The sequence below is a fragment of the Geodermatophilus sp. SYSU D00879 genome (genome assembly GCF_054050375.1).
This window is the reverse complement of sequence record NZ_JBJGZF010000002.1, coordinates 338746-396154: the sequence shown is the minus strand read 5'-3', so window position 1 is coordinate 396154 and position 57409 is coordinate 338746. Positions and strand designations below refer to the sequence as shown.

The 57409-nt window shown below is 75.9% G+C and carries 53 protein-coding genes (1 of these 53 cut by a window edge); 35 read left to right on the top strand and 18 right to left on the bottom strand.

The features are described 5' to 3' along the window. Positions 1-55 precede the first annotated feature (55 nt). Together ACI79B_RS05310 and ACI79B_RS05305 are read right to left on the bottom strand one after the other, a co-directional pair. A complete protein-coding gene (locus ACI79B_RS05310; protein WP_456929422.1) occupies positions 56-856 on the bottom strand; it encodes a TIGR03089 family protein in 801 nt (266 codons plus the stop codon). A gap of 2 nt (positions 857-858) precedes the next feature. Beyond that, on the bottom strand, positions 859-2235 hold the full coding sequence (locus tag ACI79B_RS05305) for an LCP family protein (RefSeq protein ID WP_456929421.1): 1377 nt from the start codon (positions 2233-2235) through the stop codon (positions 859-861). 523 nt (positions 2236-2758) lie between these two features. Between ACI79B_RS05305 and ACI79B_RS05300 the strand changes: the two genes are divergently transcribed. The 6 genes from ACI79B_RS05300 to glfT1 all read left to right on the top strand — a co-directional run bounded on the left by ACI79B_RS05300 (position 2759) and on the right by glfT1 (position 10572). Beyond that, entirely contained in the window at positions 2759-4072 is a 1314-nt protein-coding gene (locus ACI79B_RS05300; protein ID WP_456929420.1) for a glycosyltransferase family 2 protein, read from the top strand. 97 nt (positions 4073-4169) lie between these two features. Beyond that, the gene (locus tag ACI79B_RS05295) at positions 4170-6986 is read left to right on the top strand and encodes an N-acetylmuramoyl-L-alanine amidase (protein ID WP_456929419.1); all 2817 of its coding nucleotides are present in this window, start codon (positions 4170-4172) and stop codon (positions 6984-6986) included. Positions 6987-7090: 104 nt separating this feature from the next. Continuing rightward, the gene (locus ACI79B_RS05290; protein WP_456929418.1) at positions 7091-7969 is read left to right on the top strand and encodes a glycosyltransferase family 2 protein; all 879 of its coding nucleotides are present in this window, start codon (positions 7091-7093) and stop codon (positions 7967-7969) included. A 94-nt stretch (positions 7970-8063) separates the two neighbouring features. Further along, positions 8064-8897, top strand: coding sequence for a galactan export ABC transporter permease subunit Wzm/RfbD (gene wzm, locus ACI79B_RS05285; RefSeq protein WP_456929417.1), 834 nt, complete (start codon positions 8064-8066; stop codon positions 8895-8897). Then, on the top strand, positions 8894-9664 hold the full coding sequence (wzt, locus tag ACI79B_RS05280) for a galactan export ABC transporter ATP-binding subunit Wzt/RfbE (RefSeq protein ID WP_456929416.1): 771 nt from the start codon (positions 8894-8896) through the stop codon (positions 9662-9664). Before wzm ends, wzt begins: the two co-directional genes overlap by 4 nt. Beyond that, positions 9661-10572 carry a galactofuranosyltransferase GlfT1 gene (glfT1, locus tag ACI79B_RS05275; RefSeq protein WP_456929415.1) on the top strand — a complete coding sequence of 304 codons (912 nt, stop codon included), beginning with the start codon at positions 9661-9663 and terminating at the stop codon, positions 10570-10572. The genes wzt and glfT1 overlap by 4 nt, the downstream gene beginning before the upstream one ends. An 81-nt stretch (positions 10573-10653) precedes the next feature. Here glfT1 and ACI79B_RS05270 read toward each other — a convergent pair whose 3' ends face one another. Both ACI79B_RS05270 and glf read right to left on the bottom strand, forming a co-directional pair. Next, positions 10654-12585: a glycosyltransferase gene (locus tag ACI79B_RS05270; RefSeq protein ID WP_456929414.1), complete on the bottom strand. Its 1932-nt coding sequence runs from the start codon at positions 12583-12585 to the stop codon at positions 10654-10656. A gap of 28 nt (positions 12586-12613) precedes the next feature. Next, positions 12614-13801 carry a UDP-galactopyranose mutase gene (gene glf, locus ACI79B_RS05265; protein WP_456929413.1) on the bottom strand — a complete coding sequence of 396 codons (1188 nt, stop codon included), beginning with the start codon at positions 13799-13801 and terminating at the stop codon, positions 12614-12616. A gap of 162 nt (positions 13802-13963) precedes the next feature. On the opposite strand from glf, the gene ACI79B_RS05260 reads away from it, so the two are divergent. From ACI79B_RS05260 to ACI79B_RS05245, 4 genes are all read left to right on the top strand, one after another. After that, entirely contained in the window at positions 13964-14893 is a 930-nt protein-coding gene (locus ACI79B_RS05260) for a glycosyltransferase family 2 protein (RefSeq protein ID WP_456929412.1), read from the top strand. After that, positions 14890-15987: a mannose-1-phosphate guanylyltransferase gene (locus ACI79B_RS05255; protein ID WP_456929411.1), complete on the top strand. Its 1098-nt coding sequence runs from the start codon at positions 14890-14892 to the stop codon at positions 15985-15987. Before ACI79B_RS05260 ends, ACI79B_RS05255 begins: the two co-directional genes overlap by 4 nt. Before the next feature lie 99 nt (positions 15988-16086). Then, positions 16087-16857, top strand: coding sequence for an SDR family NAD(P)-dependent oxidoreductase (locus ACI79B_RS05250; RefSeq protein WP_456929410.1), 771 nt, complete (start codon positions 16087-16089; stop codon positions 16855-16857). Positions 16858-16873: 16 nt separating this feature from the next. Further along, positions 16874-17842 carry a DNA-3-methyladenine glycosylase family protein gene (locus tag ACI79B_RS05245; RefSeq protein WP_456929409.1) on the top strand — a complete coding sequence of 323 codons (969 nt, stop codon included), beginning with the start codon at positions 16874-16876 and terminating at the stop codon, positions 17840-17842. An 18-nt stretch (positions 17843-17860) separates the two neighbouring features. Here ACI79B_RS05245 and rfbA read toward each other — a convergent pair whose 3' ends face one another. Genes rfbA through cofD form a run of 3 tightly spaced genes read right to left on the bottom strand, consistent with a single transcriptional unit; the run spans position 17861 to position 20773 of the window. Continuing rightward, positions 17861-18733, bottom strand: coding sequence for a glucose-1-phosphate thymidylyltransferase RfbA (gene rfbA, locus ACI79B_RS05240; protein WP_456929408.1), 873 nt, complete (start codon positions 18731-18733; stop codon positions 17861-17863). A gap of 29 nt (positions 18734-18762) precedes the next feature. Next, positions 18763-19818 (bottom strand): coenzyme F420-0:L-glutamate ligase, encoded by a 1056-nt coding sequence (locus tag ACI79B_RS05235; protein ID WP_456929407.1) that lies wholly within the window; start codon positions 19816-19818, stop codon positions 18763-18765. Next, a complete protein-coding gene (gene cofD / locus ACI79B_RS05230; protein WP_456929406.1) occupies positions 19811-20773 on the bottom strand; it encodes a 2-phospho-L-lactate transferase in 963 nt (320 codons plus the stop codon). The genes ACI79B_RS05235 and cofD overlap by 8 nt, the downstream gene beginning before the upstream one ends. Positions 20774-21075: 302 nt before the next feature. On the opposite strand from cofD, the gene ACI79B_RS05225 reads away from it, so the two are divergent. Together ACI79B_RS05225 and ACI79B_RS05220 are read left to right on the top strand one after the other, a co-directional pair. Next, positions 21076-21327 (top strand): WhiB family transcriptional regulator, encoded by a 252-nt coding sequence (locus ACI79B_RS05225; RefSeq protein ID WP_456929453.1) that lies wholly within the window; start codon positions 21076-21078, stop codon positions 21325-21327. Between the two features lie 143 nt (positions 21328-21470). Beyond that, positions 21471-22373, top strand: coding sequence for a hypothetical protein (locus ACI79B_RS05220; protein WP_456929405.1), 903 nt, complete (start codon positions 21471-21473; stop codon positions 22371-22373). Here ACI79B_RS05220 and ACI79B_RS05215 read toward each other — a convergent pair. Next, positions 22348-23343, bottom strand: a complete 996-nt coding sequence (locus tag ACI79B_RS05215) for a hypothetical protein (protein WP_456929404.1) — start codon at positions 23341-23343, stop codon at positions 22348-22350. The two genes, ACI79B_RS05220 and ACI79B_RS05215, sit on opposite strands and share 26 nt — an antisense overlap. Positions 23344-23416: 73 nt before the next feature. Between ACI79B_RS05215 and ACI79B_RS05210 the strand changes: the two genes are divergently transcribed. Next, positions 23417-24325, top strand: coding sequence for a hypothetical protein (locus tag ACI79B_RS05210; RefSeq protein ID WP_456929403.1), 909 nt, complete (start codon positions 23417-23419; stop codon positions 24323-24325). 12 nt (positions 24326-24337) lie between these two features. Here the strand turns inward: ACI79B_RS05210 and ACI79B_RS05205 are convergent, their stop codons facing one another. Beyond that, positions 24338-24817, bottom strand: a complete 480-nt coding sequence (locus ACI79B_RS05205) for a metallopeptidase family protein (protein WP_387991485.1) — start codon at positions 24815-24817, stop codon at positions 24338-24340. A 175-nt stretch (positions 24818-24992) separates the two neighbouring features. On the opposite strand from ACI79B_RS05205, the gene ACI79B_RS05200 reads away from it, so the two are divergent. From ACI79B_RS05200 to hpf, 13 genes are all read left to right on the top strand, one after another. Beyond that, on the top strand, positions 24993-25343 hold the full coding sequence (locus ACI79B_RS05200) for a DUF3499 domain-containing protein (protein WP_089402638.1): 351 nt from the start codon (positions 24993-24995) through the stop codon (positions 25341-25343). A gap of 90 nt (positions 25344-25433) precedes the next feature. Beyond that, complete coding sequence (locus ACI79B_RS05195) at positions 25434-26795, top strand: phosphomannomutase/phosphoglucomutase (protein ID WP_456929402.1); 1362 nt, start codon at positions 25434-25436, stop codon at positions 26793-26795. Then, positions 26792-27013, top strand: a complete 222-nt coding sequence (locus ACI79B_RS05190) for a Trm112 family protein (protein ID WP_456929401.1) — start codon at positions 26792-26794, stop codon at positions 27011-27013. Before ACI79B_RS05195 ends, ACI79B_RS05190 begins: the two co-directional genes overlap by 4 nt. After that, positions 27010-28152 (top strand): SIS domain-containing protein, encoded by a 1143-nt coding sequence (locus ACI79B_RS05185; RefSeq protein ID WP_456929400.1) that lies wholly within the window; start codon positions 27010-27012, stop codon positions 28150-28152. Before ACI79B_RS05190 ends, ACI79B_RS05185 begins: the two co-directional genes overlap by 4 nt. A gap of 92 nt (positions 28153-28244) precedes the next feature. Next, entirely contained in the window at positions 28245-29201 is a 957-nt protein-coding gene (locus ACI79B_RS05180) for a DUF808 domain-containing protein (protein ID WP_456929399.1), read from the top strand. Between the two features lie 88 nt (positions 29202-29289). Continuing rightward, a complete protein-coding gene (gene manA / locus ACI79B_RS05175; protein ID WP_456929398.1) occupies positions 29290-30465 on the top strand; it encodes a mannose-6-phosphate isomerase, class I in 1176 nt (391 codons plus the stop codon). A gap of 52 nt (positions 30466-30517) precedes the next feature. Continuing rightward, a complete protein-coding gene (locus ACI79B_RS05170; RefSeq protein ID WP_456929397.1) occupies positions 30518-31387 on the top strand; it encodes a GmrSD restriction endonuclease domain-containing protein in 870 nt (289 codons plus the stop codon). A 126-nt stretch (positions 31388-31513) separates the two neighbouring features. Continuing rightward, complete coding sequence (gene ahcY / locus ACI79B_RS05165; protein WP_456929396.1) at positions 31514-33001, top strand: adenosylhomocysteinase; 1488 nt, start codon at positions 31514-31516, stop codon at positions 32999-33001. 177 nt (positions 33002-33178) lie between these two features. Then, positions 33179-33886, top strand: a complete 708-nt coding sequence (gene mtrA / locus ACI79B_RS05160) for an MtrAB system response regulator MtrA (protein WP_387991509.1) — start codon at positions 33179-33181, stop codon at positions 33884-33886. Between the two features lie 4 nt (positions 33887-33890). After that, entirely contained in the window at positions 33891-35630 is a 1740-nt protein-coding gene (gene mtrB, locus ACI79B_RS05155) for an MtrAB system histidine kinase MtrB (RefSeq protein ID WP_456929395.1), read from the top strand. Then, the gene (locus tag ACI79B_RS05150; protein ID WP_456929394.1) at positions 35627-37339 is read left to right on the top strand and encodes an LpqB family beta-propeller domain-containing protein; all 1713 of its coding nucleotides are present in this window, start codon (positions 35627-35629) and stop codon (positions 37337-37339) included. Before mtrB ends, ACI79B_RS05150 begins: the two co-directional genes overlap by 4 nt. A gap of 174 nt (positions 37340-37513) precedes the next feature. Beyond that, positions 37514-38269 (top strand): ComF family protein, encoded by a 756-nt coding sequence (locus tag ACI79B_RS05145; protein WP_456929393.1) that lies wholly within the window; start codon positions 37514-37516, stop codon positions 38267-38269. A gap of 67 nt (positions 38270-38336) precedes the next feature. Next, positions 38337-39023 (top strand): ribosome hibernation-promoting factor, HPF/YfiA family, encoded by a 687-nt coding sequence (gene hpf / locus ACI79B_RS05140; protein WP_456929392.1) that lies wholly within the window; start codon positions 38337-38339, stop codon positions 39021-39023. A 125-nt stretch (positions 39024-39148) separates the two neighbouring features. Here the strand turns inward: hpf and ACI79B_RS05135 are convergent, their stop codons facing one another. Beyond that, positions 39149-39697, bottom strand: a complete 549-nt coding sequence (locus ACI79B_RS05135) for a GNAT family N-acetyltransferase (protein ID WP_456929391.1) — start codon at positions 39695-39697, stop codon at positions 39149-39151. A 10-nt stretch (positions 39698-39707) separates the two neighbouring features. Then, positions 39708-40100 carry a TIGR03618 family F420-dependent PPOX class oxidoreductase gene (locus tag ACI79B_RS05130; RefSeq protein WP_456929390.1) on the bottom strand — a complete coding sequence of 131 codons (393 nt, stop codon included), beginning with the start codon at positions 40098-40100 and terminating at the stop codon, positions 39708-39710. A gap of 59 nt (positions 40101-40159) precedes the next feature. Here ACI79B_RS05130 and secA point away from each other — a divergent pair, with 59 nt between their 5' ends. Both secA and ACI79B_RS05120 read left to right on the top strand, forming a co-directional pair. Beyond that, positions 40160-43246, top strand: a complete 3087-nt coding sequence (secA, locus tag ACI79B_RS05125; RefSeq protein ID WP_456929389.1) for a preprotein translocase subunit SecA — start codon at positions 40160-40162, stop codon at positions 43244-43246. 128 nt (positions 43247-43374) lie between these two features. Further along, positions 43375-43881 carry a GtrA family protein gene (locus tag ACI79B_RS05120; protein ID WP_456929388.1) on the top strand — a complete coding sequence of 169 codons (507 nt, stop codon included), beginning with the start codon at positions 43375-43377 and terminating at the stop codon, positions 43879-43881. Between the two features lie 3 nt (positions 43882-43884). Here ACI79B_RS05120 and ACI79B_RS05115 read toward each other — a convergent pair whose 3' ends face one another. Continuing rightward, positions 43885-44433, bottom strand: coding sequence for an Rv3235 family protein (locus tag ACI79B_RS05115; RefSeq protein ID WP_456929387.1), 549 nt, complete (start codon positions 44431-44433; stop codon positions 43885-43887). Positions 44434-44513: 80 nt separating this feature from the next. Further along, positions 44514-45179 (bottom strand): hypothetical protein, encoded by a 666-nt coding sequence (locus ACI79B_RS05110; protein ID WP_456929386.1) that lies wholly within the window; start codon positions 45177-45179, stop codon positions 44514-44516. A gap of 85 nt (positions 45180-45264) precedes the next feature. Here ACI79B_RS05110 and ACI79B_RS05105 point away from each other — a divergent pair, with 85 nt between their 5' ends. Next, positions 45265-45834 (top strand): hypothetical protein, encoded by a 570-nt coding sequence (locus ACI79B_RS05105; RefSeq protein WP_456929385.1) that lies wholly within the window; start codon positions 45265-45267, stop codon positions 45832-45834. 2 nt (positions 45835-45836) lie between these two features. Here ACI79B_RS05105 and ACI79B_RS05100 read toward each other — a convergent pair whose 3' ends face one another. Beyond that, the gene (locus ACI79B_RS05100; RefSeq protein ID WP_456929384.1) at positions 45837-46148 is read right to left on the bottom strand and encodes a helix-turn-helix domain-containing protein; all 312 of its coding nucleotides are present in this window, start codon (positions 46146-46148) and stop codon (positions 45837-45839) included. A 213-nt stretch (positions 46149-46361) separates the two neighbouring features. Here ACI79B_RS05100 and ACI79B_RS05095 point away from each other — a divergent pair, with 213 nt between their 5' ends. The 4 genes from ACI79B_RS05095 to ACI79B_RS05080 all read left to right on the top strand — a co-directional run bounded on the left by ACI79B_RS05095 (position 46362) and on the right by ACI79B_RS05080 (position 50630). After that, positions 46362-47279 carry an SAF domain-containing protein gene (locus tag ACI79B_RS05095; protein ID WP_456929383.1) on the top strand — a complete coding sequence of 306 codons (918 nt, stop codon included), beginning with the start codon at positions 46362-46364 and terminating at the stop codon, positions 47277-47279. Next, positions 47279-48574 carry an AAA family ATPase gene (locus tag ACI79B_RS05090; RefSeq protein WP_456929382.1) on the top strand — a complete coding sequence of 432 codons (1296 nt, stop codon included), beginning with the start codon at positions 47279-47281 and terminating at the stop codon, positions 48572-48574. Before ACI79B_RS05095 ends, ACI79B_RS05090 begins: the two co-directional genes overlap by 1 nt. Before the next feature lie 91 nt (positions 48575-48665). Next, complete coding sequence (locus ACI79B_RS05085; protein WP_456929381.1) at positions 48666-50048, top strand: WS/DGAT/MGAT family O-acyltransferase; 1383 nt, start codon at positions 48666-48668, stop codon at positions 50046-50048. A gap of 69 nt (positions 50049-50117) precedes the next feature. Continuing rightward, on the top strand, positions 50118-50630 hold the full coding sequence (locus ACI79B_RS05080; protein ID WP_456929380.1) for a DUF6912 family protein: 513 nt from the start codon (positions 50118-50120) through the stop codon (positions 50628-50630). A gap of 8 nt (positions 50631-50638) precedes the next feature. Here the strand turns inward: ACI79B_RS05080 and ACI79B_RS05075 are convergent, their stop codons facing one another. Beyond that, the gene (locus tag ACI79B_RS05075; protein WP_456929379.1) at positions 50639-54739 is read right to left on the bottom strand and encodes an FtsK/SpoIIIE domain-containing protein; all 4101 of its coding nucleotides are present in this window, start codon (positions 54737-54739) and stop codon (positions 50639-50641) included. 154 nt (positions 54740-54893) lie between these two features. On the opposite strand from ACI79B_RS05075, the gene ACI79B_RS05070 reads away from it, so the two are divergent. Next, positions 54894-55187: a WXG100 family type VII secretion target gene (locus ACI79B_RS05070; protein ID WP_387991564.1), complete on the top strand. Its 294-nt coding sequence runs from the start codon at positions 54894-54896 to the stop codon at positions 55185-55187. 7 nt (positions 55188-55194) lie between these two features. Here ACI79B_RS05070 and ACI79B_RS05065 read toward each other — a convergent pair whose 3' ends face one another. Then, positions 55195-56106, bottom strand: coding sequence for an MFS transporter permease (locus ACI79B_RS05065; protein WP_456929378.1), 912 nt, complete (start codon positions 56104-56106; stop codon positions 55195-55197). Then, complete coding sequence (locus ACI79B_RS05060; RefSeq protein ID WP_456929377.1) at positions 56103-56591, bottom strand: hypothetical protein; 489 nt, start codon at positions 56589-56591, stop codon at positions 56103-56105. Before ACI79B_RS05060 ends, ACI79B_RS05065 begins: the two co-directional genes overlap by 4 nt. 141 nt (positions 56592-56732) lie before the next feature. On the opposite strand from ACI79B_RS05060, the gene ACI79B_RS05055 reads away from it, so the two are divergent. Continuing rightward, positions 56733-57242 (top strand): MaoC family dehydratase, encoded by a 510-nt coding sequence (locus tag ACI79B_RS05055; protein ID WP_456929376.1) that lies wholly within the window; start codon positions 56733-56735, stop codon positions 57240-57242. Between the two features lie 24 nt (positions 57243-57266). Here ACI79B_RS05055 and ACI79B_RS05050 read toward each other — a convergent pair whose 3' ends face one another. Continuing rightward, on the bottom strand, positions 57267-57409 hold the 3' portion of the coding sequence (locus ACI79B_RS05050) for an NUDIX hydrolase (protein ID WP_456929375.1). 286 nt of this gene lie beyond the right edge of the window; only the last 143 of its 429 coding nucleotides appear in the window; its start codon lies off the right edge, out of view; it ends in the stop codon at positions 57267-57269.

The window sequence follows — 57409 nt, the reverse complement described above, 5'->3', positions numbered from 1 at the left end:
CTCCAGGGTCGCGAGGGGAACGGGAGGGCGAGCCGTGCGGGGGAGTGCGGCACGCTCACGCCCCGGCGCCGAGCAGCCGGACCCCGTCGACCCGGCGGCCGAGGCTCGCCGTCACCCGCTCCTCGGCGGCGCGCCGGGGGAGGGTGCCCTCGTCGGGGTGGCGGACGAGCACCAGGGAGGCGCCCGCGGCCAGCGGCGCGAGCAGCCAGGCCACCGGGCCGGCCTCCGCCGCGGTCGCGTCGTCGACGAGGACACGGTCGCCGGCGACCAGCCCGAGCCGGTCGGCGAGTTCCCGGGCGGCGTCGACGAGACCGCCGAGGGTCAGCGTCAGGCCGCCGGCCAGGAGCCCGGGACGGGACGGCTCGGGCGGTGTGTACGGGGTGAACACGTCGCCGTGCGCGCGCACCTCGAGGGCGAAGTCGCGCGCCGGCCCGGCGTAGCCGGCCATGCCCAGGCCGAGCGGGTGCAGCGACAGGCCCAACAGGTCGGGGAGGTCCTGCTCCTCGAGGGCGGCGAGCCGGTCCTGGGCGGCGAGGACGACGTCGGCGGCGTCCAGGCTGCCGTCGTCCTCGACGGCGGTGTCGAGCACCGCGGCGCCGCAGCTCCACACCGCCAGCAGCACGGCGGCGGTCTGCCAGTGCACGGGCAGGGCGACCGCGACGGTGCTGCCCGGTCCGACGTCGAACTCGTCCTGCAGCAGGTTGGCCGTCTTGGCCACCCAGTTGGCCAGGGTGGCCGCCGACAGCTCCACCCGCTCGCCGGTGGCGTCGTCGTACGCCGTCACCAGGGGAGCGGCGGCGTCGCGGCGGAGGGCCGCTGCGAGCAGGTCGCCGGGCGTGACGGGCTGTGGGGACACGGTCAGTTGATACAGGAGGTGTCGGCCGCCGTCCGGGGCGGCTCCGCGGTCGCCGGCGACGCCGGCGCGGCCGGGGTGGTCGGCTCACCGACGCCGTTGAAGTCCGCGCCCAGGACCAGCTGGACGGTGCCGGAGGTGGCGTCGTCGGCGACCTCGGTGACGGCGCCGGGGACCTGCCCGGCGAGGGTGGCGGCCAGCGCCTCGTCGCCGGCGGCGTGCCGGATCGTCGTCCGCTCGTAGTCGCTGCTGTCGGCGTTGCCGGTGCTGGTCACCGGAAAGCCGGCCGTCTCGAGCGAGGACGCGGCGTCGGCGGCCAGGCCCGGGGTGCCCGAGCCGTTGTAGACCGCGACCGACACCTCGGCGGGCGCCACGGTGGCCGGCGCCGCCGGGGCCTCCGCCGCGGGTGCCTCGGGCTCGGCGGACAGCTCGGCGAAGAACTCGTGCAGCTCGTCCTCGTCCGCCAGCCGCAGGATCGAGCGGCCCTGCTCGTCGCGGTCGTCGCCGACGATCGGGATCGTCTGGAACTCGATGCTGCCGGCGGTCACCGACTGCATCTGCTGGGCGAGGTCGAGCAGGTCGAGGTCCTGGTCGATGGTCAGCGACTCCGAGGCCGCCTGGATCAGCTCGCGCTGCTTGCCCAGGTCCAGCAGGACGTCCTCGGACAGCATCTTGCGGAGCACGCCGCCGATGAACACCTGCTGGCGGACGATGCGGTCCAGGTCGCCGCGGGGGAGCCCGTGCCGCTGGCGGACGAACTCGAGCGCGTCCGCACCCGAGATGGTCTGCGGTCCGGCCGGGAAGACCGCGCCGGAGTAGGTGGAGTCGTCCACGGCCTCGCAGAGGTTGACGTCCACGCCGCCGACGACGCTGGTGAGGTTGAAGAAGCCGAGCAGGTCCACCTCGGCGTAGTGGTCGATCTGCAGGCCGGTGAGCTGGCTGATGGTCTGGACCAGCAGCTGTGCACCGCCGGCCTGCCGGTCGGCCTCGGGCGCGGCGTCGTCGACCTCGGCGTACCCGTAGGCGTAGGCGGCGTTGAGCTTGTCCATGCCGTAGCCGGGGATCTCCACGTAGGAGTCGCGCGGGAACGAGACGAACGACGCGCGCGACCCGTCGGCCGGGACGTGCACCAGGATCATCGTGTCGGTGTTGATCCCGGAGTCCTCGCCGGCGGTGAGCTCGGCGAGCTGCTCGGGGGTGAGGGCGGCGCGGCTGTCGTTGCCGACCAGCAGCAGGTTCATCGCCTCGGCGGCGTCCCCGGCGTCGGAGTTGCCGTCGTCCGGGATGGCGTCGGTGCGGTTGACCGTCGCCTCGGCGACCCGGCCCAGGTACCAGCCCCAGCCGCTCGCACCGAGCAGGACCACCGACAGGACGGCGGCCACGCCGCGGGCGACACCGGCGCCCCGGCGGCGGCGCGGCGCAGCGGTCCCGCGGTCGGCACGGCGCCCCGGGGCCTCGTCGACAGCCCGGGCGCGGGGGCGCGAGGGACGGCCGGCGCGCGGGTCGAGCCGCGCCGGGATGGGACGTCCCGGGGCTCCACCCTGCTCGTTGCGGTCTCGGGTCACACGACCGAGGTTAGGTGCGGCCGCAGTGCCCGGTGGCCGCGCGACACGGGGGAACGCTCCGTCTCGGGTCGCGGCTGCCCGTCGTGCACCTGCCGCCCGTCTGGTCGCGCACCACCTCACCCGCACCAGCCGTCACGGGCGGCACGTGCCGCCCGCGCCGCAGCGCCCGCAGCCGCCGTCTGGGATGCTGGGGTTCCCGGTCCCCGCCCGCCGTGGCGCGAGGCGCCCGTGTGGTTGCTGCGCCGGAGGGGGCGGGAACGCGCCGGACTTCCCCGTGTCGGTATCCCGGTGCGCCTACCTTGTCCCCCGGAAACCGCCGCACGAAGACAGGAGTCCACCGGTGCGTGCCCACGAGACCCTCCGGACCGCCGAGCCCGGGGCCGCCGCGTCGGCAGCCCACCTCGCCCCACCCCAGGTCGCTGGGGCGCCGCACGTCGCGGCCGCGACCCACGGGGACCCGGCGCCCACGGCCGCGCACGAGGACGTCGAGCTGTCGATCGTCATGCCCTGCCTCAACGAGGCGGAGACGCTGGCCACCTGCGTCCGCAAGGCGCGTGGCTACCTGGAGCGCAGCGGCGTGCGGGGTGAGGTCGTCATCGCCGACAACGGCAGCACCGACGGCTCGCAGGCCATCGCCGAGGCCGAGGGCGCCCGGGTCGTCCCGGTCGCGGAGAAGGGGTACGGCAACGCCCTCATGGGCGGCATCCGCGCCGCGCGCGGCCGCTACGTGGTGATGGGCGACGCCGACGACAGCTACGACTTCTCCGACCTCGGCGCCTTCCTCGAGGAGCTGCGCGGCGGCGCGGACCTCGTCATGGGCAACCGCTTCCAGGGCGGCATCGAGGACGGCGCCATGCCGCCGCTGCACCGCTACGTCGGCAACCCGGTCCTGTCGTTCATCGGCCGCCTGTTCTTCAAGGCCCGCGTGGGCGACTTCCACTGCGGCCTGCGCGGGTTCAACCGGCAGCGGCTGCTCGACCTCGACCTGCACACGACCGGCATGGAGTTCGCCAGCGAGGTCGTCGTCCGCTCGGTCCTCGCCGGGCACCGCGTCACCGAGGTCCCGACCACGCTGAGCAAGGACGGGCGCAGCCGGCCCCCGCACCTGCGCAGCTTCCGCGACGGGTGGCGGCACCTGCGCTTCCTGCTGCTGTTCGCGCCCCGGTGGCTGTTCCTCTTCCCCGGCTTCGTGCTCGCCGGCCTCGGCGCCCTCGCGACGCTGGTCCTGCTGGTCACCCCGGTGACGATCGGCTCGGCGACCTTCGACGTCGGCACGCTCGGCTACGCGGCGGCGGCGCTGCTCATCGGCAGCCAGGCCATCGCCTTCTGGCTGCTGACCAAGGTCTACGCCATCGAGGAGGGCTTCCTGCCGCCCGACCCGCGACTCACCCGGGTGCTGCAGCGCTTCACCCTGGAGGTCGGCCTGGTCGTCGGAGGCCTGCTGTTCCTCGTCGGGCTCGTGGCCGCCATCGTGTCGATCGTCCGGTGGGGTCAGGCCGATCTGGGCGCGCTCGACTACGGCCAGCAGGTGCGCACGGTGGTCCTGGCGATGGTCGGCTTCATCCTCGGCGCCCAGGTGGTCCTGAACAGCCTGTTCGTCTCCATCCTGGGCCTGCGCCGGAGCAACCGGCCGCGGGTGACCGAGATGGCCTGAGGCCCCGGAGGCAACGGCCTCGTCGCTTCGACTCAAGGCACCCTCTCCCTCCTGCCGATGGAGGGAGGGGGTGCCTTCGTCGTCCGGCCCCCGTCCGGTGTCCACCACCTCCCGGGAGGCCGTCCCCGTGCGCCGCTTCGTGGCCTGCTCGCTGCTGACCGTCACCGTGACGGGCACCGTCCTCGTGCTGCCGGTGTACGCGGCCCCCACCCCGGAGGCGGAACCGGTCACCACGTCGGTCGACGAGGTGCCGATGGGCTCGGTGGAGGATCCCGCCCCGCGCACGGAGGTGCAGGAGGGCACGACGGAGCCCGTCGCCGGGGTGGCCGAGGACACGCCGACGCTGACCGTGCGCCGCACCGGCGTGGACGAGTTCTCCCTGGTCGGCGTCACGTGGGCCCTCGACCCGGCGGTGACCGACACGCTGGTGCAGGTCCGCGTCCAGGACGCCGGCGGGGACTGGGGGGCGTGGACCGAGGTCACCGCCGAGACCGCCGACGCCGACGCCGGCGCGCGCTCCGGGGCCGGGCTGCGCGGCGGGACCAGCCCGCTGTGGACCGGCCCGAGCACCGGCGTCGAGGTGGAGCTGGTGACCCGCGCGGGCGCCGCGCCCACCGACGTGCAGCTGGACCTGGTCGACCCGGGGGAGTCCGAGGCCGACACCGCGCTGACCACGCCCGCCATCCAGGACACCGCCCAGGCCGCGCTGGCCATGCCGCCGGTGTACTCGCGGGCGCAGTGGGGGGCCGACGAGGGCATCCGCACCTGGGCCCCGCGCTACGCGGCCACGGTGAAGGCCGCGACGCTGCACCACACCGCGGACTCCAACGCCTACACCGCCGACGACGTGCCGGCGATCATGCGGTCGATCTACCGCTACCACACGGTCAGCCTCGGCTGGGGCGACATCGGCTACCACGTCGTCGTGGACAAGTTCGGCCGGCTGTGGGAGGGCCGGTACGGCGGGCTCGCCAGCGCCGTCGTCGCTGCGCACGCGGGGGGCTTCAACACCGGCACCTTCGGCGTCTCGATGCTCGGCAACCACGACACCGCCCCGGTGTCGCAGGCCACGGTCGACGCGGTGGCCGCCGTCGTGGCGTGGAAGTTCTCCCTCTACGGCATCGACCCGCGGGGCAGCGCCACGCTGACCTCGGAGGGCGGGGGGACGTCGCGCTACGCCCGCGGCACCTCGGTGACGCTGCCCACCCTGTTCGGGCACCGCGACGTCGGCAGCACCGCCTGCCCCGGCCGCTACGGCTACGCCCGGCTGCCGGAGATCCGCGACGCGGTGGCCGCGCGCATGAACGGCGCCCCGACCATCGAGGGCCGCTACGCGTCGGACCCGTCGGTCGCCTGGCTCGGCGCGCGCGTCGGCGCCCAGCAGACCTCCGGCGACGTGACCTGGCAGGTGTTCCAGAACGGACGCATGTACAGCTCCCCCTCCACCGGGGTGCACGCCGTGCGCAACGCCATCCTCGACCGCTACCTGGCGGCCGGCGGGCCGGCGGCCCTCGGTGCGCCGACCACCGACGAGATGCCCACCGCGGACGGGCGCGGCGCCTACACGCACTTCGCCCGCGGGTCGGTCTTCTGGTCGCCGTCCACCGGCGCGCAGGACGTCCGCAACGCGATCCGGGACCGCTGGGCCGCCCTCGGCTGGGAGCGCGGCGCGCTGGGGTACCCGACGTCCACGGAGCTGCCGACCGCCGACGGCTCCGGCCGGTACCAGCTGTTCCAGGGCGGGCGGGTGTACTGGTCGGCGGCCACCGGGGTGCACGAGGTGGTCAACGCGGTGCTGGGGGTGCACCAGCGGCTCGGCGGCATCTCGGGGCTGGGTTACCCGACGTCGGACGAGCTGCCCACTGCCGACGGGGTCGGGCGGGTGCAGCACTTCCAGACCGGATCGGTGCTGTGGTCCCCGGGCACCGGGGCGTTCGAGGTGCGCAACGGCATCCACGCCCGCTGGGCGGCCCTCGGCGCGGAGACCGGGGTGCTCGGCTACCCGACCTCGGGTGAGCTCCGCACGGCCGACGGCGCCGGCCGGTACCAGGTCTTCCAGGGCGGGCGGGTGTACTGGTCGGCGGCCACCGGGGTGCACGCGGTGGTCAACGCGGTGCTGGGGGTGCACCAGCGGCTCGGCGGCATCTCGGGGCTGGGCTACCCGACGTCGGACGAGCTGCCCACCGCCGACGGGGTGGGGCGGGTGCAGCACTTCCAGACCGGATCGGTGCTGTGGTCCCCGGGCACCGGGGCGTTCGAGGTGCGCAACGGCATCCACGCCCGCTGGGCGGCCCTCGGCGCGGAGGCCGGGGTGCTCGGCTACCCGACCTCGGGTGAGCTCCGCACGGCCGACGGCGCCGGCCGGTACCAGGTCTTCCAGGGCGGGCGGGTGTACTGGTCGGCGGCCACCGGGGTGCACGAGGTGGTCAACGCGGTGCTGGGGGTGCACCAGCGGCTCGGCGGCATCTCGGGGCTGGGCTACCCGACGTCGGACGAGCTGCCCACCGCCGACGGGGTGGGGCGGGTGCAGCAGTTCCAGACCGGGTCGGTGCTGTGGTCCCCGGGCACCGGGGCGTTCGAGGTGCGCAACGGCATCCACGCCCGCTGGGCGGCGCTCGGTGCCGAGGCCGGCGTGCTGGGGTACCCGGTGTCGGGGGAGCTGCCCACGGCCGACGGCGCCGGGCGCTACCAGCTGTTCCAGCGCGGCGCGGTGTTCTGGTCGCGGGCGACGGGCACGCACGAGGTCCTCGGCGGCATCTGGGCCACCTACCGGCAGCTGGGCGCGGACACCTCGTCGCTCGGTCTGCCGACGTCGGGCGAGACAGCGGTCGCCGCCGGATGGCGCAGCACCTTCGAGCACGGCTCGATCACGTGGGAGGCCGCCACCGGGCGGGTCACCGTCATCCGCCGGTGAGCCGCAGGGAGCGCCCGTGACGGACGAGCCGGGTGTGACCAGTCCGCCACACGACTCCCGCGGGTCGCCCGGGCACGGTCTCCCCGGCGGTTAGCCTCCTCGGCGTGAGTGTGGACATCCTGCTGCCCTACTACGGCGACGTGGCCCTCATGCAGGCGGCCGTCGAGAGCGTGCGTGCCCAGACCGTCCCGGACTGGCGGCTGCTCGTGGTCGACGACGGCACCCCGGTCGAGGGGATCGCCGAGTGGTTCGAGTCACTGCAGGACGAGCGCATCACCTACGAGCGCAACCAGCAGAACCTCGGCGCCAACCTCAACTACCAGAAGGCCCTGGGCCTGGCGACGGCCGACCGGATCGTGGTCATGGGCGCCGACGACGTCATGCTGCCCAACTACCTCGAGGTCGTCACCCGGGCGATGGCCGAGTTCCCCGAGGCCGCCATCGTGCAGCCCGGCGTCGAGGTTATCGACGAGCACGGCGAGGTCTACCTGCCGCTGGTCGACCGGGTGAAGAAGCTCATCAAGCTCGACGGCACCGGCCGGCGCGTGTACGGCGGCGAGCAGCTCGCCCGCAGCCTGCTGACCGGCAACTGGACGCTGTTCCCGTCACTGTGCTGGCGCACCGAGGCCGTCCGCCGGCACGGCTTCCGGCCGAACCTGCACGTGGTCCAGGACCTCGCGCTGATCCTCGACATCGTCAAGGACGGCGGCACGATGGTGGTCACCGACGAGGTGTGCTTCCAGTACCGCCGGCACTCCGCCTCGGACAGCTCGGTGAAGGCCATGCGCGGCCCGCGCTTCGACGAGGAGCGCGCCTACTTCCAGACCATGGCCCGGGAGATGGAGGAGCTCGGCTGGAAGCGCGCCGCCCGCGCCGCCCGGCTGCACCTGCTCTCCCGGCTGCACGCGGCCACGTACCTGCCGCTGGCGGTGAAGAAGCAGGACCGGGAGGCCGTGCGCGCGCTCACGCGGCACGCTCTCTGAGGGCAGTCCCCCCGACCTCCGCCGGCCGAGCCCCTCGGCCGGGCGGCACCGCGAGCCCGAGGCAGGGCTCCGCACGAAGGTAGCGTGGATCGACGTGGCACTCGCACAACCGGCCGGCCGGACGTACTCGGCGGCCGTGGCGGACCTCCGGCGCGGCTGGGAGCAGCGCACGCTGTGGGGGCACCTGGGCTGGCAGGACATCCGCCAGCGGTACCGGCGCTCGGTCCTCGGCCCGATCTGGATCACCATCAGCATGGCGGTCACCGCCGTGGCGCTCGGGATCCTGTACTCGGGGCTGTTCGACATCGAACTGGCCCGGTTCCTGCCGCACGTCCTCGTCGGGTTCATCGTCTGGAACTTCATCAGCGGTTGCATCACCGAGGGCTCCGAGGTCTTCATCGCCAACGAGGGGCTGATCAAGCACCTGCCGGCACCGCTGTCGGTGCACGTCTACCGCCTGGTCTGGCGGCAGACGCTGTTCTTCGCCCACAACATGATCGTCTACCTGGTCATGCTGCTGGTGTACCCGCAGCCGCTGAAGTGGACGGTGGTCTACGCCGTCCCGGCCTTCCTGCTGCTGGCCCTCAACGGCGCCTGGGTCGCGCTCGCCGCCGGCGTCATCACCGCCCGGTTCCGCGACATCCTGCCCATCACGCAGAGCGTCGTGCAGCTGGCGTTCTTCCTGACGCCGATCGTCTGGATCTACGACGAGCTCGTGAACAGCCCGAACCCCGCGATCGCCGAGCGGGCCCGCCTGGCCGAGTTCAACCCCTTCCTGCACTTCGTGGAGATCATCCGCCGTCCGCTGCTGGGCCAGGACCAGCTGATGCGGTACTGGGTGGTCGTCCTCGCCATCACGGTGGCCGGCTGGGCGCTGACGATGTTCGTCCTGCGCCGCTACCGGTCCCGCGTCTCCTACTGGGTGTGAGCGTGTCCCACAGCATCGACGGTCAGATCGGCATCACGACCAAGGACGCCTGCGTCGACTTCCCGATCTTCGACGCGAAGAGCAGGTCCCTGAAGAAGACCGTCATGGGTCTCGTGGGCGGCAACATCGACAGCGACGCCAAGGTCCCGGTCATCGAGGCGCTCCGGGACATCACCGTCACCCTCGAGCACGGCGCCCGGGTCGGCCTCGTCGGCCACAACGGCGCCGGGAAGTCCACTCTGCTGCGGCTGCTGTCGGGCATCTACGAGCCGACCCGCGGCATCGCCGAGGTCCGCGGCCGGGTCGCGCCGGTGTTCGACCTCGGCGTCGGCATGGACCCGGAGATCTCCGGCCTCGAGAACATCATGATCCGCGGCCTGTTCCTCGGGATGACCCGCAAGCAGATGCAGGACCGGGTCGACGACATCGCCGACTTCACCGAGCTCGGCGACTTCCTGCACATGCCGCTGCGCACCTACTCCACCGGCATGCGGGTGCGGCTCGCCCTCGGTGTGGTCACCAGCATCGACCCCGAGATCCTGCTGCTCGACGAGGGCATCGGCGCGGTCGACGCCGCCTTCCTCGAGAAGTCCAAGCAGCGGCTGGTGGAGCTCGTCGAGCGCTCGGGCCTGCTGGTGTTCGCCTCGCACTCCGACGAGTTCCTCCGCGAGCTGTGCGACACCGCCATCTGGATGGAGCACGGGCGGATCAAGCGGCAGGGCGACCTGGACGAGGTGCTGCGGGCCTACAAGGGCCTGCCCGCGTGACCACTCCCGTCCCGGCGCCGGGCGAGTGCGTCGTCGCCGTCGTGGTGACCCGGCACCGGCGCGAGCTGCTCGCCGAGAGCCTGGCCGCGCTGGCGTCGCAGACCCGCCGCGTCGACCACGTCGTCGTCGTGGACAACGGTCCGGACGAGTCGGCCGCCGACGTCGTCGCGGCCAGCGGGCTGCCGGCCACCCACCTGCCCAGCCGGCGCAACCTCGGCGGCGCCGGCGGCTTCGCCTACGGAATGCTGCACGCCCTCGCGATGGGCGCGGACTGGGTCTGGTGCGCCGACGACGACGGCCGGCCGGCCGACGAGAGGGTGCTCGCCACGCTCCTCGACGCCGCGCAGCGCCACGGCCTGGCCGAGGTCAGCCCACTGGTCACCGACCTGGCCGACCCCGACCGGCTGGCCTTCCCGCTGCGCCGGGGCCTGCGCTGGCGACGGCACCGCAGCGACTTCGCGGGCCTGGACCTGCTGCCGGGCTACGCCTCGCTGTTCAACGGCGCGCTCTTCCGCGCCGAGGCGCTCGACGTCGTCGGTGTCCCGGACTACCGGCTGTTCTTCCGCGGGGACGAGACCGAGATCCACCGGCGGCTGCTGCGCGCGGGCCTGCCCTTCGGCACCTGCCCGCAGGCTGCCTACCTGCATCCCGAGGGCACGACGGAGTTCGCGCCCATCCTCGGTGGACGGCTGTCGGCGCAGTACCCGGCGAACGACGTCAAGCGCTACTTCACCTACCGCAACCGCGGCTACCTGATGGCCCAGCCCGGCATGCGCTGGCTGCGGCCGCTGGAGACGGTCCGGTTCGGCTGGTTCTTCCTGGTGTCCCGCCGGGACCTCGCGGGCTGGCGCGAGTGGCGGCGGCTGACCCGCGCCGGCCGGCAGGAGCAGCTCACCCGGCCCGGCTGAGGCCCGCGACCGGCGCCACGACGACGAACGGCCCGCCGCCCCCTCCCGGGGGCGGCGGGCCGTTCGTCGTCGGTCCGGCGCTCAGCCGTGGAAGACCTTCTCCCACGCCTGCGGGCTGGTCAGCTCCGGCAGCGCCTGGCGGTACGCCCGGCGCAGCGCCGGGAAGCGGCGGTAGATCTGCCACTCCAGCGCGACGGAGCGCTTGAGCAGGCTCCAGAACAGCCGCGGGTCCCGGCGGCGGTAGGTGACGCCGCGGCCGTCGGCGGTGCCGACCGTCGCCGAGTCCAGCCGGGCCAGGAGGAACCAGCGGGCGTCCTGCGCGGCCACGTTGAGCTGCGGCTTGTTCTCGTCGCCCTTGGCCGGGAACAGGTTGTGTGCCAGGGCGCCGGCCAGGGTGCGGCTGATGGTCACCGGGTTGGTCGGCGGCTTGAGCATCCGCTCGGCCTTGACCGGGCTCATCGTGGGCAGCGGCAGGTCGTTGGTGCTCTTGAGCACCCGGCCGTCGTCGAAGCCGCTCTGCTGCGCGCGCACCTCCGGCAGCGCCGTCGGGAGCAGCTCGTAGAGCCGGTCCGGGCCGGCGAGGAAGTCCTCGTAGGCCCGCTGGTGCAGCGCCGTGGCCGAGTACTGCAGCATGATCAGGTACTTCAGGTCCCACTTGAACAGGTCGCGCAGCAGCGACCCGCCGCGCCGGTGGGGGCTCTGCAGCGCGGCCACGATCAGACGGTTGCGCCAGTGGAAGTAGGCCTGCCAGTCGGCGGTGTCGTCCTTGTCGCTCCAGGAGAGGTGCCAGATGGCGACACCCGGCAGCGTCACGGTCGGGTAGCCGGCCTGGGCGGCGCGCAGGCCGTACTCGGCGTCGTCCCACTTGATGAAGACCGGTAGCGGCAGCCCGATCTCCTCGGCCACCTGCCGGGGGATCAGGCACATCCACCAGCCGTTGTAGTCGACGTCGATCCGCCGGTGCAGCGCCGTCGACTCGCGCAGGTTCGTCTTGCTGAAGTCGTGCCCGTAGTAGGTGTTCGGGGCGTTGCGCCAGAAGAACTTCTCGCGCTCGACGACCTCACCCATGCTGTGCAGGACCGACCGGTCCTGCAGGGCGAGCATCTGTCCGCCGACCAGGGTCGGGTGCGTCGTGTACTGGGCGAAGGTGACCGCCCGGGCCACGCTGTCGGGCTCGATGAGGATGTCGTCGTCGAGGAAGACGTGGTGGGTGGCGTCGGTCGCCGTCAGCATCTCGTGCATCGTGCGGGCGAAGCCGCCGCTGCCACCGAGGTTGCCCTGCTCGAGGACCCGCAGCCGCTCGCCGAGGGCCGCGGCCACACCCGGGAAGCGCGGGGCGTCGACGACCTTCTTGTTGCCCTGGTCGGCCACGATCACGTGGCTGACCTTCTCCATGACGACGGGGTCGGCCGACAGCGCCTCCAGCGCGGCGACGCAGTCGACCGGGCGGTTGAAGGTGCAGATGCCGACCGACAGGCGCGCCTCGCGCAGCGGCGGGGTGGCGGCGTACCAGCCGGCGTTGCTGACCGACACGTCGTCGTCGGCGGTGACGTCGAACCAGTACCAGCCGCCGTCGCCGAACGGGGCCAGCTCGAGCTCGAACTCCAGCGGGCCGGTGGTGCCGTCGGTGGCCGCGCCGGTGACGTGCATGACGTCGCCGTTGGCCTTCGACCGGTAGACGTCGATGCGGCAACGGGCGTCGACCTCGATGCGCAGGATCACGTGCTCCAGCGACGTCCAGCGCCGCCAGTAGCTGGCCGGGAAGGCGTTGAAGTAGGTCGCGAACGACAGCTCCCGGCCGGCCTGCACGGTGGCCGTGCTGCGGTCGGGGCACTTCGCGCGGCCCGACGTCTCGTCCAGGTAGAGGCTGCGCACCTTGAGCGGGTCACCCTGGCGCGGCATGAGGCAGCGCTGCAGCAGCGTCGTCGCCCGGCCGGCGGCCAGCTCGCTGGTGACGGGCTCGCTGACCCGCTCCGGGGAGCTCGGGCTGTTCTCGATCGGGGTGGTGGTCACCGGGTAGTCCTCAGTGTCGGGGCCGCGGTCAGTCGTCGAGGCGGCCGTCGAGCGAGCCGCCCTCGTCGAAGAAGGGGCGGATGCGGTTGTCGAACATGCTCAGTGCCGAGCCGATCGCCATGTGCATGTCCAGGTACTTGTAGGTGCCCAGCCGGCCGCCGAAGAGCACCCGCTTCTCCGCGGCCTCCTGCTTGGCCAGCTCGCGGTAGCGCTCCAGCTTGGCGCGGTCCTCGGGCGTGTTGATCGGGTAGTACGGCTCGTCGCCGGTCTGCGCGAAGCGCGAGTACTCGCGGACCACGACCGTCTTGTCGGCCGGGTAGTCCCGCTCGGGGTGGAAGTGCCGGAACTCGTGGATGCGGGTGAACGGCACGTCCTCGTCGGCGTAGTTCATGACCGAGGTGCCCTGGAAGTCACCGATCGGCAGGACCTCGGTCTCGAAGTCCAGGGTGCGCCAGCCGAGCTCGCCGGCCTCGTAGTCGAAGTACTTGTCGATCGGGCCGGTGAAGACCGTCGGCACGTCGGCGGGCAGCTCGTCGCGGACGTCGAACCAGTCGGTCGACAGCCGCACCTCGATGTTCGGGTGGTCGGCCATCTTCTGCAGCCACGCCGTGTAGCCGTCCTTCGGCAGGCCCTCGTACGTGTCGTTGAAGTACCGGTTGTCGAAGGTGTAGCGGACCGGCAGGCGGGCGATGACCGCGGCCGGGAGCTCGGTGGGGTCGGTCTGCCACTGCTTCTTGGTGTAGCCGCGGATGAACGCCTCGTACAGGGGGCGGCCGATCAGGGAGACCGCCTTCTCCTCGAGGTTCTGCGCGTCGGCGGTGTCGATCTCACCGGCCTGCTCCGCCACCAGGGCACGGGCCTCGGAGGGGGAGTAGCTGCGCTCGAAGTACTGGCAGATCGTGGCCAGGTTGATCGGCAGCGAGTAGGTCTTCCCCTGGTAGATGGAGTAGACCTTGTGCTGGTAGCCGGTGAACTCGGTGAACTGGTTGACGTACCGCCAGACCCGTTCGTTGGACGTGTGGAACAGGTGCGCGCCGTACCGGTGGATCTCGATCCCGGTCTCGGGCTCGGGTTCTGAGTAGGCGTTGCCCCCGATGTGGTCGCGGCGGTCGAGGACGAGCACGCGCTTGTCCAACTGGCTGGCCACCCGCTCGGCGACGGTCAGACCGAAGAAGCCGGAGCCGACGACGACGAGGTCAGGTCTCGCTGAGGTCACGCCTGGCGACTGTACCGGCGGGGGTCCGGCGGCTCGGGCCGTCGACGGGGTCCGGCACGGCTTTTCGTGACGGGCCCGTCCCCCTCGCCCCACCGGCCACACGCGGCCCGCCGCGTCCCGGTGGCCCGCGTCGACCCGGGACCCGCCTCCTACAGTCGGGCCGTGCCCGGCTCCCCCGACGTCCTCCCGCTGCGCGTGGTGGCCGTCACCTACTCGCCCGGCGAGGCCCTCGAGGGCTTCGTCACCTCCCTGGCGAAGGCGACGACCCGGCCCGTCGAGGTGGTGCTCGCCGACAACGGGTCCACCGACGGCGTCCCGGAGCGGGTGGCCGCCGAGCACCCGCACGTGCGGCTGCTGCGCACCGGCGGGAACGTCGGCTACGGCGCGGCGGTCAACGCCGGCCTGGCCGGGGCCGCGGGCCGGTACGCGCTGGTGGCCAACCCCGACGTCCGCTTCGAGCCGGGGTCGGTCGACGAGCTGCTCGCCGTCGCCGCCCGCTGGCCGCGTGCGGCCACCGTCGGCCCGGCCATCCGCACCCCCGAGGGCGAGCTCTACCCGTCGGCGCGGGAGCTGCCGCGGCTGTCCACCGGCGCCGGGCACGCGCTGCTGGGGTGGGCGTGGCCGGGCAACCCGTGGACCGCGCGCTACCGCCGGGAGCGCGAGGCACCGCGCGAGCGCACCGCCGGCTGGCTGTCGGGCTCGTGCTTCCTCGTCGACCTCGAGGCATTCCGAGCGGTGGGCGGCTTCGACCCCGGCTACTTCATGTACTTCGAGGACGTCGACCTCGGCGAGCGGCTCGGGCGCGCCGGGTACCTGCACGTCTACGCGCCGAGCGCCGTCGTCGTCCACGAGGGTGGGCACGCCACCCGCCGCGAGCCGCACCGCATGCAGCGGGTGCACCACACCAGCGCGCTGCGCTACCTGTCCGGCCAGTACCCCGGCCCCCGGCACGCCCCGCTGCGGGCCGCGCTCCGGGCCGGCCTCGGCGGCCGGATGCTCCTGTCCTACGTCAGCGGGCGGGTGGCCGCCGGGGCCCGCTTCCAGCGCCGCGCCGACGACGTCGGCCGGACCCGCCGGGGAGGCGCGGCATGAGGCACGCGGTGATCATGGCCGGGGGCTCCGGCACGCGGCTGTGGCCGCTGTCCCGCTCCGCCCGGCCCAAGCAGCTGCTCGACGTCCTCCAGGACGGGGACGGCGGCGCGCACAGCCTGCTGGCCGAGGCCTTCACCCGGCTGGAGGCGGTGCTGCCGGCCGAGCGGATCTGGGTGTGCACCGCGGCCCGCTACGGAGCCCAGGTGCGGGCAGCCCTGCCGCGGCTGCGGCCGGACCGGCTGGTGCTCGAGCCGGTCGCCCGCGACACCGCCAACGCCGTCGGCCTGGCCGCCGCCCTGGTCGCCGAGGCCGACCCGGACGCCGAGCTCGCCGTCGTCAGCGCCGACCACGTGATCCGCCCGGTCGAGCGGTTCGCCGCCACGCTGACCACCGCCTTCGACGCGCTGGCCGCGCGGCCGCGGGCGCTGGTCACCCTCGGCATCACGCCGACCGCCCCGGCGACCGGCTTCGGCTACGTCCGCCGCGGCGCGCCCACCGAGGTGCCCGGGGTCGCCGAGGCCGCCGCGTTCAAGGAGAAGCCCGACCGCGCCACCGCCGAGGCCTACCTGGCGTCGGGGGAGTACCTGTGGAACTCCGGCATGTTCGTCTGGCGGGCCCGCACCGTGCTCGACGCGCTGGCCGACCACCTGCCGGCGTCCGCGGAGGGGCTGGCCCGGATCGTGGCCGCGCCGGCCGGGGCCGAGCGCGACGCCGTCCTCGCCGAGGTGTTCCCGACGCTGCCGAGGACCAGCGTCGACTACGCCGTCCTCGAGCCCGCGGCCACCGAGCCCGGCCGGGTGCTGGTCGCCGACCTCGACGTCGAGTGGCTCGACGTCGGCTCGTGGCCGGCGCTGGCGCAGACGCTGGCCGCCGCCGACGGCAACGCCGTGGGCGGGCTCGCGGTGACCCTCGACAGCGCGGGCAACATCGTCTTCAGCGACGACCCGGAGCACCTCGTGGCGCTGGTCGGGGTCCGCGACAGCGTCGTCGTGGCCACCGCCGACGTCACGATGGTCTGCCCGGTGTCCGACGCCGAGCGGGTCAAGCAGCTGCTGTCGGCCGTCGAGGAGCGGCACGGTGCACGCTTCAGCTAGGGGAGGACCCTCCTGCTCCCCACCGCTCGCGGGCCCGTGGCGGGCCCCTGCAGGAGGGCCGTTCCAGCACGTCACGGGGTGCGTGGTGTGATGCCGGTCATGAAGAACTTCGACGTCGCAGCTGTCGTGTCCGGTGGGGCCTCCGGCCTCGGGGAGGCCACCTCCCGTGCGCTCGCCGCGCGCGGCGCCGCGGTGACCATCGTCGACCTCAACGAGGAGCGCGGGAAGGCGCTGGCCGACGAGCTCGGCGGGCACACGACCTTCGTCCGCACCGACGTCACCGACGAGTCCCAGGTGGCCGCCGCGATCGAGGACGCCACCGGCAAGGACCGGCCGCTGCGCGTCGCGATCAACTGCGCGGGCATCGGCTGGGCGCAGCGCACGGTCGGCAAGGGCAACACCCCGCACGACCTCGACCCGTTCCTCCGCACGGTGATGGTCAACCTGGTCGGCACCTTCAACGTGCTGCGCCTGGCCGCCGCCGCGATGGCCGCCACCGAGCCGGAGGAGGACGGCGAGCGCGGCGTCGTCGTCAACACCGCCTCGATCGCCGCCTTCGACGGCCAGATCGGCCAGCTCGCCTACAGCGCCTCCAAGGGCGGCATCGTCGGCATGACCCTGCCGGCCGCGCGCGACCTGTCCAGCGTCGGCGTGCGGGTGTGCACCATCGCCCCCGGCCTGGTCGACACCCCGCTGCTCGGCGGCCTGCCCGAGGAGGCCCGCACCGCGCTGGCCAACGGCATCCCGTTCCCCAAGCGGCTGGGCCGTCCCGACGACTTCGCCCAGCTGGCGCTCGCCATCGTCGAGCACGGCTACCTCAACGGCGAGGTCATCCGGATGGACGGCGCGCTGCGCATGGCCCCCCGCTGACCCTCCGGAGACCCGTGTGACCGCTGCACCGCCGGCCCCGACCCCGCCGGCACCCGCACCTCCCGCCGTCCTCGCCGGCGCCGACTTCACCGACTGCTGGCGGCCGGACTGGCGCTTCGACCTGGAGGCGGTGCTGCGCCCGCACCAGCGGAGCGCCGGGGACCCCGCGATGCAGTGGGACGGGGACGCCGTCTGGCGGACGACGACCACCCCGTGCGGGCCGGCCACGGTGCGCGTCACGTACCGCGGCGGCGAGGTGCGCGCGCAGGCGTGGGGCCCGGGCGCGGAGTGGGCCGGCACGGCCGTGCCCGGCTGGCTCGGCGCGTTCGACGACTGCGCGGGCTTCGACCCGGACTGCCACCCGCTGGTCCGCGAGATCGCCCGGCGCACGCCCCACCTGCGGCTGGGCCGTACCGGCCGCACGTGGGACGCGCTGGTCCCGGCGGTGCTGGAGCAGAAGGTCACCGTCGTCGAGGCGCACCGGGTGTGGCGGGCGCTGCTGCGGCTGGCCGGCGACCCCGCGCCCGGCCCCGCCCCCGAGGGCATGCGGGTGCTGCCCTCGCCGCGGCGGCTGCGGGAGGTCACCGACTGGGAGTGGCACCGCTGCGGCCTCGACGGCGCCCGCCGGCGGGCGCTGCTGCACGTCGCGTCGGTCGCCCACGCGCTCGAGCCGGACGACGGCTGCGACTCGCCGACCCTGCAGCGCAAGCTGCGCACGGTGCCGGGCATCGGGGTGTGGACCGCGGCCGAGGTCGTCCAGCGCACCCACGGCTGCCCCGACACCGTCAGCTACGGCGACTACCACCTGAAGAACCTGGTGGGCTGGTCGCTGGCCGGCCGCAAGACCGACGACGACGGGATGATGGAGCTGCTCGAGCCCTGGCGCGGGCACCGGCAGCGGGTGGTGCGGCTGCTGCACGTCGGCGGGAGCATGCCGCCCCGCCGCGGCCCCCGGATGGCGCCGACGAACTACCGCCGCTTCTGACCGCGGAGGCGTCCTCCGTCAGGGGCGCGGGTCGTCCAGCAGGCCGAGCAGGTAGTCGCCGTAGCCGCTCTTGCCCAGGGGCTCGGCGGCGCGGCGCAGGCCGTCGTCGTCGAGCCAGCCCTGCCGCCAGGCGACCTCCTCGATGCAGCCGATCTTGAGGCCCTGCCGCTCCTCGACCACCGAGACGAACTCGGTCGCCTGACGCAACGACGTGAAGGTCCCGGTGTCCAGCCAGGCGGTGCCGCGGTCGAGGACGGTGACGGTCAGCCGGCCCTGCTGGAGGTAGTGCTCGTTGACCGCGGTGATCTCGAGCTCGCCGCGGGCGCTGGGCCGGATGCCGCGGGCCACCTCGACCACCGAGGACTCGTAGAAGTACAGCCCCGGCACGGCGTAGGAGCTCTTCGGCGTGGCCGGCTTCTCCTCGATGGAGAGGACCTTCCCGCCGCCGTCGAACTCCACGACGCCGTAGTCCTGCGGGTTGGCCACGTGGTAGGCGAACACGTGGCCGCCGTCGGGGGTGGGCAGTCGTCCCAGCGCCGTCCCGAGGCCCGCGCCGTAGAAGATGTTGTCGCCCAGGACCAGTGCCACGGCCTCGTCACCGACGAAACCGGCGCCGATGAGGAAGGCCTGTGCCAGACCCTCGGGCTTCTCCTGCACGGCGTACTCGATCCGCATCCCGAGCCGGCCGCCGTCGCCGAGCAGCGCCCGGAACGCGGCCTGGTCGCCCGGGGTGGTGATCACCAGCACCTCGCGGACGCCGGCCATCATCAGCGTCGACAGCGGGTAGTACACCATCGGCTTGTCGTAGACCGGCATGAGCTGCTTGCTGACCGCCTGGGTGATGGGGAACAGGCGGCTCCCCGTGCCTCCGGCCAGGATGATCCCCCGCATGACCGGCGACGGTAGCGACTGCCGGCCGGTCAGGCCCGGGGGGAGCCCAGCCACAACCTCCCGACGAGTGAGGACCCGCCCGGCGTGCCGACCGGCTCCCACCGGGTGGCCCAGCCCTCGGCGTGCAGCTGGACGAGCACGGCCCCGACGAGCGCACCGAGGTTCAGCGCGGCGGTGACCGTGGCGCGCTCGGGGAGGTGGACGTCGACCACGCCGTCGCCCTCGCCGCCGTGCCGCAGCACCACCGGGAACTCCGGCAGCGCGGCGCTGGCCACCCGGAACGCCTCGGCGACCGCCTCGCGGTCCCCGGGCCGCGGCACCAGGTCGGGGGCCGGCTGCCGGCTGGCGACGAGGTCGCGGCTGCCGTAGGGGAACAGGTCGCCGGGGCCCAGCCGCACCAGCGGGCGGGTGCCGGCGTCCTCGGCCGGCGCCTCGAACGGGAGCCCCCGGACGACGGCGACCGGCACGCCCTCGAGCTTGCCCTTGACCAGGTCAGCGGCCGCGGCGACCTCGTCGACGAGCGCCATCTGCGTGGTCTCCAGCCGGTTGCCGTGCGCGTCGACGGCGCCGCGGTGGTCGGTGAGCGCCGCGATCCCCGCCGAGCCGACGGCGACGTCGGTCAGCCCCTCCCGCCAGGTGCGGCCGAAGGTGTCGCTGACGACCACCGCCACCTCGACGCCGAGCAGCTCGCGCAGCCGGTCGCGCAGCCCGCGGGCGGAGGCGTCGGCGTCGGCGGGGAGCAGCACGAGCGAGTCGCCGGGCACGTTCGAGGCGTCGATGCCGGCGGCGGCGACCACCCAGCCGTGCCGCGTCTCGACGATCTTCAGCGGCCCGCGCCGGGCGACGACGCGCACGGTCTCCTCGTCGATCGCCCGCTGCCGCACCGCCTCGCGGTCGGCGCCCGGCGGCACCGGCACCACCCGGCCCTCCACCTTGGACACCACCTTGGAGGTCACGACGACGACGTCGCCGTCGGCCAGCCACGGTGCGGCGCCGGCGACCGCCCCCGCCAGGTCGTCGCCCGCGGTGAACTCCGGCAGCCCCCGGACGGGCAGGACCCGCAGACCCCCGGCCGGCTCAGCCATCGACGGAGACGCCCGCGGCGTCCAGCGCGGCCCGGGCCATCGCGGCCGTGGCCTCGGGGGAGCTCATGAGCAGCGGCACCGCGCGCACGTCGACGCCGGGGACGTCGGCGCGGTCGCCGGTGTGCACCAGCCAGGCGTCGAGCAGGCCGCCGTCGGACCGCGCGCCGTAGTGCCGGCCGACGCCCTCGGCGCTGACCTCGACGCCGAGCACCGGCAGGCAGCGGTCGGCCATGCCGCGCACCACGTCGCCGCCGACGATCGGGGAGATGCCGACGACCCGGCCCGGGGTGGCGCGCAGCGCGTCGCGCAGGCCGGGCACGCCGAGGATCGTGCCGATCGACACCACCGGGTTCGACGGCGCCAGCACGACGGCGTCGGCGCGGGCCAGCGCCTCGACGACGCCCGGCGCCGGGCGGGCCTGCTCGGCGCCGACCTGCACGAAGGCGTGCGGCTCCGGTTCGGCGCGGTGGCGGACCCACCACTCCTGGAAGTGGATCGCGCTGCGCCGCCCGCTGCCGGGGTCGTCGACGACGACGTGCGTCTCGACCCGCTGGTCGCTCATCGGCAGCACCGTGACCCCCGGCTGCCACCGGTCGGCGAGCGCGGTGGTGACGTCGGAGAGCGGGTAGCCGGCGTCGAGCATCCGGGTGCGGACGAGGTGGGTGGCCAGGTCGCGGTCGCCCAGGCCGAACCAGGTGGGCTCGGCGCCGTAGGCGGCCAGCTCCTCCTTGACCGTCCAGGACTCGCCGGCCCGGCCCCAGCCACGCTCGGGGTCGATGCCCCCGCCGAGGGTGTAGACCACGGTGTCGAGGTCCGGGCAGATCCGCAGCCCGTGCATCGTCACGTCGTCGCCGGTGTTGACCACCGCGGTGACCGACGAGGGCGGTGCCACCTCCCGCAGTCCGGCCAGGAACCGGGCCCCGCCGACGCCTCCGGCGAGCACGACGATCTCCACGAAAGTCATCGTGCCCCATGGGCACTTGTCCACTGTTCGACGGGCGTGTCGGGAACGTGGACGAGAAGTGACGAACGGCGTGTGACGCGTGGGGCCCGTGTGGTCAACCGCTTACACCGGGCGAAGTTGACGCTCGGGCAACGACACGCGTGTAATTCCCGCGGTGTGCGGCGCGGAGCAACCGCGTCCGGGACGAGAGCGAGAGGGGACGCATCGTCATGGCAGAGGTCTCGTGGCTGAGCGACTACATCGGCGGGTCGGAGCGGGGCTCCCGCGGCAGCGGGCCGGCCGACCCGGGCCTGATGGGGCTGCTCGGCATGGGCCTGTCCGACGACGTCCAGTCCTGGCAGGAGCGGGCGCTGTGCGCCGAGACCGACCCGGAGGCGTTCTTCCCCGAGAAGGGCGGCTCCACGCGCGAGGCGAAGAAGATCTGCACCGGCTGCGAGGTCAAGGCCGAGTGCCTGGAGTACGCGCTCGCCAACGACGAGCGGTTCGGCATCTGGGGCGGGCTCTCCGAGCGGGAGCGCCGCCGCCTGCGCCGCCGCGCCATCTGACGACGACGCCCCGGGGACGGACGGGACCGCCCAGCACACCGGCGTGCGACATCCCCTCCGCCTCTCCCGCAGCCCCCGACGGCAGCCACCGTCGGGGGCTGCTGCGTCCCGGCGCCCGGACGGCGGTGTGGTCGGATGACCCGGTGACCGGCGCGGACAGGGACACCCGGACGGCGCTGGACCGCGCCCGGGTGGTCCGCGAGGTCCGGGCCGCCGTCCCGCTCGCCCGGGAGCTCGCCGCGCCGCTGACCGCCGCCGCGCCGTGGCTGACCACCGTGCTGTCGGTGCAGTCGGCGCACCCGCGGCCGCGGCTGCTGCCCGCCGCGGTCGTCGTCGAGCCGCGCTGGTCGGGCCGGCCCGACGCCCTGGCCCTGCTCGCCCTGGCCACCGCCGGCCCGGTGGTCACCGCGACCCTCCTCGGCGACGGCCTCCCCGTCCCCGGCGGCCGCCCGCCGGCGCGGCTGCTGGCCCGCGACGGCGACGCCGCCGACCGCCTGGCCGTGGGCGTGCTCGGCCTGCTCACCGGGCTGCGCCGGCCCTGGCGGCTGCGGCTGGCCGGGCTGCCGCTGGGCGACCCGACCGTCCGGGCACTGGCCCGGCTGCGCCCCGACGCCCGGGTCGCCACCTCCCGCAGCACGCTGCTCGTCGACGGCCTGGACGACGTCGCGGCCGGCCGGGTCGTCCGCAGCCGCGACCCGCGCGACGTCGACCGCGCGCTGCCCGACCTGCTCGCCGCCGCGCCCGACGCCCGGTCCCGCGATCTCGTCCGCGCGGCCGCCCGGCTGCACGCCGCCCTGGGCCGGGTCGAGGTCGCCACGGTCACCGACGGCGGGCGGCTGCGCGCCGGGCTGCTCACGCTGGTCGACGGCGCGGACCGGCTGCCGTGGTGGGGCCGCTCCGAGATCGGCGGGCTGGGCACCGTGCGGGGCGCGCCGCTGGTCGGCGTCGCGGTGTCCGGCCGCGGCCGGGTGCTGCGGCCGGTGCTGGACCGGGCGGCCCGGCTGGTCCCGGCGCTGCCGGTCAGCCGGCGACGCGGATCCGGCTGAGCGCCGGGTCGGGCAGCGACTCGGCCCGCTCGGTGCCGAGGAACAGCGTCCCCTCCGCCGGGGCCTCGGCGCCGTCGAGCCCGCCGGCCGGGGCGACGGTGACGCTCAGGTCGTAGACCCGGCCGGTGTACGCCGGCGGCGTCGCGGTGGGCCGGGTGTAGGTGGGGAAGCGGCCGGCGAGCCGCAGCGTGTCGCCGTCGCGGGTGACGGCCAGCGCCGGGGTGGGCAGGTCGGCGTACTCGGTGGGCACCGGCGTGCACCCGGCCGCCTCCGGGTCCCCGGGCGCGGTGGTGCCCAGGCAGTTCCAGGTCGGCAGCAGCACGTGCGCCAGCGCCGTCCCGTCGGTCCCGACGCTCACGCTCACCGACGGGTAGCCCACGGTGACGCCGACCGCGCGCCGCTCCAGCACCAGCCCGCCCAGGGCCAGCCGGGCGGCGACGCCGTCGTCGCCGAGGGGCACCGACCGCGCGGCGAGCAGCCCCGCGCCGCGCTCGCCGGGCAGCGGGTCGGCGGGGACGGGCGGCAGCTCGGGCCGCGCCGTCGTGGGGGAGGCGGACGGCGTGGACGGGCCGGGGGCGGCCGCCGGGGGCGCGCTGCCGGCCACCGGTTCCGCGGGGTCCCCGCCCAGCGCGACGCCCGCGAGGACGGCGACCAGCGCCAGGGCCGCGGCGGCCAGCACGGCCACGGTGCGGGCGGACGGATCGGGTCCCGCCGGCGCCGCCGGCACGGGGGCCGCGACCGGCCGCGGCTCCGGGGCCGGGGTGCCCGGGGGTGCCTCGAGGAACCCGGGCAGGTCGTCGACGGCCCAGTGCGGGCCGGGCGGCCGCTCGGGGGGCGGGGGCTCGTCCTCCTGCCGCGGCCGGGCCGGCGCCCCCGGCCGGCTCAGCGCGAGCACCGCGACGACCGCCGCCAGCGCCACCAGGGCCACGCCGAGCACGACCCAGGAGGCGACCGGTGCGGGGGAGTCCATCCCCCTGAGCATCTCAGGGACCCGCCCCGGGCGATCCCGTGCGGCACGCCGGGGCGCCTGACACGATCCCGGCGTGGCGGAGAACCCGGGAGCGACGACGTCGGGGACGGGGTCGGCGGCCCGCGACCGGGTGGTCTCGCTGCTCGCCGAGCTGGGGGTGTCCGACCCGGTCCTCGCCGTCACCGACCTGTCCGCGCGGGTCGGTCTGGTGCAGGGCGTGCTCGCCGACCGGGTGCTCGACCTCGCCGTCACCGAGAGCGGCCGGGGCCGGCTGCAGGCCGAGCTGCGCGGCCGGCGGTGGGCCGAGGAGCGGCAGGTCGGCGTCCCCGAGGTGGTCGCCGCGGCCGACGACGGCCGGTGGCTGCTGTCCCGCCGCGTCCACCCGGCCCCCTCCGGCGGGCCGCGCTGGACCGCCGCCGCGGTCGAGGCGGCGGTGCGGATCGCGCCGCTGCCGGCGCCGGCCGGGCAGCCGTGGGAGCCGCCGGCCGGCCGGTCGCTGCGCCGCGCCCGGGCGACCGTCGAGGACGCCTCCCGGCTGGTGCGCGGCGGCGTGCGCCTGGGCGAGCTGCGGGCGGTGCGCGCGGCCGCCGCGCAGCTGCCGCTGTCCGAGGTGGCGCACGGCGACCTGCGCGCCGCCAACGTGGTCGTCGACTCCGGCGGTCCCGACGGGGACGGGCGGCTGGTGGTCCTCGAGTGGTCCGGCGTCCGGCCCGCGCCCCGGCACCGCGACCTGCTCACGCTGTGGGCCACCACGCCCGACGCGCAGGACCGGGCGCAGGTCGGGGAGGTGGTGCTCTCCCGCACCGCCGGCTGGGAGGAGCCCGACGTCGGGCTGCTGTGGCACGCCGTCGCCCTCGAGCAGCTGGTGGCGCGGCTGACCCGCGCCGACCGCGGCGACGGCCTGGACACCCCCTTCGCCCGCGCCCGCCTCTCCGAGGCCCGCGCGATGGCCGCCGAGCTGGGCAGCCCGGTCGGCCGCTGACCGCGGCCTCGCTCAGCCGGTGGGGTCGATCTCCTCCGGGTCGCGGCCGAGCAGCACCGCCACCTGGTCCACGACGACGTCGCGCACGAGGTCGGCGAGGTCGTCGCGGTCGTGCGCCCGGATCTCCAGCGGCCGCCGGTAGACGACGATCCGCGCCGGCACCTCCCGCCCGTCCTCGCGGTGCGCCGGCAGCACCCGCGCCAGCGGCACCGTGCCGTCGTCGAGGACGTCGGGGTCGAGCACCACCTCGTCGGGGCTGGTGTGGTCGACCCAGGGCACGTCCTCGACGGCGAACTCGACGCCGGCCAGCTCCCGCTCCCAGCGGCGCTCGAGGTCCTCGACCGCGTCGAGCACCAGGTCGTCGAACTGCTCGGCGCGGCTGCGCGCGAGGGGGACCTCGTCGGGGACGAGGCGGCCCCGCAGGCCCCGGCCGTGCCGGTCGCGGCGGGACCGGGCGGGCCGGGAGCGGTCGGGACGGACGGGTCGGCTCATGGCGGGGCGAGCGTACGGCGCATCGCCGGGGCGGGGCAGCGGGACGCGGCCGTGCCCCCGGTGACGGGGCGCGCGGGGACGTCGGGTTGGATGGGAACGGAGGGGCGCCGGTCCGGTGTGCCTGTCGCCGACTTCCTGGGTACGCGGCTACTGTGCCCAGCGTGAGGAACCGGTGGTGAGGCAGTCACGTCGCTGCAGTCGCAGCGGCTGCGCGCAACCGGCGGCGGCGACACTGACCTACGTCTACGCCGAGTCGACCGCTGTCGTCGGCCCGTTGGCCACGTTCTCCGAGCCGCACAGCTACGACCTCTGCGAGTTCCACGCCGAGCGGCTCACCGTGCCGCGCGGCTGGGAGGTCGTCCGGCACGAGATCGACGTCGAGGACTCCGGCCCGACCGGGGACGACCTGCTCGCACTGGCCGACGCCGTCCGCGAGGCGGCCCGCCCCGAGCCGCCGCGCGCCCCGGCCGACGACGGCCGCGGCACCCGCCGCGGCCACCTGCGCGTCCTGCCCGACCTCGACTAGCCCGGCCCTCCCGGGAGCCGGGTCCCGCGCCCGCCGATAGGGTCGGCCGGACCGGGGGACGCGCCCGGCCAGTCCAGGCGAGGGTGGGCAGTGACGGACCTGTCGGCGATCATCAAGGCCTACGACGTCCGGGGCGTGGTCCCCGACCAGTGGGACGAGGACGTCGCGCGGCGCATCGGCGCCGCCTTCGCCGAGTTCGTCACCACCGAGAGCGGCGCCACCGCCGTCGTCACCGCGCACGACATGCGCCCGTCCTCGGTGCCGCTGTCCCGGGCCTTCGCCGAGGGCGTCCTGTCCCGCGGCGTCGACGTCCTCGAGGCGGGCCTGGGCTCCACCGACCTGCTCTACTTCGCCGCCGGCTCGCTGGACGTGCCCGGCGCGATGTTCACCGCCAGCCACAACCCGGCGCAGTACAACGGCATCAAGCTCTGCCGCGCCGGGGCCGCCCCGGTGGGTCAGGAGTCCGGGCTGGCCACGGTCCGCGAGTGGGCCGAGCGCGACTCCTACGACCGCGTGCCCGACCGCGTCGCCGAGATCGGCCGGCGGGACCTGCTGCCCGACTACGCCGCGCACCTGCGCGGGCTGGTCGACCTGTCCCGGATCCGCCCGCTGAGGGTCGTCGTCGACGCCGGCAACGGCATGGGCGGGCACACCGTCCCCGTCGTCCTGGCCGGTCTGCCGCTCGACGTCGTCCCGCTGTACTTCGAGCTCGACGGCACCTTCCCCAACCACGAGGCCAACCCGCTGGACCCGGCCAACCTGGTCGACCTGCAGGAGGCGGTCCGCCGCGAGGGCGCCGACATCGGCCTGGCCTTCGACGGCGACGCCGACCGGGTGTTCGTCGTCGACGAGCGCGGCGAGCCGGTGAGCCCCTCGGCGATCACCGCGCTGGTCGCCGTCCGCGAGCTGGCCAAGGGCCGGGGGACCACGGTGATCCACAACCTGATCACCTCGCGGGCGGTGCCCGAGATCGTCCGCGAGCACGGCGGCACCCCGGTGCGCACGCGGGTCGGGCACTCGTTCATCAAGGCCGAGATGGCCCACACCGACGCGGTGTTCGGCGGCGAGCACTCCGCGCACTACTACTTCCGCGACTTCTGGCGCGCCGACACCGGGATGCTCGCCGCGATGCACGTGCTGGCCGCGCTCGGCGAGCAGGGCCGGCCGCTGTCGGAGCTGACCGCCGCCTACAGCCGCTACGCCGCCTCCGGCGAGATCAACTCCACCGTGGCCGACGCCGCGGAGCGGGCGAAGGTGGTCCGGGAGGCGTTCGAGGCCGACGGCGCGACGGTCGACGAGCTCGACGGGCTGACCGTCGACCTGCCCGACGGCTCGTGGTTCAACCTGCGGGCCAGCAACACCGAGCCGCTGCTGCGGCTCAACGTCGAGGCGCCCGACCGGGCGCGGATGGAACAGCTCAGGGACCGGGTGCTGGGGATGGTGCGCGCATGACGCAGGGGACGACGCAGGGACCGCTGGGCCTGGACCCGCTGCTGCTGGAGGTCCTCGCCTGCCCGGACACCCACCACAGCCCGCTGACCGTCGACGAGGCGGCGAGCGAGCTGGTGTGCCCGACGTGCGACCGGGGCTTCCCCGTCCGGGACGGCATCCCGGTGCTGCTGCTCGACGAGGCGCGCACCCGCGGCGGCGGGGGGACGGCGGGCCGATGACCTCGCCCGAGCTGGCCGAGGAGGTCCTCGACGACCTCGACGTCCTGCGCGCCCGCGACCCGCGCGGTCTGCTGCCGGCCGTCGCCGGTGCCGGGGCGCAGGTGCGCGAGACCGCGCGGCTGACCGAGGAGGCCGGGCTGGGCCGGGTCACCGAGGGCGGCCGCCCGCGCGGGCTGGTGATCGTCGCCCGGCGCGAGGGGGCGGTGGCGGCGTCGGTGCTGCGGGCGCTGCTCGGCCCGTCCAGCCCGGTCACCGTCGACGTCGTCCCCGGCCCGGACCTGCCGGTGTGGACCGGCCCGACCGACATCGCCGTCGTCGCCACCCGCACCGGCGCCGGCCGCTACGCGGTGACCCCGGCCTACGAGGCGGCCCGGCGCGGGGTGACCCTGCTGGGCATCGGCGCCGACGACGCCCCGCTGCGGGCGGCCTGCTCGACCGCGCGGATGCCCTACGTGCCGCTGCCGCGCTCGCGGGTGCGGCACACCACCCTGTGGTCGCTGCTCACCCCGCTGCTGCGGCTGGCCACCGACCTCGGGCTGCTGCGGCCCGAGGCCGCCGACCCGGAGGGGATCGCCGCGGCCCTCGACGAGGTCGCCGCCGAGTGCGGCCCCGCGCGCGAGTCGTTCACCAACCCGGCCAAGACCCTCGCCCTCGAGCTGCTCGACGCGTTCCCCGTCATCGCCGCCGAGGGGCCGCTGGCCGGCACCGCGGCCGCCCGCTTCGCCGACCAGCTGGCCACCCTCGCCGGCCTGCCGACCAGTGGGTTCCGGCTGCCCGACCAGCGCGTGGCCGCCTGCGCGGTGCTCGGCGGGCCGCTGGCGCCGCGCGACGTCGACGACTTCTTCCGCGACCGCGCCGAGGACACCGGCCGCCGGCTGCGGCTGCTCACCATCCGCGACACCGACGCCGCCGACCACGACGGCGCCGGCGAGCGGGAGCCCCGCTCGGCGTACGAGGCGATGAGCGAGGTGCTGCGCACCGCGGCGGCCAACAACGTGCCGGTGAGCGGGCTGGCCGAGCACGGCGAGCCCGAGCGCCACGGCCGGCTGCCCCGCCTGGCGCGGCAGATGGCGGTGGCCGACTTCACCGCCGTCTACCTCGCGCTGGCCCTGGACCAGGAGCGGGCGCTGCGGCGCTGAGACCGGATCGGTGTCCGGGCGGCCGGTCCGGGGTACCGGATCGCGATCGACCGTGAGCGCACCCGACTGCTGACCGACTGGAAGGACCTCCCGTGGCCGGTGGACTCGTAGCCCTGTTCGACGACGTGGCACTGCTGGCCCGCGCCGCGGCCGCCTCCATCGACGACGTCGGGGCCGCCGCCGCCAAGGCCGGCGTCAAGGCCGCCGGGGTCGTCGTCGACGACACCGCGGTGACGCCGCAGTACGTGCAGGGCATCGCCGCCGAGCGCGAGGTCCCGATCGTCAAGCGCATCGCGATCGGGTCGCTGCGCAACAAGCTGCTGATCATCCTGCCCGCGATCCTGCTGCTCAGCGAGTTCCTGCCATGGCTGCTCACGCCGATCCTCATGCTCGGCGGCGCCTACCTCTGCTACGAGGGCACCGAGAAGATCTGGCACCGGCTGCGCGGCCACTCCGCCGCGCACGGCGACGCCGAGGGGCAGCCGCCGGACGAGGACACCCTCGTGCGCGGCGCCGTCCGCACCGACCTCATCCTGTCGGCCGAGATCATGGTCATCTCGCTGAACGAGGTGGCGAGCGAGGGCTTCTGGTCGCGGCTGGCCATCCTCGCCGTCGTCGGCGTCCTGATCACCGTCCTCGTGTACGGCGTCGTCGCCCTCATCGTGAAGATGGACGACGCCGGCCTGCGGCTGTCCCGGTCGGGGAAGAAGGGCGTGGCCGGGCTCGGCCGCGGGCTGGTCCGGGGCATGCCGAAGCTGCTCACCGCGCTCACCGTCGTCGGGACCGCCGCGATGCTGTGGGTCGGCGGGCACATCCTGCTGGTGGGCAGCGACGAGCTCGGGCTGCACGCCGTCTACGGCGTGGTGCACCACCTGGAGGAGGCGGCGCACGAGGCCACCGGCGCCCTCGGCGGGGTCGTGGGGTGGCTGGTCAACACGTTCGCCAGCGCGCTGGTCGGGCTGGTCGTCGGCGCGGTGGTCGTCGCCGTCGTGACCCTGCTGTTCCACCGGAGGAAGACGCCGGCCGCCGGCGGGGCCGCCGCCCACTGAGCCGGGGCACCCCTTCCGGGGGAGGGGAGGGGATCCGCGGCGCCGGAAGGCCGGACAGGCGCGCTACCCGGCAGTAGCCTCCCCGGTGATGTGGCAGCTGACCAGTGCGGTCCGGCACTACCCCTGGGGTAGCCGCACCGTCATCCCCGAACTGCTGGGCGAGCCCGTCCCGGCCGAGCAGCCCTACGCGGAGCTCTGGATGGGCGGGCACCCCGACCAGCCCAGCGTGCTGTCGGACGGCACGCCGCTGGACAAGGCGATCGCGGAGCAGCCCGACGCCCTGCTCGGGCCCGCGGTGCACGAGCGCTTCGGCCCGCGGCTGCCGTTCCTCATGAAGGTGCTGGCCGCCGACAGCCCGCTGTCGCTGCAGGCGCACCCGACCATGGCGCAGGCGCGGGCCGGCTTCGCCGCGGAGGAGGCGGCCGGGGTCCCCAAGGACGACCCGACGCGCACCTTCAAGGACCCGTGGCACAAGCCGGAGCTGCTGCTCGCGCTTACCACCTTCGAGGCGCTGTGCGGCTTCCGGCCGGTCGAGGAGTCGCTGCACTGCCTGGCCAAGCTGCAGCTGCCCGAGCTCAAGCCGACCATCGCGGCGCTGGCCCGCGGCGGGCTGCAGGCGGCGATCCCCCAGCTGCTCGCGCTGTCGGGCAAGCGGCGCACGCACCTGGTGGAGGTCGTCGCGCACAAGGCGGCGGAGTTCGTCGCCGCGCACGACCCGGAGTTCATCAACACCTACCGGTGGGCCACGATCCTGGCCGAGGAGTACCCGGGCGACCCCGGCGTGGTCATCTCGCTGATGTGCAACCACCTCAAGCTCGCCCCCGGTGAGGCGGTCTTCCTGCCGGCCGGGAACCTGCACGCCTACCTGTCCGGGGCCGGCGTCGAGGTCATGGCCAGCTCGGACAACGTGCTGCGCGGCGGGCTGACGAACAAGCACGTCGACCTCGCCGCGCTCATCGAGGTGCTCGACTTCTCCGACGGAAAGATCCCGGTGCTGCACCCGGTGCTCGGTCCCGGCGGGCTGCGCTACCCGGTGCCGGTCGACGACTTCGACCTCACCCGCTGCCAGCTCGACGAGCTCGCCGGGTCCCTGAGCACCCGCGGCCCGCAGGTCCTGCTGTGCACCGAGGGGGAGGCGGTCCTCGAGTCCGCGGACGGCGAGGTCCGGCTGACCAGGGGGCGGTCGGCGTTCGTGCCGGCCGGCGCCCCGGTCACCGCCCGCGGCCCCGCGGTCCTCTACCGGGCGACCACGAACCTGCGCTGACGCCGCGCGTGTCGCGGCCGCCGACGGCGCGGCCGCGGACGTAGCGTCGGTCGTGCACCTCCGACCGGCCCGGCCGCGCCCCGCCCCGCTGCGGGCGGCGCTGGCGCTGGGGCTGGTGGCCGCGCTGGGGTCCGGGTGCACCGCCCTGCTCGGCGACCCGCCCGCCGTCCCGTCCGCCGGCAGCGCCCTCGAGGCGCTGGACTCCGTCGAGGTCCGCGGCCGCGCGCCCCAGACCGGCTACTCCCGCGACGAGTTCGGCGACGGCTGGGTCGACACCGACCACAACGGCTGCGACACCCGCAACGACGTCCTGGCCCGCGACCTCACCGGGGAGCGCTTCGAGCCGGGCACCCGCGACTGCGTCGTCGTCAGCGGCACCCTCGCCGACCCGTACTCCGGCCGCACCATCGCGTTCCGCCGCGGCGAGGGGACCAGCGAGGCGGTGCAGATCGACCACGTCGTCGCGCTGTCCGACGCCTGGCAGAAGGGCGCCCAGCAGTGGGACGCCGCCCGGCGCACCGAGTTCGCCAACGACCCGCTCAACCTCCTCGCCGTCGACGGCCCGCTCAACCAGGCCAAGGGCGACTCCGACGCCGCCACCTGGCTGCCGCCGGCCCGGTCCTACCGGTGCGCCTACGTGGCCCGGCAGGTCGCGGTGAAGGTGACCTACGGGCTGTGGATGACCCGCGCCGAGCGGGACGCCGTCGCCGGCGTGCTCGACGCCTGCCCCGACGAGCCGCTGCCCGGGCGCGGCCCGCTCCCGGCCCAGGAGGCGCCGGAGAGCGCGCCGCCGGCGCCGGTGACGCCCTATCCCGACTGCGCCGCGGTGCGCGCCGCGGGCGCCGCGCCCCTCCGCGAGGGCGACCCCGGCTGGAACCCGTCCCTGGACGGCGACGGCGACGGCGTCGGCTGCGAGGGCTGAGCCCGCCGGGCCCGCTGCGTTAGGCTGGACGACGGCACGAGCCCCGCCGAAGCCTCGGCATGCTCGCTCATCTCAGTGACCCCGAGTCCCCGCCGCTGCCGGTGGGGGCCTCGACCCTGGAGCGACATGACCGCCTCTACCGGCACCCGCGTCCTGACCGACGGCGACTTCGAGGTCGCCGACCTCTCCCTGGCGCCGTTCGGCCGCAAGGAGATCCAGCTCGCCGAGCACGAGATGCCCGGCCTGATGGCGCTGCGCGCCGAGTACGGCGACGAGCAGCCGCTGGCCGGCGCCCGCATCGCCGGCTCGCTGCACATGACCGTGCAGACCGCCGTCCTCATCGAGACCCTCGTCGCGCTCGGCGCCGACGTCCGCTGGGTCTCCTGCAACATCTTCTCCACCCAGGAACACGCCGCCGCCGCGATCGTCGTCGGCCCCGAGGGCACCGCCGAGCAGCCCGCCGGCGTCCCGGTCTTCGCCTGGAAGGGCGAGACCCTCGAGGACTACTGGTGGTGCACCCAGCGGCTGTTCGAGTTCCGCGACGAGAGCGGCGACGTCGTCGGCCCGAACATGCTGCTCGACGACGGCGGCGACGCCACCCTGCTGGTGCACCTCGGCACCCGCTTCGAGGCCGACGGCGCCGTCCCGGACACCACCGAGGCCGACTCCGAGGAGTACGGCGTCATCCTCGCCGCGCTGCGCGAGAGCCTGGCCACCGACGCCGGCTACTGGACCCGCATCGGCCAGGGCATCAAGGGCGTCACCGAGGAGACCACCACCGGCGTCATGCGGCTGTACGAGCTCGCCCGCGACGGCCGGCTGCTGTTCCCGGCGATCAACGTCAACGACTCGGTCACCAAGAGCAAGTTCGACAACCTCTACGGCTGCCGGCACTCGCTCATCGACGGCATCAACCGCGCCACCGACGTCATGATCGGCGGCAAGGTGGCCGTGGTCTGCGGCTACGGCGACGTCGGCAAGGGCTGCGCGGAGTCGCTGCGCGGCCAGGGCGCCCGGGTGATCGTCACCGAGATCGACCCGATCAACGCCCTGCAGGCGGCGATGCACGGCTACGAGGTGACCACCCTCGACGAGGTCATCGGCCGGGCCGACATCATCATCACGGCCACCGGCAACCGCGACATCATCACCGCCGAGCAGCTCGGGCGGACCAAGCACCAGGCGATCGTCGGCAACATCGGCCACTTCGACAACGAGATCGACATGGCCGGCCTCGCCCGCACCCCGGGCATCGAGCGCACGCAGATCAAGCCGCAGGTCGACGAGTGGCGGTTCGCCGACGGCCACACGATCATCGTGCTCTCCGAGGGCCGGCTGCTGAACCTGGGCAACGCCACCGGGCACCCCAGCTTCGTCATGAGCGCCTCGTTCTCCAACCAGGTGCTCGCCCAGATCGAGCTGTGGGGCAACCGCGCCGCCTACGAGGGCAAGACCCCCACCGTCACCGTGCTGCCCAAGAAGCTCGACGAGCACGTGGCCCGGCTCCACCTCGACGCGCTCGGCGTGAAGCTCACCCAGCTCACCAAGGTGCAGGCCGACTACATCGGCGTGCCGGTCGAGGGCCCGTTCAAGAGCGAGCACTACCGCTACTGAGGAAGGACCCCCTCGCCCCCCACCGCTCGCTCCGCTCGCGGTGGGCCCCTGCGAGGGGACCGTTCCAGCCCCTCACCTCGCCCTGCGGTCAGGGGAGGATGGGGCGGATGGTGGCGCCGGACCGGTGATTCGGTCCGGCGCCACCGTTATCCGGCCGTGACGTCGCAGAATGGTCACGTGCCTCCGACCGCAGCGAACAACGGGCCCAGTCGCGGCCGCGTCCTGGTCGTCGACGACGACGCCGCCCTCGCCGAGATGCTCGGCATCGTCCTGCGGCGAGAGGGCTACGACCCGGCCTTCGTCTCCGACGGCAACCGGGCGCTGTCGGTCTTCCAGCAGACCCGGCCCGACATCGTCCTGCTCGACCTCATGCTGCCCGGCCGCAACGGCCTGCAGATCGCCCAGGACATCCGCAGCCAGTCGACCGTCCCGATCGTCATGCTCACCGCCAAGGGCGACACCATCGACGTCGTCCAGGGGCTCGAGGCCGGCGCCGACGACTACGTCACCAAGCCGTTCAAGCCCGTCGAGCTCGTCGCCCGGGTCCGCGCCCAGCTGCGCCGCGGCGAGACCGGCCAGGCCGAGACGCTGTCCATCGGCGACGTGCACATCGACGTCCCGGCGCACCAGGTCACCCGGGACGGCTCGCCGATCCCGCTGACCCCGCTGGAGTTCGACCTGCTGGTCGCCCTGGCCCGCAAGCCGCGCCAGGTGTTCACCCGCGAGCTCCTGCTCGAGCAGGTGTGGGGCTACCGGCACGCCGCCGACACCCGGCTGGTCAACGTCCACGTGCAGCGGCTGCGGGCCAAGATCGAGCGCGACCCGGAGAAGCCGGAGATCGTCCTGACCGTCCGAGGCGTCGGCTACAAGGCCGGCCCCCCGTGATCCCGTGAGCACCACCGAGCGGGCGCCCGCCGCACCGGCGGACGACAGCGACACCGACGTCTCCGCGCCGGCGCGCCCGGCCGCGGTCCGCGCGCCCCGGCGGCGGCCGGCCGACCTGCCCGCGCTGCGGCGGGGGTTGCGCCGCCGGGCGGTCCGGGCGCGGATCCGCGCCCGCCGGCTGGCCGGGCGGGCGGTCACCGCCTGGCGGCGGTCGCTGCACGTGCGCATCGGCGCGATCACGATGGTCGTGGCCGGCACGGTCGTGGTGATCGTCAGCCTGGTGCTGTTCAGCCAGATCCGGACCCAGCTGCTGTCGGTCAAGCAGCAGGCCGCGATCGACCAGGCCCAGGCCGGCGTCGTCTACGCCCGGTCGGAGGTGGTGGGCATCGCCGCCGGCGACGCCGCCAGCGTCCGCGCCACCCTGGGCCGCACGGTCAACGGGCTGCTCACCCGCGGCGGCTCGGCCGGTGACTTCGACGTCGTCATGGTCTACCGCACCGGCAACGCCGAGCGGCCGCCCGCGATCAGCCGGCCCGGCGTCTACCCGGCGCTGCCCGACGACCTGCGCGCGGGCGTGCAGGGTGGCGGCCAGTACACGCAGTACGCGCTCGTCCCCGACGACGCCGGCGAGCCGCAGCCCACGCTGCTGGTGGGGGTGCCCGTCCCCGGCGACGTCTCCTCCTCCGAGGCGATCGAGCTGTACTACGCGTTCCCGCTCGACCAGGAGCAGGAGACGCTGTCGCTCATCCGCAGCACCGTGGCGATCAGCGGCATCGCCCTGACCCTGTTCGTGGCCGGGATCGGCGTGCTCGTGACCCGGCTGGTCGTCGACCCGGTGCGCCGCGCCGCCGGCACCGCCCAGCGGCTGGCCGAGGGCCAGCTCGAGGAGCGGATGGCCGTCCGCGGCGAGGACGACCTGGCCCGGCTGGCCACCAGCTTCAACGCCATGGCCGACAGCCTGCAACGGCAGATCACCCAGCTGGAGGGGCTGTCCCAGCTGCAGCAGCGGTTCACCTCCGACGTCAGCCACGAGCTGCGCACCCCCCTGACGACGGTGCAGATGGCCGCCGACGTGCTGCACGAGTCGCGCGGGGACTTCCCGCCCCACGTGGCGCGGTCGGCCGAGCTGCTGCACGAGGAGCTCGACCGCTTCGAGCGGCTGCTGTCGGACCTGCTGGAGATCAGCCGCTACGACGCCGGCGCCGCCGTCCTCGACTGGGCGCCCACCGACCTCGGCGCGCTGGTGGGCCGGGTGGCCGACGGGATGTCCGCGCTGGCCGAGCGGCACGGCTGCGAGCTGCGGGTCACCGGCCCGGCCGACCCGGTGATCGCCGAGGTCGACGCGCGGCGGGTCGAGCGGATCCTGCGCAACCTGGTCGGCAACGCCGTCGAGCACGGCAGCGGGCAGCCGATCGAGGTCACGCTGGCGGCCAACCGGACCGCGGCGGCGGTCACCGTCCGCGACCACGGCGTCGGGCTGTCCTCGGCCGAGGCGGCGCACGTCTTCGACCGGTTCTGGCGGGCCGACCCCTCGCGGGTGCGCACCGTCGGCGGCAGCGGGCTGGGCCTGTCGATCAGCCTCGAGGACGCCCGGCTGCACGGCGGCTGGCTGCAGGTGTGGGGCCAGCCGGGCCTGGGCGCGCAGTTCCGGCTCACCGTCCCGCTGGTGGCCGGCACCGACCTCACCAGCTCGCCGCTGCCGCTGCGGCCGACGATCGTCCGCCGGCCGGGGGAGCGGCGGTGAGGCGGCTGCCGGCCGCGCTGGCCGCCCTGCTGGTGGGGCTGCTCGCCGCGTGCTCGACCGTGCCCACCGGCTCCGCGCCGCAGGCGATCACCGACGCCCAGGCCCGGCCCACCGGCGACGTCGGCATCGAGCCGCTCGGCCCGCGCACCGGGGCGCCGCCGGAGGAGATCGTCCGCGGCTTCATCGACGCCGCCGCCAGCACCGTCAACGGCCACCCCGTCGCCGTCGAGCACCTGACCCCCGAGGCGGGCGCGACCTGGTCCGACGAGGCCGGCATCACCCTGGTGGGCCCGGACTACGCGACGGTGGCCACCGGCTCGGGCACCGTCGTCATGACCGGCGACCTGGTCGGCACCGTCGACCCGCGCGGCGTCTTCACCGCCCCCGACGACACGGTGTTCACCCGCGAGTTCACGCTGGCCGAGGTGGACGGCGAGTGGCGGATCACCAACCCGCCGGACGGGCTGGTCATGCTCGTCCCCGACTTCGAGCGCCTCTACGACGACCTCGCCGTCTACTTCGTCGACCCCACCGGCGCCCGCGTGGTGCCCGACCCGCGGTACCTCATCTCCGGGGAGGCGCAGCCGACGACGCTGGTGCAGCGGCTGGTCGAGGGCCCCTCCCCGGCCCTGGCCGCCGGCGTCGCCAACGCACTGGGCGGGATGACGCTGACCCGCGCGGTGACCGTGTCCGGGTCGACGGTCACCGTCGACCTCGCCGGCCTCGACGACCTCGCGCCCAACCAACTCGCCCAGCTGTCCGCCCAGCTGGTGTGGACGCTGGACCAGCTCGAGGGCACCAACTCGGTGGAGCTGACCAGCAACGGCGAGCCGGTCGCCATCGACGGCGTCCCCACCGTCCAGCGCACCGACGACTGGGCCTCCTACAGCCCGGACTCGGTGCCCGCCGACGCCTCCGGCCACTACCTCGACGGCGGCCGGCTGATGACCGTCGAGGGGCAGCCGGCACCCGGGCCGGCCGGCGAGGGTGCCTACGGGCTGACCGGCGCGGCGGTGTCCGCGGACCCGCGCACCAGCGCACTGACGGCGATGGCCGGCGTCGCGGTCAGCGGGGGCACCGCGTCGCTGCTGACGGGCACCTACGGCCAGGGCCTGGCCCCGGTGATCACCGGCGCCGGCCGGCTGTCGGTGCCGACGGTCGCCGCCACCCGGGCGGAGTTCTGGGTGGTCCGCGACGAGAGCACCGTCGTCCGGGTGCCGGCCTCCGGGCAGCCGCAGCCGGTGAACGCCCCGACCCTGCCCGGGCAGGGCCGGGCGACGGCGCTGCAGCTCTCGCCCGACGGCGTCCGCGCCGCCGCGGTGGTCACCCGCGGGGACGGCGCCGTGCTGCTGGTGGGCACGGTCGTGCGGTCCGACGAGGGCCAGGTCGCGCTGCGCGACCTGCGCGAGGTGGCGCCGTCGCTGACCGCCGTGGTCGACGTCGGCTGGCGCACCGCCGGCAGCCTGATGGTGCTCGCCGACGGCGAGGAGGGCGTGGTGCCCTACACCGTCGGCGTCGACGGGTGGGGGCTGGCCACGGTCCCCACCGCCGGCCTGCCCAGCGCGCCGACGGCGCTGGCGGCGGCGCCCGGCCAGCTGCCGCTGGTCAGCGCCGGCGGGACGATGTGGCTGCTGGTCGGCGGCACCTGGGTGACGCTGCAGCGAGGCCAGGAGCCGGTGCCGGGCACCGAGCCCTTCTACCCGGTGTAGCGGAAGGGCCCTCTGCCCCCGCCACTCGCAGGCTCGCGCCAGGCCCCGTCCAGAGGCTCGCCGCGAGCTCGCGAGCGGGGAGGAGGACGGGGTCCTTCCGCCTGCAGAGGGGCCGCTCTCCACAGATGCGGTCGGAGCCGGGTGCCGGGGAGCCCAGAGCCGCAGGCTGGGCCGGTGGGAGGTCTCGGCGCGGCGCTCGCCGACCTCGTGCTCCCGCGCACCTGCGCCGGCTGCGGCGTGCCCGGCCCGGCGCTGTGCCGGCGTTGCGCGGCCCTGCTCGGCGCACCGCGCGAGGCGACGCCGCGCCGGCTCCCGCCGGGGATGCCGCCCACCGTGGCCGCCGGCGCCTACGCCGGGCCGGTCCGCCCCGCGGTCGCGGCGTTCAAGGAGCACGGCCGCGCGGAGCTCGCCGGCCCGCTCGGGGCGGCGCTGGCCCTGGCCGTCGGCGTGCACGCGGTGCTCCTGCCCGGCCGGCCGGTCCTGCTGGTCCCGGTGCCGCCGACCCGGGCGGCGCTGCGGGCGCGCGGCCGCGACTGCGTGCGGGAGCTGGCCGCGGCCGCCGTCGCCCACCTGCGCGCCGCGGGGGTGCCCGCCGGGTGCGTCGGGCTGCTCGGCCGGGCCGGGCGGGTGCGGGACTCCGCGGGGCTGTCGGTGGCGCAGCGGCGGGCCAACCTCGCCGGCACCTTCGCCGTCCGCCCCGCCCGGCTCCCGCCGGAGGCGGTGCTCGTGGTCGTCGACGACGTCGTCACCAGCGGCGCGACGCTCGCCGAGGCGGCCGCCGCGCTGGCCGTGACACGCCCGGACGGTGACACGCCGGTGCTGGCCGCCGTCGTCGCCGCGACGCCCCGTCCCGGTCCCCGGCCGGTCCGCGCGGCGTCACCTGGGCGCTTCCCGGACGGCTCCGAGAAGGTGTCCCGGGTGTCCCGCTGATCGACTGTCCGGCCCACGTGACAGCGACTAGCGTTGCATCGATCACACCCGATGACCGGGAGGTCTGATGGAGATCGTGGTCCGTGGCCGCAACGTCGAAGTGCCCGAACACTATCGGCAGCACGTGGAGGACAAGGTCGGTCAGCTCGAACGGTTCGACGGCAAGCTCTCGCGCATCGACGTCGAGCTGTTCCACGAGAAGAACCCCCGCCAGTCCTCCAACTGCCAGCGTGTGGAGATCACCCTGCGCGGCAAGGGACCCGTGGTCCGCGCCGAGGCCGCCGCGCCGGACTTCTACGCCGCGCTCGACATGTGCTGCGGCAAGCTCGACAACCGGCTGCGGCGGGCGAACGACCGCCGCCGCGTGCACCACGGCCGGCGCACCCCGCCCAGCGTGCGGGTCGCCGGCCCCACCGCCGCGCCGCTGGAGACCCCGGCGCTCGGCATCCCCGACGTCGAGCAGCAGTTCGCCGGGGAGCCCCTCGTCACAGACCTCGACGAGCACCTGCCCGGCCGGATCGTGCGGGAGAAGCACCACCCGGCCGTGCCCATGACCGTCGACCAGGCCCTGCACGAGATGGAGCTCGTGGGCCACGACTTCTTCCTCTTCCAGTGCGCCGACACCGGCCAGCCGACCGTCGTCTACCGCCGGCACGCGTTCGACTACGGCCTGATCCGGCTGGTGGAGCCGCCGCTGGGCACCGAGTCTTCGCACGTCGCGGCACCGGCCGAGCCCGCCGCCGTCCCGCGCTGACCGTCCCCGGAGGGGCCGTGCCGTGCCGGCGCGGCCCCTCCGCCGTGTCCGGGCACCGGTCAGCCGCAGGCGCCCGGCCGGCCCGCCCCGGCACCGTCGCGCTGCTCACCGAGGAGAGCTGATCCTCAGTCGGCGGCCAGCCGGCCGAACAGCACGGCGTCGGCGCGGGTCCCGTCCCGCCGCGGCAGGGCGGAGCGGACGACGCCCTCGCGGGTGAACCGGGCCCGCAGAGCCACCGCCTGCGACGCGGGGTTGTCCACGTCCACCACCAGGTGCACCCGCGGCGCCCCGTGCGCGAACGCCCAGCCGGCCAGGCCGTCGGTGACCTCGGTGGCGTAGCCGCGCCGCCGCGCCCACGGGGCCACCGAGTAGCCGATCTCCGGGCCGAGGTGCCGCCCGCCGAACACCAGCCCCGCCGTGCCGACGAACTCGCCGTCGGCCTCGGCCACCACCGGCAGCCCGGTGCCCTCGGCGCGCTGGCGCAGCACCGTGTCCACGAACGCGCGGGCGTCGCCGAGCGTGTAGGGCACCGGCGCGGCGCTGATCCAGCGCTGCGTCTCCGGGTCCTGGGTGGCGCGGTGCACCGCGACGGCGTCGTCGGGGGTGAACGGCCGCAGGACCAGCCGGGCGGTGCGGACCACCTCGGTGGTCAGGTCGATGCCGGTGAGCTCCACCCGAGCATCGTCACGCGTTGCCGAGCACCCGGTCGACCGAGATCTCGACGACGACCCGCGCCGGGTTCTCCCGCGGCTGCCGGTACCGCCGCGCGTAGCGGGCCTCGGCGTCGGCCACCGCGGCCGCGTCGTCGCGCACGACCGCCGTCCCCTCGAGCGTCAGCCAGCGGCGCCCGTCGACCTGGCAGACGGCGACCCGCGACTGCCCCGCGCGGACGTGCCGGGCCTTGGCCGAGCCGCCGGAGGTGATCACCCGGGCGGTGCGGGTGTCCGGGTCGTAGGTGACGCCGACGGGAACCACGTGCGGGGTCCCGTCGGCGCGCAGCGTGGTCAGCGTGGCCAGGTGGCGCTCGGTCAGGAAGGCGAGCGCGCCGGGCCCGAGGGCGGCGGGGTCGGTGGCCACCCGGCGGAGGGTACGTGCGGCGTCCCCGGGGTGCTGGCCGGGCCGCCTACGCTGGTGCCGTGGTGTTCTCGAGAATCCTGCGAGCCGGTGAGGGCAAGATCCTCCGACGACTGGACCGGATCGCCGACGCGATCGAGTCCCTGGAGGGCGACGTCGCCGACCTCACCGACGCGGAACTCCGGGCCAAGACCGACGAGTTCAGGCAGCGGTACGAGGACGGCGAGACCCTCGACCAGCTGCTCCCGGAGGCGTTCGCCGTCGTCCGGGAGGCGGCCACCCGCACCCTGGGCCAGCGGCACTTCCGCGTCCAGCTGATGGGCGGCGCCGCGCTGCACCTGGGCAACATCGCCGAGATGCGCACCGGTGAGGGCAAGACCCTGACCGGCGTGCTGCCGGCCTACCTCAACGCCCTGACCGGCGAGGGCGTGCACGTGGTCACGGTCAACGACTACCTGGCCAAGCGCGACGCCGAGTGGATGGGCCGGGTGCACCGCTTCCTCGGCCTGTCGGTGGGCACGATCCTGTCCGGCGAGAAGCCCGCGCACCGCCGCGAGCAGTACGCCGCCGACATCACCTACGGCACGAACAACGAGTTCGGCTTCGACTACCTGCGCGACAACATGGCCTGGTCCAAGGCCGACCTCGTGCAGCGCGGCCACCACTTCGCGATCGTCGACGAGGTCGACTCGATCCTCATCGACGAGGCCCGCACCCCGCTGATCATCAGCGGCCCGGCCGAGTCCGCCGGCAAGTGGTACGTCGAGTTCGCGCGCATCGTGCCGCTGATGAAGCGGGACGAGCACTACGAGGTGGAGGAGGCCAAGCGGACGGTCGCCGTCACCGAGGAGGGCGTCGAGTTCGTCGAGGACCAGCTCGGCATCGACAACCTCTACGAGGCGGTCAACACCCCGCTGATCGGCTACCTCAACAACGCCCTGAAGGCCAAGGAGCTCTTCCACCGCGACCAGCAGTACATCGTCAGCAACGGCGAGGTGCTGATCGTCGACGAGTTCACCGGCCGCGTGCTGGCCGGCCGCCGCTACAACGAGGGCATGCACCAGGCCATCGAGGCCAAGGAGAAGGTGCAGATCAAGGACGAGAACCAGACCCTCGCCACGATCACGCTGCAGAACTACTTCCGGCTCTACGACAAGCTCTCCGGGATGACCGGCACCGCCCAGACCGAGGCGGCCGAGCTCTCGCAGACCTACAAGCTGGGCGTCGTCCCGATCCCGACCAACCGGCCGATGGTCCGCGAGGACCGCTCCGACGTCGTCTACAAGACCGAGAAGGCCAAGTTCGACGCGGTCATCGACGACATCGCCGACCGGCACGAGAAGGGCCAGCCGGTCCTCGTCGGCACCGCGAGCGTCGAGAAGTCCGAGGTCCTGTCCAAGCTGCTGCTGCGCCGCGGCATCCCGCACGAGGTCCTCAACGCGAAGAACCACGCGCGGGAGGCGGCGATCGTCGCCCAGGCCGGGCGGCTGGGCGCGGTCACCGTGGCCACCAACATGGCCGGCCGCGGCACCGACATCCAGCTCGGCGGCAACCCCGAGTTCATCGCCGACGAGGAGCTGCGCGCCCGCGGCCTGTCGCCGTCGGAGACCCCGGAGGAGTACGAGGCCGCCTGGGACGAGGCGCTCGCCGCGGCCAAGGACCAGGTCAAGGCCGAGCACGAGGAGGTCGCCGAGGCCGGCGGGCTCTACGTGCTGGGCACCGAGCGGCACGAGAGCCGCCGCATCGACAACCAGCTGCGCGGCCGGTCGGGCCGGCAGGGCGACCCGGGGGAGTCGCGGTTCTACCTCTCCCTCGGCGACGACCTCATGCGCCGGTTCAACGGCCCGATGCTCGAGTCGATGATGACCACGCTGCGGGTCCCCGAGGACCAGCCGATCGAGTCGAAGATGGTCTCCCGGGCCATCCGCTCGGCGCAGACGCAGGTCGAGCAGCAGAACTTCGAGGTCCGCAAGGACGTCCTCAAGTACGACGAGGTGCTCAACCGGCAGCGCACGGTCATCTACGACGAGCGCCGCAAGGTGCTCGACGGCGAGGACCTGCACGAGCAGGTGCAGCACATGCTCGACGACGTCGTCCGCGCCTACGTCGACGGCGCCACCGAGACCGGCTACGCCGAGGACTGGGACCTCGAGCAGCTGTGGACCGGGCTGAAGTCGCTCTACCCGGTGGGCCTGGACCGCCAGGAGCTCATCGACCGGGTCGCCGACGGCGAGCAGGCCGCGCTGACCGCCGACGTGCTGCGCACCGAGCTGCTCGAGGACGTGCACCGCTCCTACGAGGAGCGCGAGGCCGCGCTGGGCTCGGAGGTCATGCGCGAGCTCGAGCGGCGGGTGCTCCTGTCCGTGCTCGACCGCAAGTGGCGCGAGCACCTCTACGAGATGGACTACCTGCGGGCCGGCATCCACCTGCGCGCGATGGCCAACCGCGACCCGGTCGTGGAGTACCAGCGCGAGGGCTACGACATGTTCACCGCGATGCTCGACGGCATCAAGGAGGAGTCGGTCGGCTTCCTGTTCAACCTGGAGGTCAAGACCAAGGAGCAGCAGGAGGCGGAGGCCCGGGCGCAGCAGGCCGAGGCCGAGGCCAAGGCGCTGGCCGCCGCGCAGGAGGGCACCGCCCGCGTGCTCGCCCGGCAGCGGGCGGCGCAGGAGGCCGCGGCCCGCGCGGCCGCCGCGCCCGCCGATGGCGCCACCGCTCCGGTGGCCGACGGCGCCGCTGCCCCCGCTCCCGCCGCCGCCTCCGCCGACGGGGACGGGTCCGCGCCGGTGTCGATGGCCAAGCCGTCCGGCGGGCCGGCGGCCCGGCGCTCGACCGGCGCCCCGGCCGGGCGGCCCACCGCCCGCAAGAGCGGCACCCGGCCCGCGGCCCCGGCCGCGCCCGAGGCGGAGACCCCGGCGCCGTCGGGCACCGGGCCGCAGCTGGCGGTCAAGGGCCTCGACGAGCCGCGGCGGCAGGAGAACCTGAGCTACTCGGCGCCCTCGCTCGACGCCTCGCCGAAGGAGAGCGGCCCGGCCAAGGCGGCCAAGACCGCCACGGTCACCGGGACCAAGGAGCCGGCCCGCAACGCGCCGTGCCCCTGCGGCTCGGGCAAGAAGTACAAGGTCTGCCACGGGGCGGCCGGTCGCTGACCGCTCCCGCACAGCCCCGGCGCCCCGTCGACCCCCGTGGTCGGCGGGGCGCCGGCGTCCCCGGATCAGGTGCGCGATGAGGGTCTTCCCTGATGTACCGGAGGCCGTGAGGCGAGGAGCCTTGACCCGTGCCCGCGACCGTCCTCGCTCCTCCACCCGACCGGGTGGGGCCGCGGGCGTCGGCGCCGACGCTGCTCGACCGGCTCCGCAGTGACCGCGTGCCGGCGCAGTTCGTCCGGTTCGTGCTGGTCGGCGGCTCGGCGAACGTCGTCTACGCCGGCCTGTTCCTGACGCTGGTCGGGCTCGGGGACCAGACGGCCAACCTCGTCGCGGTGGTCGCCTCGACGGCGCTGGCCAACGAGCTGCACCGCCGGCTGACCTTCCGCGCCGCCGACCGGACCGGCTGGGCGACGGCGCAGTGGGCCGGCGGGGGGATCGCCGTCGCCGGGCTGGTGACCTCGAGCCTCACGCTGGCCGCGGTCGACGCCTGGACGGTCTCCGCCCCTCCGCTGGTGTCGGTGCTCGCGGTCATCGCGGTCAGCGGCCTCGTGGGCCTGGCCCGGTTCGTCGGTCTCCGCTGGGTCCTCGTGGTCCGCCCGGGAGCGGCGGCCCGCCGTCCGCGAGCGCGCACCTGACCGTCAGCCGATCGACAGGGCGGTGCACCGCCAGCGTCCGTCGACGCCCTCCAGCCGGGCGGCCACCGCGTGGGCGCGACCGGCCCGCCGCGCCACCGCGCTGACCTCGGCCACGCCGTCGACCGGCTCGCACACGTGCACCGGGCCGAGCAGCAGCGGCGCGGTGCCGGCGGCGCACCAGGCCGGCCGCCGTCCGGCGACGAGCGCCGCGTGCACGCCGGGGGAGGCGAGCCGCTGCACCTGGGACAGCGGCCGGCGGCCGGCCAGCGCCTCGAGCACGGTGGTGAACAGCAGCCGGCCGGTGGCGCGGGGGGCGGGCAGGTCGGCCCGCACCGACCAGGCCGGGCCGAAGAGGTCCGGCCGGCGACTGCGGGGTCCCTCCGGCGCCGGCCGCGGACCGGGCCGGTGCGGCGGGCGGGGCGGCGGCGTCGCCGGGTCGACCAGGGCGACGGCCGGTCCGGTCAACGGCGGGTGCAGCGGCGGGACGAGGCTCAGCCGCAGGATGCGCAGCGGCGCGGCGGTCGGCGGAGCGGGCTGGGTGGACGCGGTCACGGGAGCTCCCGGGGGTCGGGTCGGGGTGGGGGCGACGCGGGCCGGGGGAGCGGCCGGACGGGTTCGGCGGGGTGCGGCCCTCACGGCGGCGGGCGCAGCACCTGACCGGGCAGCAGCAGGTCGGGGTCGGGGCCGATGACGGCCGCGTTCGCCGCCCACCAGCGGCCGACGGCGGCGGCGGTCGCGGCGTCGGGGGGCTCGGCGCCGGTGCGGGCGCGCAGGTCGGCGGCCGCGATGGTCCACAGGCACTCGCCGCGCAGCACGACGTGCTCGCCGGGGGCAGGGGCGGGCCAGTCGGGCACCGCGGGAGCGGGGACGGGCGCCGGCCAGTCGGGGACGGCCGGCGGGGCCGGCGCGCCGGCGGTCGCGACGACGACGGGCCCCGCGGCCGCGCAGCCGCTCAGGACCGGTGCCGTGGCCAGGCCGACGCCGAGGGCGAGCGCGGCCGCCCGCCGCCCGGACGCCGGCACCACCCGCCGCAGGAGGGCGCCCGCGGCCGCGCCGGCCAGGCCGGGCAGCGCCGACAGCGCGGTGAGCGCCAGGCCGAGCGCGCCCCAGGCCCAGACGGCCCACGCCACGACGGCGACCGAGTCGAGCAGCAGCGCCTCGGGCCCGGCGGTGTCGGCGAGGGCCTGCAGGTCACCGCCGGTGCGCAGGAGGGCGGCGAGGTCCGGGGTGACGGCGCGCAGGACTCCACTCAGCGCGGCCACGACCGCCGTCGTGACGACGAGTCGACGTGCCGACACGTGCCCTCCTCTCGATGACGTCGGCGTACTGAAGCAAGCAAACGCAACCAAACGCAAGAGTCCTTGTGGATCTAGGCTCTGCGGCATGCGCTGGCAGCAGCTGTTCGCCGACCTGCAGGCGGAGTTCGAGGAGGCCGCGGCGGCCGGGGAGCGGGCCGAGCTCCCGTCCCGGTCCCGGGCGGAGGTCGGCGCACTGCGGCTGGCGGACCGGCTCGGCGGCGCGGTCGGTGGGCACGTGTCGCTGCGCTGCCGCGGCGCGGGGGAGGTGGCCGGCCGGCTCACCGAGCTGGGGCCGGACTGGGCGCTGCTCGACGACGGCTCCGGGCGCGAGGTGCTGGTGGCGCTGCCGGCCGTCGTCGCGGTGTCGGGGCTGGTGCGGACCACGGCCGCGGCTGGGGCGCCGAGGGCCGTCCGGGCGGCGCTGGACCTGCGCCGGGCGCTGCGGGGGCTGGCGCGCGACCGCGGCGCGGTGGCCGTCGTCCTCGACGACGGCGGGGTGCTGACGGGGACGGTGGACCGGGTGGGGGCCGACTTCGTGGAGCTGGCCGAGCACGCGGCCGACGACTTCCGCCGGGCCGGCGCGGTGCGCGGCGTGCGGGCGGTGGTGCTCTCGGCGGTCGCCGTGGTGCGGACGCTCGCGCCCGGCGCGGCCTGAGCTCAGCGGGTGCGGCGCCCTCCCCGGGTGGGCGCCTCGCCGGCCGGGACCGCGTCCCTGCTGGTCTCGGCACCGCCGGCCGGCTCGCCGGCGGGCGCGACCTCGTCGGCGGCGGGCACCGCGCCGGCCCGGGCCTCGGCGTACTTCCGCTGGATGAAGCGCTCGAGCTCGTCGACCTCGACCCGCCACTGGCCGCGGCCGCCGATCTGGATGGCGATCAGTTCCCGGCGCCGCACGAGGGCGTAGGCCTGCGACCAGGAGACGTTGAGGATCTCGGCGACGTCGTCGAGGGTCAGGAAGCGCGGTGTGGGCATGGGGCTCTCCGTCCGGTCCCCGCCAGTCTGTCAGGAACGCACTCACCCGCACGCTTCCCGTCCACACCCGAACGTGTGGACAACCGGTGCACGCATCCGCATCCGTACCGCATCATCTGCCTCCGACCGAGCCTCGCCGTGCCGGTCGGGACGGACACCCGCCGGTCGGCGGGCCGCCGGGGGAGCCCCGGCCAGCGGAGGGAGGAGCGCCCGGTGAGCGCTGCGACGCGCACGGTGCCGGCGGGTCCCGCCGCCGAGACCCCCGCCGGGCCGGTGCCACGCCGCGTGCGGCCGCCCCGCTGGCTGGACCTGCGCCTGGTGCTCGGCGTGCTGCTCGTCCTGGGCTCGGTGCTGCTGGGCGCCCGGGTGCTCACCGCCGCCGACGCCACCGTGCCGGTGTGGTCGGTGACCGCCGACCTCGCCGCGGGCACCGTGCTCGGCCCCGAGGACCTGGCCGCCGTCGACGTCCGGCTCGGCGACGCCGCCGGCGCCTACCTGTCCACCGGCACCGACCCCGCGGGCCGGACCCTCGCCCGGGCGGTCCGGGCCGGCGAGCTGCTGCCGCGGACCGTGCTGGAGGAGCCGGAGGACCTGGTGCAGGTCGCGCTGCCGGTCCAGGCCGGCTACGTCCCGCCGGGCCTGGCCCGTGGCTCGGTCGTCGACGTCTACGGGGTCACCGACCCGGCGGGCAGCGCGACGGGGGAGGGCGTCGTGCTCGTGGTCGGCTCGGCGCCGGTGCAGGCGGTCAGCGGCCGGGCGGAGGGCGTCCTCTCGACGACGACCACGACCGTGCAGGTGGTGGTCGCGGTCCCCGCCGACGACGCGCCCGACGTGCTGGCCGCGATCGGCGGCCGGCCGCTGGTGGTCGTGGCGCACGGGTCCGTCGAGGACGCCGGCACGCCCGCGGTGTCCCGGTCGCCGGCCGCTCCGCCGTCGCGGGCCCCGGCCTCCTCGTCGGCGCCGGCCTCCTCGTCTCCGACCTCCTCGGTGCCGACCTCCTCGACGCCGGCCCCGGGGCCGGCTCCCGTGCCCGTCCCGCCGGTGCAGCCCGCGCCCGCGCCGGTGGAGCCGGTGGCCCCGCCGGTGACCGTCGACCCCGCGGCCGGTGTCCCCGCCGCGCCCGCCGCCTGATGGCGCTGCAGGTCGTCACCGCGGTCACCGGCGCGCCGTGGGAGGCGGCGCTGGTCGGGGCGCTCGACCGCGCCGACCACGGCGTCACCGTCGTGCGGCGCTGCGTCGACGCCTCGGACCTGCTGGCCACCGCGGCCACCGGCACCGCCCAGGCCGCGCTGTTGTCGGCCGACCTGCACCGGCTCGACGGCGACGTGGTCGCCCGGCTGGCCGCCGCGGGGGTGGCCGTCGTCGGGCTGGCCGACCCCGCGGACCAGGGCGCCGGCGACCGGCTGCGCGCCCTCGGCGTGGGGACGGTGCTGCCGGCCGACGCCCCGGCCGAGGACGTCGTGCGCGCGCTGCGGAACGCCGTCGCGGGCGGGCCGGCCGCCGGGCGTGACGTCGCCGACCCGCGGGCGGCGCTGCCCGCCCCGGCGCTCCCCGAGCCGGGGCCGGAGGAGCAGCGGCCCCCGCGCGGCCGGGTCGTGGCGGTGTGGGGGCCGACCGGCGCGCCCGGCCGGACCACGGTCGCGGTCGGTCTCGCCGACGAGGCCGCCCGTCTCGGCGTCCGCACGCTGCTCGTCGACGCGGACGTCTACGGCGGCGTGGTCGCGCAGGTGCTCGGGCTGCTCGACGAGTCGCCGGGGCTGGCCGGGGCGGCGCGGCAGGCGGCGGCCGGCACGCTCGACGGCGCCGCGCTCACCCGGCTGGCCTGGTCGGTCCGCCCGGACCTGGCCGTGCTGACCGGGCTGGCGCGCGCCGACCGCTGGCCCGAGCTGCGGCCCGCCGCGGTCGCCGCGGTGCTCGCGGAGGCGCGGCGGTCCGCCGACCTCGTCGTCGTCGACTGCGCGTTCAACCTCGAGGAGGACGAGGAGCTGTCCTTCGACACGGCCGCGCCCCGGCGCAACGGCGCCACGGTGACCGTGCTCGAGTCCGCCGACGACGTCCTCTGCGTCAGCGGCGCCGACCCGGTGGCGCTGCAGCGCACCATCCGCGCCCTCGGCCAGCTGCGCGACCTGCTGCCGGAGGTGGAGCCGGCGGTCGTGGTCAACCAGGTGCGCCGCGGGCCGGTGCCCGGGGACCCGCGCGAGGAGATCGCGGGCGCGCTCGAGCGCTTCGCCGGCCGCGCGGTCCGCGCGTTCCTGCCGGCCGACCGCCGCGCCACCGACGCCGCCCTCGCCTCCGGCCGGACACTCGCCGAGGTGGCGCCCGGCTCCCCGCTGCGCGCCGCCCTGCGGTCCCTGGCCGCGGGGCTCGCGCGGGTGCCCGAGCCCGCCGCCGGCCGCCGTGGCCGCCCGCGCCGGAGGGCCCGGTGACGCCGCCGTCCCGGTCCGGCGACCACCCGTCCCGCGGGTGTGCCGGCCTCCGCCCGCGACGTACGGTGGGCTCCCGATCCGGAGGAGGACGATGGCCGAGCGGCTGAGCACCCTGGACGCGTCGTTCCTCTACCTGGAGGACGACGGGGTACCGATCCACGTGGCCGGGGTGCTGGTCCTGGAGCCGGTCGAGGGCGGTCTCGACGCCCTCGCCGAGCTGGTCGAGGCGCGGCTGCCGCTGGTGCCGCGCTACCGGCAGCGGATCGTGCCGGTGCCGGGTCACCTGGCGAACCCGGTGTGGGCCGACGACCCCGACTTCGACGTCGCCTACCACGTCCGGCGGTCGGCGGTGCCGCGCCCGGGCACCGAGGCGCAGCTGCTCGACCTGGTCTCCCGGGTGACCTCGCGCCCGCTGGACCGTGGTCGGCCGCTGTGGGAGGTCTACCTGGTCGAGGGCCTGTCCGGCGGCCGGGTCGCGGTGGTCACCAAGACCCACCCGGCGCTGGTCGACGGGCTGGGCGCCGTCGACATCGCGCAGGTCCTGCTCGACAGCTCCCCGGACGCGCCGGTCCCGTCGGCCGACGTCTGGGCGCCGCGGCGGGTGCCCGGCCGGGTCGAGCTGGTCCGCGACGCGCTCGGGGACTACGTGCAGCGCCCGACGGCGGTGCTCGAGACCGCGCGGTCGGCGGTCGGCGACCTGCGCTCCACCGCGGCCCGGGTGCGGGGCGTGGCCGGAGGGCTGGTGCGGGCAGCCCGCTCGGCGGTCGTCCCGGCTCCGCACGGCCCGCTCGCCCGCACGCTGGGCAACCAGCGGCGGGTCGCCGTGGCGCGCGCCGACCTCGAGGACCTCAAGGCGATCCGCAAGGCGCACGGCGGCACGGTCAACGACGTCCTGCTGACCGTGCTCAGCGGCGCCCTGCGCGACTGGCTGCTGTCCCGCGGCGAGCCGGTGCTCGGCTCGACCGCCGTCCGCGCGCTGGTGCCGGTGTCGGTGCAGGGCGAGGACCAGGACGCGCCGGGCAGCAGCGTGGCGGCCCACCTGGTCGACCTGCCGGTCGGGGAGCCCAACCCGTGGGTGCGCCTGGCCCGCCTCAGCTACGCGATGCGCGGGGTGACCGGCTCGGGCCGCTCGGTGCGCGCCGACACGCTCGTCGCGCTGACCGGTTTCGCCCCGCCCACGCTGCACGCGCTCGGGGCGCGCGCCGCCCGGGGGCTGTCCCGGCGGGTGTTCAACCTCGTCGTCACCAACGTCCCGGGCCCGCAGGTGCCGCTGTACGCCGCCGGCAGCCGGATGCTCGAGGTGTTCCCCGTGGTCCCCCTCGTCGGCGGGCAGGGCCTGGCGGTCGGCATGACCAGCTACGACGGGCACGTCTACGTCGGGCTCAACGCCGACCGGGACGGCGTCGGGGACGTGGACGTCCTGGCCGACCTCGTCGAGCAGGAGGTCGGAGCGCTCGCCGACTCCGTGCGCTGACCCGGCGGCGGACCCGCGCCGGGCGGTGCGGGATACGGTCGGCTTCCCCGACAGGAGAGGAGCGGCCGGGTGCGGATCTACCTGCCGGCGACGACGAGCGTCCTGCGGACGCTCGTGGACGAGGGCCGGCTGAGCGGGCCGCACACCGGCTTCGCCGTCACCCCGCGGCTGCGCGACCACTACGCGCTCAGCGACGCCGCGGCCGACGTCGAGGAGCTGGAGTACGCGGCGCTGCTCGCCGCCGCCCGGGCCAGCCTGCGGCTGGTCGACGTCGATCCCACGGCCGCCCGCCGCCGGGTCGTGCTCGCCGCCGACGTGCCCGACGGCTCGGTCACCGAGATCGACGACCCGGACACCGAGCCCGGCGCCGTGCGGGTCACCGCCGACGTCACGCTCGCCGACGTGGCCAGCGCGCACGTCGACGGCGCCGAGGCCGAGGAGGACGTGCGCGCCGCCGTCGCCGTGGTCCTCGAGGCCGACCTCGGCAGCGAGGAGGCGCAGTTCGTCGTCGACCAGGCCGAGGGGCACGAGCTGGCCTGGTACGCCACCCAGGAGATCGGCCCGGCGCTCGACCTGCTCTGACCGGCCGGTCACGGGCGGTTGGGCCGTGCGCGGGCGACCTGGACCCGCTGCGGGGTCCCGGCGGTGACCAGCCAGCCCGACCCCGGCCGGACCGGCACCGGCGTCCGGGGCAGCCGGGTGCCCAGGAGGTCGGCGTCGCCGGGGCCCGGGCACAGCAGCAGGCCGCTGCGGCCGCGGCGCAACTCGGCGACCGGGCCGCGGAAGGCGGGGGAGAGCTCACCGGCCGTCCCGGCGGCGAGCACCAGCACCTCGCCGGTGCGGTCGCCGCCGGCCAGTTCGGCGCCGACCGGTGAGTCGGCGAGCGTGCCGGCGTCGTCCAGCAGCACCGCGCCCGGGCGCCCGGCCAGGCCGGCGCACCACGCCCGCCACCCGGGAACGTCGTCGGCGGGGAGCACCGGCAGCGCGTCCGGTGCCGGCCGGCCGGCCCGGACCACGCACAGGACGGGGACGCCGGCCGCCGTCAGCGTCGCGCCCAGCGCCGCCAGCGTGCTCGTCCGGCCGCTGCCGGGCGGACCGACGACGAGCAGCCCGCCGGCGCGCAGCAGGTCGACGGTGAGCACGCCGCCCTCGTCGCCGCCGGGCCCCAGCGGCACGCGGCGGAGCAGGCCGGCGTCCTCCCCGGCCGGCGGCTGCACCGGAGGCGGGTTCGGCGGCAGCTCGGGGACGACCAGCGGCCCGGTACCCGGCGGGGCGGCCGGCGCGGTGCGGCGGAGGGACCGGGGCAGCGCGACCTGGCACTCGAGCGCCTCCTCGCCGAGCAGCGCCCGGCCCGGCGGGCGGGCGCCGGGCACCGCGCGGACCGGCACCCCGGCCACGGCGTAGTCGGCGCGGTCGGGCAGCGGGAGGACCAGGCGCGTCCCCGCGGCCGCGGCCAGCCGGCCCCCGGGAACGGCGCGGTCGGCGGTCAGGACGCAGGTCAGCGCGGCCGCGCCGCCGTCGCGGACCAGCCGCAGGAACTCGGCCGCGCCCTGCCCGGGGACCGCCTCGTCGAGCTGGGCCAGCAGGGCGTCCACGCCGTCGACCAGGAGCAGGACGGCCGGGGCGTCCGCACGCCCTCCGGCCCGCCGCCCGGCGACCTCCCCGGCCAGCCGGGACACCAGCCGGACGGTGCGCAGCGCGTCGTCCGCGCCGACCACCGTGCCGGTGTGCGCCAGGCCCGCGGCCTCGGCGGCCAGCGCGCCACCGGCGTGGTCGAGGACGTGCACGTGCAGCCGGCCGGGGGACATCCGTTCCACGGCCTCGGCCAGCACGGTGCGCAGCAGGGTGGTGCGGCCGCTGCCCGGGCCGCCCACGGCCAGCCAGCCGCCGCCGCGGTCGAGGTCGAGCCGCAGCGGCTCCCGCGCCTGCCGGTCGGGGCGGTCGACGAGCCCCACCACCGGCCGCGTCGCGGGCCCGTCCGTGGCGGGGAGGTCGGTCGCCCTCAGCCGCTCGGGGAGCGCCGGCTGCCAGGGCCGGTGCGGCCGCTGCACGCCCGCCGCCGCGGCGTGGCCGGTGGTGGCCGCGGTGACCCGGGCGAGGTCGGTCGGGCCCACCGGCGTCCCGGGCGCGGTCCCCGCCGGGGGTGCCGGCCAGGACCAGCGGGTCACCGTCGGGCCGGCGGCCGCCACCGCGGGGCCGAGCGCCACCCGTGCCGCCTGGAACGGGACCGGGCGCCCGCTGCCGGTGCGCAGGTACCCCCGGCCGGGACGGTCCGCCGGCACCGCCGCGGCGGCCCCGCTGCCGAGCACGTCGCGCGAGTCGGCCTCGTCGGTGGTGCGCAGGCACAGCCGGAGCGAGCAGTTGGCCCGGATCTCGGGGGACACCACGCCGCCGGGGCGCTGGGTCGCGAGCACCAGGTGCACGCCGAGGGAGCGGCCCCGCTGGGCGATGCCGACCAGGCCCGCGACGAACTCCGGCAGCTCCTCGGCCAGCCCCGCGAACTCGTCGACGACGATCACCAGCCGCGCCAGCTCGACCTCCGGCGGGAGCGCCGCGAGGTCGGGGACCCCGGCCGCGGCCAGCAGCGCCTCGCGGCGGGCGAGCTCCGCCGTCAGCGACCGCAGCGCCCGGGCGGTGGCCGCGCCGTCCAGGTCGGTCACCAGGCCGACGGTGTGCGGCAGCGCCACGGCCTCGGCGAAGGCGGCGCCGCCCTTGTAGTCGACCAGCAGGAACGAGCACCGGTCCGGCGGGTGCGCCAGCGCGAGCCCGGCGACCAGCGTCTGCAGCAGCTCGGACTTGCCCGACCCGGTCGTCCCCGCCACCAGGGCGTGCGGCCCGTCCCGCACCAGGTCGACCTCGGCCACCCCGTCCGCGGTCACGCCCAGCCGCGCGGTGAGCGACGACCGCGTGGCCGACCAGGCGACCGGCACCTCCCCGGCGGGTCCGCCCCGGCCGTCCGCGAGCAGGTCGAGCAGGCGCACGCTGCCCGGCAGCCCCGCGGCCTGCCGGGCGGGCGCCAGGGGAGCCAGGTCGCGGGCCAGCCGCGCCGCGGCGGCGAGGGGCAGGCGGTCGACGACGACGTCGACGGGGAGCGCGCCGTCGCCGAGCCCGAGCCGTCCGGTGTCGCCGGTCTCGCCCCCGACCTCGAGGACGGCGGGGACGCAGCCGCCGAGGTCCTCGCCGCGGGGGGCGAGCGCCAGCAGCACCGCCCCCCGCTCGCGGCACCGGTACAGGAGCTCGGCGAGCGCCGGGTCGACCGGCCGGTCGACGACGAGGACCGGCGTCCCCGCGGCGTCCCCGCACCCGTCGGCCAGGCCGGTCAGCCAGGCGGACGGCGCGGCGTCGGCTCCGGACCCCGGGACAGCGGCGGCCGGCAGGTGCGGCAGCCACCGCGCCCAGGACCAGTCGGCCACCCGCCCGGCGGAGGCGAGGACCGCGACGTCGACGTCGCCGGGCGCGGACAGGGCGACCAGCTGCGCCAGCAGCCCGCGCACCACCCCCAGCGCGGGCTCCCGCGGGCCGGTCACGGCCAGGCCGCCGGTGCGGCGCAGGTCGACGGTCACCGGCAGGTCGGCCGCGGGTTCCGGCACCCGCCGGCCCGCCTCGACGCGGACCACCCGGGTGGGACCCTCGCCGGTCCCCACCCGCACGGTCAGCGCCGCCGCGTCCCCGGCGCCGCGGGACCACAGCAGGGTGGTCCGCCGGCGCGCCGCGGCGGTCAGCGCCGCCAGGTCCGGAGCGGCCGCCCGCGCCGCCCGGACGTCGACCCGCACCGCCTCAGCCAGCCGGGCGCGGGCCTCCCGCACCTCCCCGGCGTGCGCCTCGGCGGCCCGCCGGCCGGTGCGCGACCCGCTCCACCGGTCCGACGCCCAGCTGCCCACCGCCACCAGCGGGCCCAGCAGCGCGAAGAACAGGAAGGTGGGCGCCGACAGCACCAGCGCGAGCGCGACCCCGGCGACCGCCGGCAGCACGACGGCGACCCAGCCCAGCCGGCGCCGCGCTGCGGCCGCGGGCGGCTCCGGCCACGCCACCTCCACCTCCGGGCGGTGGGCGGACGGCGGGACGCCGGGGCGGACGAGCCGCCGGCCGCCCGGCCCGGGGCGCAGTCCCGCGCGCCCGTCCCGCGGGCCGGTGACGGTGACCGAGCTCGCGCCCAGCCGCAGCACCGCGCCGGGGCGCCACGGGTGCGCGGTGCCGTCGAGGTCGGCGTCGTCGAGCCGGCTGCCGTTGGTCGAGCCGAGGTCGGTCACGGTGAGGCCGCCGGCGCCGACCTCGAGCGCGACGTGCCGGCGGGAGACCCCGGGATCGGGCAGGGACAGCGTGGCGCCGGCCCCGCGGCCGAGCACGTGCCGGCCGGTGGCCAGCGGAACGGCGGTGCCCGCCGCAGGTCCGCCGACCACGTGCAGCTCCAGGGGGCTGGCGGCCGGCTCGCCGGACCGGGGGACCGGTCGGCCCAGGCCCAGGACCGCGCCGTGGAGCAGGCGGTCGTCGCTGAGGAGGAGCTCCCCGGGCAGCCGGGTGCTGCCGGACCACAGGCCCGCGGCCGCCGTGCCGAGCGCGGCGGCCAGCGGGGCCAGCACGGCGTCGAGCCGGGCGTCGTCGGGAGCGCGGACCTCGACGTCGACGGCGCCCTCGGCGCCGACCAGCGTCCAGCAGCGGGCCTCGGCGCCGGCGGGGAGGGGAGCGGACACGGGTGCGACGCTCCTGGCCGCGCGCCCACCGCGGGGCCGGCCGGCCCGGGCTGTGGACGGGACCGCGGCTGTGGACGGCCCCGGCGCCCCCGGGGCCGGTCCGGCCTACCGTCCGCAGCCACCCGGGAGGGACCCGGGACGGACAGGAGGAGCCATGAGGGTCGACATCGGGACGCTGCAGTCGATGGCCGGGCGGTGCCAGGCCGAGGCGGCCGAGACCGCCGCGCGCCACGCGACGCTGTCGAGCACGGTCACGAGCTCTGTGCTCGACGGCTGGACCGACAGCCAGGCCGCGGTGCAGTTCAGCGCGCTCTACGAGCAGTGGCGGGTATCGGCCCAAGGGGTCAGCGACGCGCTCACCGGCATGGGCGGGCTGCTCACCGCGGTCGCCGCGTCCTACCAGCAGCACGAGGCGGACGTGGCCGCCCGCATCGGCGCGCTGATCTGACGCCGGGTCAGCCAGGTGGTGCCGCGGCGGACAGCGCGGCGGCCCGCCCGGGCTGCAGGCGCCGGCGCACCGCGGTGAGCAGCTCGGGGGCCCGCTCCCACGGCAGGATCGACAGGATCGCCACGCAGTGCGGCAGGAAGATGATCCGCAGCCCGCCGAACACCACGAGGTGGAAGCCGAGCAGGAACACCACGAGCGCGACGCGGGCCCGGTCGGACCGGACGAGCAGCATCACCGGCGCGGCGAACTCGAACACGAGCATCACCCACTGCACGCCCACGAGCAGGCCGGGGACGTCGAGCGTCCAGTCCGACAGGGCGGTGCCGCGGCGGATCACCGCCCGGGTGATGGTCGAGCCGGTCGCCCAGTCCCAGCCGCCGAAGCGCATCTTCGCCCAGGCCGCGAGGAAGTAGGTGAGCATCACCGTGACCATGACCGCGGCCATCGCCCAGCCGGCGGCCTCGGACGGGCGGCGGTCGCGCCAGCGGACCCGGCCGATGGTGGGCAGCACGGCCAGCGCGACGAGGTAGGCGATGCGGTCGTGGTCGACCTTGCCGTAGCTCATCGCGATGACCATCCACTCGAGGTACAGCACGAACACGGCCGTGCCGAGCAGACGGGGCGCGCGGCCGGTGGCCGCGGCGAGGGCGGTGAGGACCAGCGCCCACTGCACGACGTGGACGACGGTCGACGTCGGCGTGGGCAGGTGCAGCACGCGGGCGATCTCGAGGGGCTGGTACCAGACGGTCGGCACCTCGGCGTGGGCGCGCACCCACGCGGTGGTGAGGAAGACGTCGACCGGCACGAACAGGTAGGCGATGGTGCGGAACACCGCGATGCGGGCCAGCGGGACCGGGCGGGTCCAGAAGCCGCGCAGGCCGCGGACCGCGGACACGAGGGAGGTGACCGGGGAGCTCACGCGCCACCCCCGAGGTCCTGGCCGACGAGGACGCGGTCGGTCCACTCACCGGTCGGCTGCCCGTCGGCGAGCTCGAAGTGCCGCTGCACCACCTGCACCTCGACGAGGTCGGGGGCGTCCGGGTGCCGGCGCGCGTACGTCTCGGCCAGCGTCACCAGCAGGGCGGGGTCGTCGACCAGCCGCGGGAGCTGCCCCTCGAACTCGGCCCGGCGCAGCCCCACCTCGCCGCCGGACAGACGCACCTCCTCGCCCTCGCCGGTCAGGCCGACGACGCGGGTGGAGACCACCGGCGCGTTCACCTCGGCGCGGGTCGAGTACATCTTGAACGGGCCGAACGGGAACGAGGCGTCGGTGCCCCAGACCGTCCCGGCGAGCAGCAGCGCGAGCACGGCCGCGGAGGCGGCGAGGCGGACGCGGCGCCCGCCGGTCGAGAGCCTGACGACGTCCGCCTCCGCGGGGTCGCCGGCGCGGGACGGCTGGACCACCCGGGCATCGTAGGATCGGCGCCCGTCCAGATGGGTCACCGACGCCGCGTGGTGGGCAACTGGCCTGCCCGGCCCGGGACGGCCCCTGCCCGCGCACGACGTCGGCACCGTCCACCGCACGACGACGTCGGAGGAGCGCACATGCAGTTCGGTCGGTACTACGAGGAGTTCGACGTCGGTGCGGTCTACAAGCACTGGCCCGGGAAGACCGTCACCGAGTACGACGACCACCTGTTCTGCCTCATCACGATGAACCACCACCCGCTGCACCTGGACACCCACTACGCGGCGGAGACCACGGACTTCGGCAAGAACGTCGTCGTCGGCAACTACGTCTACTCACTGCTGCTCGGCATGAGCGTGCCCGACGTGTCCGGCAAGGCCATTGCCAACCTGGAGATCGAGTCGCTGCGGCACGTGGCGCCGACCTTCCACGGCGACACCATCTACGGCGAGACCACCGTCCTGGACAAGACCGAGTCGAGGTCCAAGGACGACCGCGGCGTCGTGTACGTCGAGACGATCGGCTACAAGCAGGACGGCACCGTCGTGTGCGTCTTCCGGCGCAAGGTCATGGTGCCCAAGCGGTCCTACGGCGAGGCGCGCGGCGGCGAGCAGCCCGGCCGCCCGGAGCCCGAGCCGCGCTCCTGAGGAGCGGGGGCGCTGCCGGACCGCTCAGGTCGGCAGCGCACCCCAGCCGCGCAGCGTCGCGACCAGCCCCGGCGTGCAGGCCAGCCGGCCGAGGTCGGCGGCGCCGGCCCAGGTGACCGCGTCCGCGTCGTCGCCCGGGACCGGCGCCGCGGCCGGGTCCTCGGGGG

What these genes read in the sequence shown, in the direction of transcription:
- ahcY (WP_456929396.1), top strand. Translation starts at nt 31,514, where the DNA reads ATGACCGCCTCTACCGGCACCCGCGTCCTGACCGACGGCGACTTCGAG.
- rfbA (WP_456929408.1), bottom strand. Translation starts at nt 18,733, where the DNA reads ATGCGGGGGATCATCCTGGCCGGAGGCACGGGGAGCCGCCTGTTCCCC.
- ACI79B_RS05225 (WP_456929453.1), top strand. Translation starts at nt 21,076, where the DNA reads ATGGGGCTGCTCGGCATGGGCCTGTCCGACGACGTCCAGTCCTGGCAG.
- ACI79B_RS05100 (WP_456929384.1), bottom strand. Translation starts at nt 46,148, where the DNA reads ATGCCCACACCGCGCTTCCTGACCCTCGACGACGTCGCCGAGATCCTC.
- hpf (WP_456929392.1), top strand. Translation starts at nt 38,337, where the DNA reads ATGGAGATCGTGGTCCGTGGCCGCAACGTCGAAGTGCCCGAACACTAT.
- ACI79B_RS05085 (WP_456929381.1), top strand. Translation starts at nt 48,666, where the DNA reads ATGGCCGAGCGGCTGAGCACCCTGGACGCGTCGTTCCTCTACCTGGAG.
- ACI79B_RS05235 (WP_456929407.1), bottom strand. Translation starts at nt 19,818, where the DNA reads ATGGCTGAGCCGGCCGGGGGTCTGCGGGTCCTGCCCGTCCGGGGGCTG.
- ACI79B_RS05070 (WP_387991564.1), top strand. Translation starts at nt 54,894, where the DNA reads ATGAGGGTCGACATCGGGACGCTGCAGTCGATGGCCGGGCGGTGCCAG.
- ACI79B_RS05105 (WP_456929385.1), top strand. Translation starts at nt 45,265, where the DNA reads ATGCGCTGGCAGCAGCTGTTCGCCGACCTGCAGGCGGAGTTCGAGGAG.
- ACI79B_RS05185 (WP_456929400.1), top strand. Translation starts at nt 27,010, where the DNA reads ATGACCTCGCCCGAGCTGGCCGAGGAGGTCCTCGACGACCTCGACGTC.
- ACI79B_RS05205 (WP_387991485.1), bottom strand. Translation starts at nt 24,817, where the DNA reads ATGAGCCGACCCGTCCGTCCCGACCGCTCCCGGCCCGCCCGGTCCCGC.
- ACI79B_RS05055 (WP_456929376.1), top strand. Translation starts at nt 56,733, where the DNA reads ATGCAGTTCGGTCGGTACTACGAGGAGTTCGACGTCGGTGCGGTCTAC.
- ACI79B_RS05190 (WP_456929401.1), top strand. Translation starts at nt 26,792, where the DNA reads ATGACGCAGGGGACGACGCAGGGACCGCTGGGCCTGGACCCGCTGCTG.
- ACI79B_RS05250 (WP_456929410.1), top strand. Translation starts at nt 16,087, where the DNA reads ATGAAGAACTTCGACGTCGCAGCTGTCGTGTCCGGTGGGGCCTCCGGC.
- ACI79B_RS05215 (WP_456929404.1), bottom strand. Translation starts at nt 23,343, where the DNA reads ATGGACTCCCCCGCACCGGTCGCCTCCTGGGTCGTGCTCGGCGTGGCC.
- ACI79B_RS05090 (WP_456929382.1), top strand. Translation starts at nt 47,279, where the DNA reads ATGGCGCTGCAGGTCGTCACCGCGGTCACCGGCGCGCCGTGGGAGGCG.
- manA (WP_456929398.1), top strand. Translation starts at nt 29,290, where the DNA reads ATGTGGCAGCTGACCAGTGCGGTCCGGCACTACCCCTGGGGTAGCCGC.
- ACI79B_RS05255 (WP_456929411.1), top strand. Translation starts at nt 14,890, where the DNA reads ATGAGGCACGCGGTGATCATGGCCGGGGGCTCCGGCACGCGGCTGTGG.